48 protein-coding genes (1 of these 48 cut by a window edge) are annotated in these 57671 nt (G+C 61.3%); 33 read left to right on the top strand and 15 right to left on the bottom strand.

What is annotated here, in order from left to right; genetic code table 11:
* Window positions 1–146 carry the beginning of a cobalamin biosynthesis protein gene (locus G365_RS23490; RefSeq protein ID WP_081628490.1) on the bottom strand. The gene continues 271 nt to the left of window position 1, outside the view, so 146 of the gene's 417 nt are visible here — the first part of the coding sequence; it begins with the start codon at window positions 144–146; the stop codon falls past the left edge of the window.
* A gap of 455 nt (window positions 147–601) precedes the next feature.
* Between G365_RS23490 and G365_RS0108255 the strand changes: the two genes are divergently transcribed.
* On the top strand, window positions 602–790 hold the full coding sequence (locus G365_RS0108255; protein ID WP_019645042.1) for a (2Fe-2S)-binding protein: 189 nt from the start codon (window positions 602–604) through the stop codon (window positions 788–790).
* A 4-nt stretch (window positions 791–794) separates the two neighbouring features.
* Here G365_RS0108255 and G365_RS0108250 read toward each other — a convergent pair whose 3' ends face one another.
* A complete protein-coding gene (locus G365_RS0108250; RefSeq protein WP_019645041.1) occupies window positions 795–1418 on the bottom strand; it encodes a LysE family translocator in 624 nt (207 codons plus the stop codon).
* A 24-nt stretch (window positions 1419–1442) separates the two neighbouring features.
* A complete protein-coding gene (locus tag G365_RS0108245) occupies window positions 1443–2285 on the bottom strand; it encodes a PhzF family phenazine biosynthesis protein (RefSeq protein ID WP_019645040.1) in 843 nt (280 codons plus the stop codon).
* Window positions 2286–2402: 117 nt separating this feature from the next.
* Here G365_RS0108245 and G365_RS0108240 point away from each other — a divergent pair, with 117 nt between their 5' ends.
* Complete coding sequence (locus tag G365_RS0108240; RefSeq protein ID WP_019645039.1) at window positions 2403–3818, top strand: aminotransferase-like domain-containing protein; 1416 nt, start codon at window positions 2403–2405, stop codon at window positions 3816–3818.
* A 147-nt stretch (window positions 3819–3965) separates the two neighbouring features.
* Here G365_RS0108240 and G365_RS0108235 read toward each other — a convergent pair whose 3' ends face one another.
* From G365_RS0108235 to acnA, 3 genes are all read right to left on the bottom strand, one after another.
* On the bottom strand, window positions 3966–4358 hold the full coding sequence (locus G365_RS0108235) for a GtrA family protein (RefSeq protein WP_019645038.1): 393 nt from the start codon (window positions 4356–4358) through the stop codon (window positions 3966–3968).
* A 3-nt stretch (window positions 4359–4361) separates the two neighbouring features.
* The gene (locus tag G365_RS0108230; protein ID WP_019645037.1) at window positions 4362–5327 is read right to left on the bottom strand and encodes a glycosyltransferase family 2 protein; all 966 of its coding nucleotides are present in this window, start codon (window positions 5325–5327) and stop codon (window positions 4362–4364) included.
* A 221-nt stretch (window positions 5328–5548) separates the two neighbouring features.
* Window positions 5549–8227, bottom strand: a complete 2679-nt coding sequence (gene acnA, locus G365_RS0108225; RefSeq protein WP_019645036.1) for an aconitate hydratase AcnA — start codon at window positions 8225–8227, stop codon at window positions 5549–5551.
* A 1230-nt stretch (window positions 8228–9457) separates the two neighbouring features.
* Between acnA and G365_RS0108215 the strand changes: the two genes are divergently transcribed.
* The 7 genes from G365_RS0108215 to G365_RS0108185 all read left to right on the top strand — a co-directional run bounded on the left by G365_RS0108215 (window position 9458) and on the right by G365_RS0108185 (window position 18264).
* Window positions 9458–11431: an AMP-binding protein gene (locus G365_RS0108215; protein ID WP_019645034.1), complete on the top strand. Its 1974-nt coding sequence runs from the start codon at window positions 9458–9460 to the stop codon at window positions 11429–11431.
* A 56-nt stretch (window positions 11432–11487) separates the two neighbouring features.
* Entirely contained in the window at window positions 11488–12324 is an 837-nt protein-coding gene (locus tag G365_RS0108210; protein ID WP_019645033.1) for an ABC transporter ATP-binding protein, read from the top strand.
* A 141-nt stretch (window positions 12325–12465) separates the two neighbouring features.
* Window positions 12466–13401: a branched-chain amino acid ABC transporter permease gene (locus G365_RS0108205; RefSeq protein WP_019645032.1), complete on the top strand. Its 936-nt coding sequence runs from the start codon at window positions 12466–12468 to the stop codon at window positions 13399–13401.
* A 13-nt stretch (window positions 13402–13414) separates the two neighbouring features.
* A complete protein-coding gene (locus G365_RS0108200) occupies window positions 13415–14494 on the top strand; it encodes a branched-chain amino acid ABC transporter permease (protein WP_019645031.1) in 1080 nt (359 codons plus the stop codon).
* Window positions 14495–14655: 161 nt separating this feature from the next.
* Entirely contained in the window at window positions 14656–15975 is a 1320-nt protein-coding gene (locus G365_RS0108195; RefSeq protein ID WP_019645030.1) for an ABC transporter substrate-binding protein, read from the top strand.
* A gap of 172 nt (window positions 15976–16147) precedes the next feature.
* The gene (locus G365_RS0108190; RefSeq protein WP_019645029.1) at window positions 16148–16999 is read left to right on the top strand and encodes an ABC transporter ATP-binding protein; all 852 of its coding nucleotides are present in this window, start codon (window positions 16148–16150) and stop codon (window positions 16997–16999) included.
* 14 nt (window positions 17000–17013) lie between these two features.
* On the top strand, window positions 17014–18264 hold the full coding sequence (locus tag G365_RS0108185; RefSeq protein WP_019645028.1) for a phenylacetate--CoA ligase family protein: 1251 nt from the start codon (window positions 17014–17016) through the stop codon (window positions 18262–18264).
* Between the two features lie 81 nt (window positions 18265–18345).
* Here the strand turns inward: G365_RS0108185 and ccmI are convergent, their stop codons facing one another.
* The 7 genes from ccmI to G365_RS0108150 all read right to left on the bottom strand — a co-directional run bounded on the left by ccmI (window position 18346) and on the right by G365_RS0108150 (window position 24363).
* Window positions 18346–19788 carry a c-type cytochrome biogenesis protein CcmI gene (ccmI, locus tag G365_RS0108180; RefSeq protein WP_019645027.1) on the bottom strand — a complete coding sequence of 481 codons (1443 nt, stop codon included), beginning with the start codon at window positions 19786–19788 and terminating at the stop codon, window positions 18346–18348.
* A complete protein-coding gene (locus tag G365_RS0108175) occupies window positions 19785–20273 on the bottom strand; it encodes a cytochrome c-type biogenesis protein (protein ID WP_019645026.1) in 489 nt (162 codons plus the stop codon). Before G365_RS0108175 ends, ccmI begins: the two co-directional genes overlap by 4 nt.
* On the bottom strand, window positions 20270–20809 hold the full coding sequence (locus tag G365_RS0108170) for a DsbE family thiol:disulfide interchange protein (RefSeq protein WP_019645025.1): 540 nt from the start codon (window positions 20807–20809) through the stop codon (window positions 20270–20272). Before G365_RS0108170 ends, G365_RS0108175 begins: the two co-directional genes overlap by 4 nt.
* A gap of 32 nt (window positions 20810–20841) precedes the next feature.
* On the bottom strand, window positions 20842–22851 hold the full coding sequence (locus tag G365_RS0108165; RefSeq protein WP_019645024.1) for a heme lyase CcmF/NrfE family subunit: 2010 nt from the start codon (window positions 22849–22851) through the stop codon (window positions 20842–20844).
* Between the two features lie 42 nt (window positions 22852–22893).
* On the bottom strand, window positions 22894–23373 hold the full coding sequence (ccmE, locus tag G365_RS20795; RefSeq protein ID WP_019645023.1) for a cytochrome c maturation protein CcmE: 480 nt from the start codon (window positions 23371–23373) through the stop codon (window positions 22894–22896).
* Window positions 23370–23579 (bottom strand): heme exporter protein CcmD, encoded by a 210-nt coding sequence (gene ccmD, locus G365_RS0108155; RefSeq protein WP_019645022.1) that lies wholly within the window; start codon window positions 23577–23579, stop codon window positions 23370–23372. The genes ccmE and ccmD overlap by 4 nt, the downstream gene beginning before the upstream one ends.
* Window positions 23580–23643: 64 nt before the next feature.
* Window positions 23644–24363 carry a heme ABC transporter permease gene (locus G365_RS0108150; protein ID WP_026345198.1) on the bottom strand — a complete coding sequence of 240 codons (720 nt, stop codon included), beginning with the start codon at window positions 24361–24363 and terminating at the stop codon, window positions 23644–23646.
* Between the two features lie 329 nt (window positions 24364–24692).
* Between G365_RS0108150 and G365_RS0108145 the strand changes: the two genes are divergently transcribed.
* From G365_RS0108145 to G365_RS20790, 10 genes are all read left to right on the top strand, one after another.
* The gene (locus tag G365_RS0108145; protein ID WP_019645020.1) at window positions 24693–25946 is read left to right on the top strand and encodes a UbiH/UbiF/VisC/COQ6 family ubiquinone biosynthesis hydroxylase; all 1254 of its coding nucleotides are present in this window, start codon (window positions 24693–24695) and stop codon (window positions 25944–25946) included.
* Window positions 25947–26077: 131 nt separating this feature from the next.
* A complete protein-coding gene (locus tag G365_RS0108140; protein ID WP_019645019.1) occupies window positions 26078–27043 on the top strand; it encodes a bifunctional riboflavin kinase/FAD synthetase in 966 nt (321 codons plus the stop codon).
* Between the two features lie 69 nt (window positions 27044–27112).
* Window positions 27113–29929, top strand: coding sequence for an isoleucine--tRNA ligase (gene ileS, locus G365_RS0108135; protein WP_019645018.1), 2817 nt, complete (start codon window positions 27113–27115; stop codon window positions 29927–29929).
* The gene (gene lspA / locus G365_RS0108130; protein WP_019645017.1) at window positions 29926–30423 is read left to right on the top strand and encodes a signal peptidase II; all 498 of its coding nucleotides are present in this window, start codon (window positions 29926–29928) and stop codon (window positions 30421–30423) included. The genes ileS and lspA overlap by 4 nt, the downstream gene beginning before the upstream one ends.
* 61 nt (window positions 30424–30484) lie before the next feature.
* Window positions 30485–31051: a DUF3035 domain-containing protein gene (locus G365_RS0108125; protein ID WP_019645016.1), complete on the top strand. Its 567-nt coding sequence runs from the start codon at window positions 30485–30487 to the stop codon at window positions 31049–31051.
* Between the two features lie 137 nt (window positions 31052–31188).
* Window positions 31189–32709, top strand: coding sequence for a M16 family metallopeptidase (locus tag G365_RS0108120; RefSeq protein WP_019645015.1), 1521 nt, complete (start codon window positions 31189–31191; stop codon window positions 32707–32709).
* A 10-nt stretch (window positions 32710–32719) separates the two neighbouring features.
* A complete protein-coding gene (locus G365_RS0108115) occupies window positions 32720–34096 on the top strand; it encodes a M16 family metallopeptidase (protein ID WP_019645014.1) in 1377 nt (458 codons plus the stop codon).
* 208 nt (window positions 34097–34304) lie between these two features.
* Window positions 34305–35957, top strand: a complete 1653-nt coding sequence (pgi, locus tag G365_RS0108110; protein WP_019645013.1) for a glucose-6-phosphate isomerase — start codon at window positions 34305–34307, stop codon at window positions 35955–35957.
* 55 nt (window positions 35958–36012) lie between these two features.
* Window positions 36013–37881 carry a DNA mismatch repair endonuclease MutL gene (mutL, locus tag G365_RS0108105; protein ID WP_019645012.1) on the top strand — a complete coding sequence of 623 codons (1869 nt, stop codon included), beginning with the start codon at window positions 36013–36015 and terminating at the stop codon, window positions 37879–37881.
* Window positions 37881–38675 carry a hypothetical protein gene (locus G365_RS20790; protein WP_019645011.1) on the top strand — a complete coding sequence of 265 codons (795 nt, stop codon included), beginning with the start codon at window positions 37881–37883 and terminating at the stop codon, window positions 38673–38675. Before mutL ends, G365_RS20790 begins: the two co-directional genes overlap by 1 nt.
* A gap of 1 nt (window position 38676) precedes the next feature.
* On the opposite strand, the gene htpX is transcribed toward G365_RS20790, so the two are convergent.
* Window positions 38677–39630, bottom strand: a complete 954-nt coding sequence (gene htpX, locus G365_RS0108095; protein ID WP_019645010.1) for a zinc metalloprotease HtpX — start codon at window positions 39628–39630, stop codon at window positions 38677–38679.
* Between the two features lie 232 nt (window positions 39631–39862).
* Between htpX and G365_RS23485 the strand changes: the two genes are divergently transcribed.
* From G365_RS23485 to ftsY, 8 genes are all read left to right on the top strand, one after another.
* Window positions 39863–40087, top strand: coding sequence for a DUF1674 domain-containing protein (locus G365_RS23485; RefSeq protein ID WP_081628489.1), 225 nt, complete (start codon window positions 39863–39865; stop codon window positions 40085–40087).
* Window positions 40088–40287: 200 nt separating this feature from the next.
* Window positions 40288–40752: a thermonuclease family protein gene (locus G365_RS0108085; RefSeq protein WP_019645008.1), complete on the top strand. Its 465-nt coding sequence runs from the start codon at window positions 40288–40290 to the stop codon at window positions 40750–40752.
* A 285-nt stretch (window positions 40753–41037) separates the two neighbouring features.
* Entirely contained in the window at window positions 41038–42288 is a 1251-nt protein-coding gene (locus tag G365_RS0108080) for a hypothetical protein (RefSeq protein ID WP_019645007.1), read from the top strand.
* A gap of 333 nt (window positions 42289–42621) precedes the next feature.
* Complete coding sequence (gene fdxA / locus G365_RS0108075; RefSeq protein WP_019645006.1) at window positions 42622–42951, top strand: ferredoxin FdxA; 330 nt, start codon at window positions 42622–42624, stop codon at window positions 42949–42951.
* A 759-nt stretch (window positions 42952–43710) separates the two neighbouring features.
* Complete coding sequence (locus tag G365_RS0108070) at window positions 43711–44205, top strand: CarD family transcriptional regulator (protein ID WP_019645005.1); 495 nt, start codon at window positions 43711–43713, stop codon at window positions 44203–44205.
* Window positions 44206–44500: 295 nt separating this feature from the next.
* Window positions 44501–45334, top strand: coding sequence for a diaminopimelate epimerase (gene dapF, locus G365_RS0108065; protein WP_019645004.1), 834 nt, complete (start codon window positions 44501–44503; stop codon window positions 45332–45334).
* Window positions 45331–46686 (top strand): tRNA (N(6)-L-threonylcarbamoyladenosine(37)-C(2))-methylthiotransferase MtaB, encoded by a 1356-nt coding sequence (mtaB, locus tag G365_RS0108060; protein WP_019645003.1) that lies wholly within the window; start codon window positions 45331–45333, stop codon window positions 46684–46686. Before dapF ends, mtaB begins: the two co-directional genes overlap by 4 nt.
* Window positions 46686–47861, top strand: a complete 1176-nt coding sequence (ftsY, locus tag G365_RS0108055) for a signal recognition particle-docking protein FtsY (protein ID WP_019645002.1) — start codon at window positions 46686–46688, stop codon at window positions 47859–47861. Before mtaB ends, ftsY begins: the two co-directional genes overlap by 1 nt.
* A gap of 14 nt (window positions 47862–47875) precedes the next feature.
* Here ftsY and G365_RS0108050 read toward each other — a convergent pair whose 3' ends face one another.
* Window positions 47876–49201 (bottom strand): AmpG family muropeptide MFS transporter, encoded by a 1326-nt coding sequence (locus tag G365_RS0108050; RefSeq protein ID WP_019645001.1) that lies wholly within the window; start codon window positions 49199–49201, stop codon window positions 47876–47878.
* Between the two features lie 273 nt (window positions 49202–49474).
* Here G365_RS0108050 and G365_RS0108045 point away from each other — a divergent pair, with 273 nt between their 5' ends.
* The 6 genes from G365_RS0108045 (at window position 49475) to G365_RS0108020 (ending at window position 57277) form a co-directional block, all read left to right on the top strand.
* Complete coding sequence (locus tag G365_RS0108045) at window positions 49475–49837, top strand: response regulator transcription factor (protein WP_019645000.1); 363 nt, start codon at window positions 49475–49477, stop codon at window positions 49835–49837.
* Window positions 49834–50487, top strand: coding sequence for a chemotaxis protein CheC (locus tag G365_RS0108040; protein WP_019644999.1), 654 nt, complete (start codon window positions 49834–49836; stop codon window positions 50485–50487). The genes G365_RS0108045 and G365_RS0108040 overlap by 4 nt, the downstream gene beginning before the upstream one ends.
* A gap of 38 nt (window positions 50488–50525) precedes the next feature.
* Window positions 50526–52814 (top strand): diguanylate cyclase domain-containing protein, encoded by a 2289-nt coding sequence (locus G365_RS22830; protein ID WP_051089860.1) that lies wholly within the window; start codon window positions 50526–50528, stop codon window positions 52812–52814.
* 130 nt (window positions 52815–52944) lie between these two features.
* Window positions 52945–54516 carry a 2,3-bisphosphoglycerate-independent phosphoglycerate mutase gene (gpmI, locus tag G365_RS0108030; protein WP_019644997.1) on the top strand — a complete coding sequence of 524 codons (1572 nt, stop codon included), beginning with the start codon at window positions 52945–52947 and terminating at the stop codon, window positions 54514–54516.
* A 158-nt stretch (window positions 54517–54674) separates the two neighbouring features.
* Window positions 54675–55868, top strand: coding sequence for a murein hydrolase activator EnvC family protein (locus G365_RS22825; protein WP_155976190.1), 1194 nt, complete (start codon window positions 54675–54677; stop codon window positions 55866–55868).
* Between the two features lie 11 nt (window positions 55869–55879).
* Window positions 55880–57277 carry a S41 family peptidase gene (locus tag G365_RS0108020; RefSeq protein ID WP_019644995.1) on the top strand — a complete coding sequence of 466 codons (1398 nt, stop codon included), beginning with the start codon at window positions 55880–55882 and terminating at the stop codon, window positions 57275–57277.
* Window positions 57278–57671 lie beyond the last annotated feature (394 nt).

Raw genomic sequence — 57671 nt, 5'->3', positions numbered from 1 at the left:
TCAAGGCTGGCCAGAGAGGCCAGACTTCCCCCCGGCGGGAGTGTGGCGTTGAGAAGAGCCAACAGATCCTTAGTGCGGGCTGTTGAGGTACAGCCAGCCCCGGCAAAGAAAAGAACAGGATGAATCTGGGAGCGAGGATGTTGCATCCACGCAGTTTAGCACACCGCCGCCTCAGTCAGTGTGTGCGGACGGGGGCCGGGGTGGGCGCTGCAGTGCCAGAGGATGAGGCCGTTGGGCCGGTTGTCTGAGGAGTCTCCCGGTTTTTGGCTCCGGCGACCAGCAGGGCAGCCATCATTGCAGGGGATAGACCACGCCAGATTACCATGTTCGGATCCCTTTCCGGCCCGGCCAGAGGAGAGGCATACAGTGCAGGCGGGGTCGCCGGGTTAAAGCCCCCATCCATGAAGGGATGTTATCACGCAGAAAATGCAAATGCAAATGAGTTGCAAATCTTAGGGATTCCCCCTTAAAATCAACCTCCCGGTGCCCATGCTGCTTCAGCGAATCATCTCCGGGCTTGCTTGATGAGAATGAATTGCACTATTATCCGCATTAGCCACCACGTGCCTGCAAAAATGACAGGGTCGGTTGGGGAGGGATCATGTACGTCTGTCTGTGCAATGACCTGAAGTGTCGGGATGTCCGGGCTGCCCGTGACCGTGGGGCCCGCACCCCCGCGCAGGTTTTCCGGGCCCACGATACCCGCCCGCAGTGCGGAAAGTGCATCGGTTGCATGAAGGATATCCTGAAGGAGGAACGGTCTGCCGCATCCCTCGCGCAGGCGTCCTGAAGCTTTATCCTTTCAAAAAGATCAGGCTGAGACCCGCTGACAGAAAGGCCAGCGCCAGACCTGCCTGAATGGCTCGTCGTGCCCGCGCATATATCCGGCTGGCCGGTCTGGTTGAGAAGGCCAGCGCATATCCACAGAAGACGATAAACCCCAGACAGAAGCAGCCGCCGACGATCAAGGGTAAATCCCTCGCCTGACGCTCAGGGCTCAAGGCCAGCGATAGAATGGCACTCCACGACAGCACCGCTTTAGGGTTGGTCAGGTGCATGAAATATCCCTGCCGGAACTGTTGCCACGGGGTGAAGGGCTTTGCGGTGGTCCGGGCAGATAAATCGCCGGTCTGACAGGCTGAGGTGGCCGCCTTGTAAGCAAGGTAGAGCAGATAACAGCCTCCGGCGATGCGCACTGCATTCAGGAACTCGGGATGGGTTGCCAGCAGCGCAGCCAGTCCGGCTCCGGCCAGTCCGGCCCAAGTGATCGACCCCAGCAAAATCCCCGCTGCCAGCAGCAAGGCAGGGCGGCGTCCCTGACCCATTGCCGTGCCCATAATGGCCATGACGCTTGGGCCGGGACTGGCAGAGGCCAGAAGATACGTCGCGTAAACGGTGATCAGGGGTTCTGCGGCCATAAAAAATCTCCTGTCTTTTTCAGGTTAATGCCGCAGCCCTGACATCTGCGTTCTGGTCTGTCCGCCGACCCAGACAGTCCCCTCAGAGTCCTGATGCACTGCAATCCGGCCGCGTCTTCCTAAACAAGTCCCTTGTGATGCCAGATAAGACGATCCGGAGACCCGGCCGGTCTCAAACATCCACTGCGCGGCAGAGGCATTGAGGCTGCCGGTGACCGGGTCTTCAATCAGCACGCCATTGGCATCGGTGAACAGGGCGCGCAGCTCAAACGCAGTGTCGCTGCCCTGCGGGTAGGGCCCGATCAGGCCGATGTCTACGGTGCGGTCAGGCGCGCGTTGGGGAGTGACAGCCCTGACGGTTTCTGCGGAGTCGAGGAGCAGACCAACCCAGCCGGGGCCGTTGTCGATCCAGCGCGCTCCGACGACTTTTCTGGAGTCGATCTGCAGAATATCGATCAGGTCGTGCAGGGTTGCTGGGTCCACCGTGCCGCTGCGAAGCAGGGGCGGGGCGGCAAAAGACAGCATATTGTCCTGCTGCCGGATCGGGATTAGCCCGGCGCCACATTCCTGGCGGATCAGCCCCGGGGTCTTGGGGCGTCCCCCCATACTCAGCCAGACATGGCAGGTGCCAAGCGTCGGATGTCCGGCGAAGGGCAGCTCGCGGGCCAGTGTAAAAATCCTGACCCGGTAGTCAGCCGAAGGATCTGTCGGGGGCAGAAGGAAGGTGGTTTCAGACAGGTTCATCCAGCGGGTGATCTGCTGCATGCTCTGGGTATCCAGATCCTCGGCAGCGCTGACCACAGCAACAGGGTTGCCGTCAAACCCAGAGCTGCCAAACACATCGACCAGATGGAAAGAGCGGGACATGCGATAAATCCGTCATTGGGGGGCGCTGGGGGCAGCTTAAGAAGATCGGGGCAGTGCGGGCAGAGACAGTCTGATACAATTTTGAAAAACTGTACTGATGAAGAGAGGCGTACACTGATGGATCGTCCTGTTGCATCCGGTGGGGAAGGGTCGCGTACCGGGCAGGTGATGCAGATGATCCGGGACCGGATTGACCGCCGGAGTCTGGTGCCGGGATCCAGAGTCCCTTCAGTGCGGGCTATGGCCGGGTTGGCCGGGGTCTCAAAATCCACTGTGGTGGAAGCCTACGACCGTCTGGCAGCCGAAGGGGTCATTCGCGCTCGGCGTGGGTCTGGCTTTTATGTGGCGGCGCCGCTGGCACCGCTGACGCTTGACCGGATCGGGCCGGATGTGGAGCCGGAGATTGACCCGCTGTGGATGCTCCGGCAATCGTTGCGCACGTCTGCCGGGGCGGCGTCGCCGGGGTGTGGTTGGTTACCGGAAACGTGGTTTGAGGAGGATGGGGTGAGGAAGGCCCTGCGGCAGGTTGCGCGCAGTGGCGATGGTCCGCCGGCTTACAGTCCGGCACAGGGCCCGGTCCCCTTGCGGACGGTGTTTGCCCGTCGTCTGACGGATCAAGGGGTTGCTGTCGGGCCAGACCAGATACTGCTGACAGACAGCGGAACCCACGCCCTTGACCTGATCTGCCGGTTTTTGTTGGCACCGGGCGATGCGGTGCTGGTGGATGACCCCTGCTATTTTAACTTTCTCGCCTTGTTGCGGGCGCATCGGGTGACGGCAGTTTCTGTGCCGATGACCCCGCAGGGGCCGGATCTTCAGGCGTTCACTGTGGCGGTCGAACAGCATCGTCCCCGGATGTATCTGACCACATCCGCCGTTCATAATCCGACCGGGGTGACTGTCGCGGCAACAACCGTCCATCGGGTGTTGAAAGTCGCGGAGCAGAACGGCCTGATTGTGGTCGAAGATGATATTTTTGCTGATTTCGAGGGATCTCCCTCCCCTCGTTATGCCGCTTTTGATGGTCTGGATCGGGTGATTCGGATCGGCAGTTTATCAAAATCGCTCTCCACCGGGGTACGCTGCGGCTTTATTGCCGCAAATCCGGACTGGATTGCCGCCCTGACGGATCTGCGGATCGCCACGTCTATGGGGGGATCGTCTTTGTCAGCGGCCGTACTGCACACCGTCCTGACCGATAGCAGTTATCGGCGACATATGGATCGGGTAAGGGCCAGGCTGGATAAATGCCGGGAGCTGACACTGGACCGCATGCGGTCTTTGGGGTTAACGCCGTGGGCGGAGCCTTCAGCCGGATTGTTCCTGTGGATGCTGTTGCCTGAAGGGCAGGACGCCGTTGCGTTGGCCCGGCAGGCGCAGGCGGAAAGGGTGATTTTGGCACCGGGCCCGGTGTTCAGTGCGTCCAGGGGATGGCGGGATGCTTTACGCATCAACGTTGCCCACTGCGAGGATCGTCGGTTAGAACGTTTCCTTTCCCGGTGTCTTGGCCGTTGCGTGAGTCCGGAAGCGTGACGGACAGGAACAGAAGGCAGTCAAGGCCGGTTGCAGACACAACGATCAGAACGGCAAAGGCGGTTCTGGCGTCAGGGTATGAGGCGGGCCGAAAGAACAGAGTGATCGTTGGGGGCTGTTCCCACAAAAGTATCCAGAAACAGCGGATTAGGCTGTCGATTGCTTGCGGAAAAGAGCAGAACGGGCAATGGCAAAGTTCAGGCTCAGTCCGGCAAGACTGCCAACGGCGACACCCAGAACCGGATAAGCGGCAACGACAGGCAGGGTGGCGATACACAGGCTGTACGCTGCCAGATTAGCCCCGCCACCAATCAACATGATCATCAGATAACGCAGGGCTTCCTGCCACACGGGCAGACCCGACGGCCGCTGACCAAAGGCCAGACGCCGGTTGAGCAGCCATGTGGCAAGAACGGCTGCCAGAAAGGACAGAGCCCGCCCTGCATAGGGGCCTAGGAAAGGCAGGGCCAGATACAGCACGGCTGTATCGACCAGAAAGCCGACTCCCCCGGCGAAAGCGAACAGGACGAGGGATCGCATCACCTAATCCCGTTTGATTGTCGAGCAATGGGGGATGGCGAGATAGGCTAGCCGCTTGGCTTCATGACGACCGCGGGTGACGGTATCGAGGGTCAGCCCGCAGAGGAAGGACAGGAAGGCGGTCAGCATCAAGGCCGTGGATAAGACGGCAGTTGGAAGGCGGGGCACCAGACCGGAGTGCAGATATTCCAGCAGCAGCGGGACAGACAGCAGAACGGACAGAACCGCAAGGACCCCGCCGACAATGCTGTAAAACGCCAGTGGTCGCTCCAGAACGTACAGCCGCATGATGGTTTTCAGAATCCGCCAGCCGTCGCGATAGGTTGACAATTTGCTGACCGACCCTTCCGGGCGGGCCCCATACGGGGTGTCCACTTCCCCGACAGCCATCCGCAGTTCCAGTGCGTGGACCGTTAGCTCCGTTTCGATTTCGAAACCCTGCGACAGGGCGGGGAAGGATTTGGCATAGCGGCGGGAGAAAATCCGGTACCCGGACAGCATGTCCCGGAAGGACCCGCCAAAGATGTGGGCGACGCTGCCCGTCAGCATGCGGTTGCCCCACTGGTGGCCTTTGCGGTAGGCCTGACCGGCGATATCTGTCGGGGTCTGTCGGGCACCGACAACCATATCAAGGCGCTGGTCTAGAAGGGTATCAATCAGGCTGCGGACGCAGGGGGCGCTATAGGTGGCATCGCCGTCAACCATGACATAAACGTCCGCTTCGACATCGGCGAACATGCGGCGGACAACGTTTCCCTTACCCTTCTGCGCAACGTGTACCACCTGAGCCCCATGGTGGCGGGCGACGCTTGCCGTATCATCGGTTGATGCATTGTCAAAGACATACAGACCCAGCTCTGGCATCGCTGCGCGGAAATCATCAATAACCTGCCCGATAGCCACGGCTTCGTTGTAGCAGGGGACGATCAGGGCTACCCGAAGCCCGCGGTACAGAGCTGTCTCAGTCATATGTATACTTATTGATCGAGGTGACTGGGAGGCGGGGATGATGCTCAGGAGTTCTGTCGACCCGCGACGGATGCCAGTAAAAACATGCGCGGGAACGTACCATTATGTCGATGGGCTCGACAAGAGAGCGATTGAGGGGGGAACTCCTGCCGTGCTGCCCTTCCGGAAAGAAAAAACGGGGAGCCGGAAGGCCCCCCGCCTGTTGTTAGGGTCGGGTGGAGTCAGGTCACCAGAGACCGCAGCACATACTGGAGGATGCCGCCGTGGCGGTAATAGTCCACTTCGTCGGCAGTATCGATTCGGCAGAGGGCGGTGAGACTCTCAGTTGATCCGTCCGCACGGGTAATGGTCACGCTGACATCTTGACGGGGCCTGATACCGTCGCTGAGGCCGGTGATATCAAAGACCTCGCTGCCATCCAGCCGCAGGGTCCTGCGGTTAATCCCATCCGGGAACTGAAGGGGCAGAACGCCCATGCCGACCAGGTTGGAACGGTGGATCCGTTCGAAGGATTCAACCAGAACGGCCTTTACCCCCAGCAGGTTGGTTCCCTTGGCGGCCCAGTCGCGGGAGGAACCGGTGCCGTATTCTTTGCCCCCGATCACCACCAGCGGGGTGCTGTCAGCCTGATACGCCATGGCGGCATCATAGATGGCCATCACCTCGCCAGACGGGATGTGTCTGGTGATGCCGCCTTCGATGCCGGGAACCATTTCGTTTTTGATACGGATGTTGGCAAAGGTGCCGCGCATCATCACTTCGTGATTACCCCGGCGGGCGCCATAACTGTTGAAATCTTTCCGCTCCACGCCATGGGCCAGAAGGTAACGGCCGGCCGGGCTGTCGGCCTTGATCGAACCGGCGGGAGAGATGTGATCGGTGGTTACTGAATCCCCAAGGATCGCCAGAGGTCGCGCCCCACGGATGTCGCTGACTGTGCCGGTCTCTTCCGTGAGACCGGTGAAGTATGGCGGATTCTGCACGTAGGTAGAGGTGTCACTCCAGCGATAGGTTTCGCCTTCCCCCACCGTGATATCCTGCCACTGCCGGGGGCCGGTCCAGACGTTGGCGTACCGTTCCTGAAACATTTCGCGGGTGACGCAGGCGGCAATAGCAGCCTGAATTTCCGCACTGCTCGGCCAGAGATCCTTCAGGTAGACCGGCTGTCCATCCGTGCCGGTTCCCAACGGTTCGCTGGTGATATCCTTCTGCAGAGTGCCGAGAATGGCATAGGCCACCACCAGCGGTGGGGAGGCCAGCCAGTTGGCGCGGACGTGGGGGCTGATGCGGCCTTCGAAGTTGCGGTTGCCTGACAGCACCGCCGAGACCACCATTTTGTTGGAGTCGATGGTGTTTGCAATCGGCTCGGCCAGCGGACCGGCGTTGCCGATACAGGTGGTACAGCCAAAGCCGGCGATATTGAAGCCGAGTTGATCAAGATAGGGTTGCAGACCGGCCTTCTGCAGATAGTCCCGCACCACCTGCGACCCCGGTGCCAGAGACGACTTCACCCACGGGGCACGCTTAAGGCCCTTTTCGACAGCCTTTTTGGCGACCAGACCGGCGGCAATCAGTACGCCGGGGTTGGAGGTGTTGGTGCAGGACGTGATGGCGGCGATCACCACATCGCCCTGATGCAGGGCATAGTCGGCTCCGGCGACGGCGAAACCTTTGGCGTGATCTGTGACGCCTTCGGCTGTCAGCACATCCTTCAAGGCGGCGGCGGCACCGGACAGGGCCACCCGGTCCTGCGGGCGTTTCGGCCCGGCCAGAGAGGTTTCGACGGTGGACATGTCAAGGTCAAGGGTGTCGGTGAAGACCGGGTCCCACTCAGCGGTGCGCCACAGGCCCTGTTCTTTGGCATAGGCTTCGACCAATGCGATCTGCTCTTCCGGGCGGCCTGTCAGGCGCAGGTAAGCCAATGTTTCGGTATCAATCGGGAAGATGCCGCAGGTAGCCCCATATTCGGGGGCCATGTTGGCAATTGTCGCCCGGTCGGCAAGGGTCAGGCTGTCGAGGCCGGGGCCGTAGAATTCCACGAACTTACCGACCACCCCTTTTTTCCGCAGCATCTGGGTTACGGTCAGCACCAGATCGGTGGCGGTCATGCCTTCCCGCAGTTTGCCGGTCAGCTTAAAGCCGATCACTTCCGGAATCAGCATGGAGACGGGCTGCCCCAGCATGGCGGCTTCGGCTTCAATACCGCCGACCCCCCAGCCGAGGACGGCCATCCCGTTGACCATGGTGGTGTGGGAGTCCGTTCCGACGCAGGTGTCCGGATAGACCAGAGTGCGGCCGCCTTCTTCCCCGGTCCAGGCAACCCGGGCCAGGTGTTCGAGGTTGATCTGATGGCAGATGCCGACGCCGGGTGGAACAGCGCGGAAATTCCGGAATGCGGTCTGCCCCCAGCGCAGAAATTCGTAACGCTCTCCATTCCGCTCGAACTCAATATCCATGTTCTTTTGCAGGGCGTCGGCAGATCCGAAAGAATCGATCATCACGGAGTGATCGATGACCAGATCAACCGGGGACAGCGGGTTGATCTTCTGCGGGTCTCCCCCCAGCGCTTTCATCGCATCACGCATGGCGGCCAGATCGACCACGGCAGGGACGCCGGTAAAGTCCTGCATCAGCACGCGGGCCGGGCGATAGGCAATTTCCCGGTCGGACCGGCGGTGCCGGCCCCAGTCGGCACAGGCCTTCACATCGTCGACGGTTACGCTGCGCCCGTCTTCATAGCGCAGCAGGTTTTCCAGCAGCACTTTCATCGAATAAGGCAGGTGAGCGATATCGCCGAGGCCCGCCTGTGTGGCAGCCCGCAGGCTGAAATAGTCGAATTCTTTCCCGGCGATGTTCAGAGTCCGGCGGGTGTTGAGGGTATCCTGACCGCACAAAGGCATGGGGGTGCTCCTGTTTCTGGGGAGTAGGAAAACGGGAAAGCAGAGGTCTGGATAGGGCGGGGAGCCGTCACGGCACCCTTCCTGAAAAGGGTGGGGGGAAGAGGGTAGGGTCTTCCGGGGGGCCGTCTGTCTATTGATACTGCGATGCGGCACTGACGAAAGCATAGGTCTGCCACGAGGCTTCTGTCCAGAAAATGCCGCCTTGAAGCATTATTTCAAGAGAAGCCCTGAAGGGGGTGCCGGTGGGGTTCAGGGCGGAAAATCCACCCGAAAGGGTGGTTTTATATTCACGAATCGACACGTTCGGGATTGGTGTCATTTTCGTCTACAGGCTGTCCAATCATCGTATACAGCAACGTATACAATTCTGACGAACCAGAATGCCGGATAGCGGAAAACAGCCCGGAAAATGCCGTTTTCAGACCCTGATTTGCAAACTTGCCAAGGGTCAATTTAACGGGTTGACGCTACGGAAACCGTAACTTTTGTTGACCGATTGGCAAAAGTGCGGTTAGCTACACACATGACGCATGCCATGTATGCAAGAAGTGCATGACAAGGCGTTGTGATCGGGGTACACCAGTGGGAGTATCGCCAGATACGGGAAGAGACCTTTTTCAATAAAGGGATTTTCCGGGGTCCTGTCCGGTTTTCTGGAACCGTCGTTAAGGCGGACCGGAGGTACCGGAAAATAGGTCAGAACCACACCGGAGGCAGGGGATTGCCGTAGAGACCGGTGGGGGGAGGCCGAAACAGGGGTTGTTGTTTGCTGCACGGGTGGGTGGGCCACCCGGATCATCTGTGACCTGTTACCGCCGGAACCATCCGGTCGGGAAAAGGGTTCTGTTCCTGTCCTGTTGAAGGCTGTCACCCTGACGGTCTGCGCAGGCCGGGCGGTAAAAAAGCCAGCGGACCGTTCTTCTTGCCTGCAGGAATGCTGTGGGGTGGGGCGGGGCCGGGGGCCAAGATCCAGCAAGAACAAAAAATCATATAAAAATAACGATGTAAGAACGCGTGTTGCCTTCAGGACGAGAAGAGGCCGGACCCCGGAAAACCGTGGCGTCCAGACAATGAGTCTCCCGTCTGAATGAGCAGTGTCGCCGGGATGCCGTTGATAGCGGGCCTGTGCGACGTGGGAGTGAAACTGATGTCCAAGGAAACGTCCATGACGGAAACGTTCGTGAGCGGCTGCCGGGGTGCGTCTGCCGGTCTGTGGGGAGGGTCTGTCTGATGGCCTCCGCAATCACCACCACCCCGGCGATGGATACTCTGCCAAAGTTGCTCAAGCACCATGCAGAGGTCCGCCCCAACCATCCCGCCATGCGCGAAAAGGATTTCGGCATCTGGCAGACCTGGTCGTGGAAACAGGTCCATGACGAGATTATGGCTCTGGCTGCCGGGTTTTCGGCGCTGGGCGTGACCCGTGGTGCCACCATTGCCATCGTTGGGGATAACCGCCCGCAGCTGTACTGGTCGATGGTGGCGGTCCAGGTTCTCGGCGGTGTGCCGGTGCCGGTCTATCAGGATTCCGTCGCCCGCGAGATGCAGTTTGTGCTGGAGCATGCCGAAGCGGTTCTCGCCGTTGTCGAGGATCAGGAGCAGGTCGATAAGCTGCTGGAAATCCGGGAGCAATGTCCGAAGCTGCAGACCATCCTGTTCGAGGATGACCGCGGCATGCGGGATTATCATCAGACCTTTGTCCATTCCCTTGCGTCAGTGCAGGAGAAGGGGCGGGCTCTGATGGCCCAGAACCCCGGCCTTCTGGATGCTGAAATTGCCAAAGGCAAAGGCAGCGATATCGGGGTGATGCTGTATACCTCCGGTACCACCGGCCAGCCGAAAGGCGTGATGCTGACCTTCGACAACGTGCTGATCACGGCCCGTAACAATGTTGAAATGGAGGGTCTGACACCAGACGAAGATGTTCTGGCTTACCTGCCGATGGCATGGGTGGGGGACCATCTGTTTTCGATGGCGCAGGCCTATGTCTGCGGGTTTACGGTCAACTGCCCGGAAAGCGGGGAAACCTTGCTGATCGACCTGCGGGAACTGGGGCCGACCTATTTCTTCTCGCCTCCGCGTATCTACGAAAACATCCTGACCACAGTGATGATCCGTATGGAGGACGCCAGCCGCCTGAAGCGGAAGATGTTCGGATACTTTATGGACGTCGCCAAACGCGTCGGGGTGGATATCCTGGACGGTAAGCCGGTCTCAGTCACCGACCGCCTGCTGTATGGGCTGGGGAACCTGCTGGTTTATGGCCCGCTGAAAAACGTTCTCGGTTTTACCCGCATTAAGCTGGCCTATACCGCCGGTGAAGCGATCGGGCCGGAAATTTTCTCCTTCTATCGGTCGCTGGGGATCAACATCAAACAGATCTACGGGTCCACCGAGGCCAGCGTCTTTATCTGCGTGCAGCCTAATGGCGAGGTTTATGCCGATACGGTCGGTAAACCGGCGCCGGGGGTGGAGCTGAAGATTGCTGAGAACGGTGAGGTGCTGTTCCGCAGTCCCGGGGTTTTTCAGGCCTATTTCAAGCAGCCTGACAAAACGGCGGAAGATAAGACGGCGGATGGCTGGGTGCATACCGGTGACGCCGGGATCTTCAATGATCTGGGGCACCTGAAGATCATTGATCGCGCCAAGGATGTCGGCCGGATGGTGTCGGGGCAGATGTTCCCGCCCAAGTATCTGGAGAACAAACTGAAGTTCTTCCCCTTTATTAAAGAGGCGGTTGCCTTCGGTGATAAGCGCGACAGTGTCGGCTGCTTTATCAACATTGATCTGGAAGCGGTGGGGAACTGGGCGGAACGGCGGGGACTGGCCTATTCCGGGTTCCAGGATCTGGCGGCGCAGTCTGTGGTTTACGACCTGATTCAGGACTGCGTGGAAAAGGTCAATGCCGATCTGGCGGCCGACCCGATGCTGTCAGGGTGCCAGATCAGCCGGTTCCTGCTGCTGCATAAGGAACTGGATGCGGACGATGGTGAACTGACCCGCACCCGCAAGGTGCGCCGTAAGTTCATCAACGAACGCTACGCCGATCAGATCGAGGCGCTGTTTGATGGCCGTACCAGCGTGCGGGTGGAGACGGAAGTAACCTTTGAGGATGGTCGTAAGGGGATGGTCCGCGCCGATCTGGCGATCCGGTCCGCCGCTGTCCGTCCGGGTACTGCCGCGCCGTTGCGGAAGGCGGGCTAAGGCCCTGCCCCTGTTCCGTGATCGGTTCCGCCTGACTTTTGTGGGGAGCTCCCCTTATGTCCAGTTCAGCCGTTAACCCTGTTTCCGGTTCTGACGCTTTTACCGCAGATGGCCGCCACAAGATCGGTGGCGTCATCCTGTCCGTGCAGAACATCAGTCTGTCGTTTGGTGGGGTGCGTGCCCTGACCAACATCAGCTTTGATGTGCGTGAGCATGAAGTGCTTGCCATCATCGGCCCCAACGGGGCTGGCAAAAGTTCCATGCTCAATGTCATCAACGGGTTTTATCACCCGCAGGAAGGCAAGGTGTTTCACAAGGGGCAGGAGCGTAAGCGCATGCGCCCCTATATGGCCGCCCGTGCCGGGATTGCCCGGACCTTCCAGAATATTGCCCTGTTCAAGGGGATGAGCGCGCTCGATAACATCATGACCGGGCGTAATACCCTGATGAAGTCCGGTCTGCTGGCGCAGGCTTTCTATCTGGGCCGGGCCCGGAAGGAAGAGACCGCGCACCGCGAATTTTGCGAAAAGATCATCGACTTTCTTGAAATCGAGGCTGTGCGCAAGACGCCGGTCGGGCGTCTGCCCTATGGTCTGCAGAAGCGGGTGGAACTGGGGCGGGCTCTGGCTGCGCAGCCGGAAATCCTGCTGCTTGATGAGCCGATGGCCGGGATGAACCTTGAGGAGAAAGAGGACATGTGCCGCTTCATCCTCGATGTGAATAAGGAATTCGGGACCACCATTGTGCTGATTGAGCATGACATGGGGGTGGTGATGGATATCTCCGACCGGGTTGTGGTGCTCGATTATGGCCGCAAGCTGGCCGACGGCACCCCGGATGAGGTCCGGGCCAATCAGGACGTGATCGACGCCTATCTGGGCGGCGGGCACTAGAGCGTTTTCAGCAAAAGTGGACACCGGTTTGCGGTTGAGAAGGCTCCGACATTCTGAAGAAGAGCACTTTCAATCAACGGGTTTTCTCTTAACCGGACAATGCTCTCAAGGGCCCCGGTTCAAGATGGAAGGATGAGTCCGATGGACTTCCTCTACAATTTCTTTATCAGTCCTTTTGTTCAGATCGCCGATGCCCCGCTGTTTTTTGTCGAGGTGCTGACCGGCGGTCTGTTGTCCGGGGTGATGTATTCCCTGGTGGCGCTGGGCTTTGTTCTGATCTTCAAGGCCTCCGGCGTTTTTAACTTTGCCCAGGGGGCGATGGTTCTGTTCGCCGCCCTGTTCTTTGCCGGATTTATGGATAAGGGCGTGCCGTGGTGGGGATCGCTGATCCTGACCATCGGCGTGATGGTGCTGCTGGCGATGGCGATTGAGCGGATTGTGCTGCGGCCACTGGTGAACCAGCCGCACATCATCCTGTTCATGGCGACCATCGGCGTCACTTATTTTCTGGATGGTTTCGGTCAGACCATCTGGGGGTCCAGTGTCCGTGTGCTGGACATCGGTCTGCCGCAGACCCCGCTCGAGATCGGCGGTGTTCTGGTCAACAAGTTCGACATTATCGCCGCCGTGGTGGCGGGCTCTCTGGTCGCCGCGCTGGCGCTGTTTTTCCAGAAAACCCGTATCGGGCGCGCCCTGCGGGCCGTGGCAGATGACCACCAGGCGGCTCTGTCAGTCGGGATTCCGCTGAAGACCATCTGGGCGATTGTCTGGACCGTTGCCGGTCTGGTCGGTCTGGTGGCCGGGGTGATGTGGGGATCCAAGCTGGGGGTTCAGTTCTCGCTGGCGATGGTGGCCCTGAAGGCCCTGCCGGTGCTGATCCTTGGCGGGTTTACCTCGGTGCCCGGTGCGATCATCGGCGGCCTGATCATCGGGGCCGGGGAGAAGATCGCGGAAGTGTACTGGGCGGATGCCATTGGTGGCGGTATCGAAGATTGGTTTGCCTACATGCTGGCGCTGATGTTCCTGCTGTTCCGTCCGCAGGGTCTGTTCGGCGACAAGATTATTGAGCGCGTGTAAGGAGTAAGCACAGATGCTGTACCGTGAGGCAGGCCAGTTCAAAACCTCTTACGCCGCTGATCAGCAGATCTTTCCGATTTTGCAGGACCGTATTGGCATCGGCTTGATTGCCGTTCTTGCCCTGGGTGTTCTGCCGCTGTTCGCCACTGAATATATGACCACCACCATTCTGATTCCGTTTCTGGTGATGTCGATTGCCGCGATCGGGCTGAACATCCTGACCGGTTATGCCGGACAGCTGTCGCTCGGCACCGGCGGGTTCATGGCGACCGGTGCGTTTGCTGCCTATAAGCTGTCCACCATGTTTCCGGATCTGAACATTGTGTTCGTGTTCCTGGGGTCTGGCGTCATCACCGCCTTTGTCGGGGTGATGTTCGGTATTCCCTCGCTGCGGATTAAAGGGTTCTATCTGGCGGTGGCGACGCTGGCGGCGCAGTTCTTCCTGCTGTGGCTGTTTAATAAGGTGCCGTGGTTCACCAACTATTCGTCTTCCGGGGTGATTTCCGCTCCGCCGCGGGCGATCTTCGGGGATATCATGGTCACCGGGTCGAGCGCCCATTACACCGCCAAGTACCTGTTCCTGCTGGTGTTCGTCGGCCTTCTGGCGCTGGCTGCCAAAAACCTGACCCGCTGCCATCTTGGCCGGGCGTGGATGGCGATCCGCGATATGGATATTGCCGCTGAGATTATCGGGATCAAGCCGTTGCAGACCAAGCTGTCGGCCTTTGCCATCAGCTCGTTTTACTGCGGTATCGCCGGGGCGGCGTGGGGGTTCATTTACACCGGGTCGGTGGAGCCTCTGGCCTTCTCGATCGAGATTTCCTTCAAAGTGCTGTTCATGGTCATTATTGGCGGTCTGGGGTCGATCCTTGGGTCGTTCTTCGGGGCTGCCTTCATGGTGCTGCTGCCGGTGATCCTGACCAATGCCCCGCATCTGCTGGGGCTGAACATTCCCGTCGATATGATTTCGCATCTTGAATACATGATCTTCGGGGCGCTGATCATCTTCTTCCTGATCGTTGAGCCGCACGGGCTGGCCCGTCTGTGGCAGATCGGTAAGGAAAAGCTGCGTCTGTGGCCGTTCCCCTACTGATTTCGGTCAGGGCGGATCCCCGGTTACAGCCGGTACCAAGAACATGGGCAGGGGTGGCAACGCTGCCACCCCCTCAAGCCCGGACCCTGCAGCCGGAATACCGGCTGCCTGATGAAGAAAAACGTCAGACATCAAGACAGATTGTCCATGGGAGGACGCGCATGATTTTCAAGAAACTCGCTCTTGCTGCTGTCGGGGCTACGCTGGCTGCTTCGGCACTGTCGGCTGTTCCGGCGCAGGCGCAGGAAAACGGCCAGTTTGTGCCTGGTCTGGTTTACCGTACCGGCCCCTATGCGCCGGGCGGGATTCCGTGGGCCGACGGGTTTGCCGACTATGTGTCGCTGCTGAATGCTCGTGACGGCGGCATCAACGGTGTACCGCTGGTCTATGAAGAATGCGACACCGCCTATAACAACGATAAGGGCGTGGAATGCTATGAAAAGCTGAAGGGGAAAGGCCCGACCGGCGGCGCCTCCGTTCAGCCGCTGTCCACCGGCATCACCTATGCCCTGATGGACCGTGTCCGTGCTGATAAGATTCCGATGATCACCTCCGGCTATGGCCGTGCTGATGCGTCTGACGGATCGGTCTTTGAATGGATCTTCACGGCCCCGGTGACCTACTGGGCGGGGGCGGATGCCATCGTGCAGTACATTGAGGCGCAGGAAAAAGACCTGAAGGGCAAAAAGATCGCGCTGGTCTATCACGACTCCGCCTTCGGGAAGGAGCCGATCAAGACCCTGCAGGCTCTGGCAGAGAAGAACGGCTTCAAGCTCGATCTGTTCCCGGTGCCGCATCCGGGGCTGGAACAGAAGGCGACCTGGCTGAAGATCGGCCGTCAGCTGAAGCCTGACTGGGTGATCATGTGGGGCTGGGGTGTGATGAACTCCACCGCCATTAAGGAAGCGGCGGCCGTCGGCTTCCCGATGAATAAGTTTGTTGGCGTGTGGTGGTCCGGTTCGGAAGTGGACGTCCGCCCGGCCGGTATGGATGCCAAGGGCTATCTGGCTGCTCAGTTCCACGGTGCCGGTGCCAACTACAAGGTTCACGAAGACATCGTGAAGACCCTGTACGAAAAGGGTAAGGGCGCCAGCGATCGCGATAAGGTCGGTGATATTCTGTACAACCGTGGTCTGATCTCTGCCGTGATCATGGCCGAAGGCATCCGCACTGCCATGAACAAGTATGGCAACAAGCCGATGACCGGGGAACAGATCCGTTGGGGTCTGGAAAACCTGAAGCTTGACGATGCCGCCCTCGACAAGCTGGGCCTGAAGGGGCTGATGGCGCCGCTGCAGCTGTCCTGTAAGGACCATGAAGGCGGCGGGAAAGTGGTGATTCAGCAGTGGTCCGGCGCTGCCTGGACCCCGGTGTCTGACTGGATTACTCCGCGCCGTGACGGTTTCCTGACCGAAATGTACAAGGAATCCGCTGCTCAGTACGCCAAGGAAAAGAACATTACTCCGCGTACCTGCAACTGAGGAATATCCCCAGTTTCCGGGTAACGGAAACCCCGTGACCGGCGGCCCTGCCCCCCTCATTCCCTGTCTTGGAGGGGGGCGGGAACGCCCAAAAGGAAAAACCGCGTGACCGTCCGGGCCATAGGCCCAAGCGCAGCGTTTCCCAAACGTAGAGTTTTAGGGAGTACCCGTCGTGAGCCAAGCCACCCTGCATGCCGTGCAGCCTGCCAGCAGCCCCGCCGCTGCCGAGCCGATCCTGCGGGTCAACAACATCGAGGTGATCTACGATCACGTGATTCTGGTGCTGAAAGGGGTCTCCCTTGCGGTGCCGGAAGGGGGCATTGTTGCCCTGCTCGGGGCCAACGGCGCGGGCAAGACCACTACCCTCAAGGCGATTTCCAACCTGCTGCGGGCAGAACGTGGCGAAGTCACCAAGGGCACCATTGATTATAACGGTCGCAGCATTCAGGACCTGACCCCCAATGACCTCGTCAAGATGGGTGTGGTGCAGGTGATGGAAGGCCGCCACTGCTTCGGTCACCTGACCGTTGAGGAAAACCTGCTGACCGGCGCCTACACCCGTGGGGATGGGGCTGCTGCGGTAAAGCGGGATCTGGAAAAGGTCTATGAATACTTTCCGCGCCTGAAAGTGCGGCGGAGCAGTCAGGCCGGTTATACCTCCGGCGGGGAACAGCAGATGGTCGCCATCGGGCGGGCCCTGATGACCAAGCCGAAGGTGATTTTGCTTGATGAGCCGTCGATGGGGTTGGCCCCGCAGCTGGTGGAAGAAATCTTCGAAATCGTCAAACAGCTGAATCAGAAGGAGGGGGTCTCCTTCCTGCTGGCGGAGCAGAACACCACCATTGCGCTGAAATACGCCACCTTCGGCTACATTCTTGAAAATGGCCGCGTGGTGATGGAAGGCGAGGCCCAGCGCCTGATGGAAAATGATGACGTGAAGGAATTCTATCTCGGGCTGGCGGCGGAAGGCCGGAAGAGCTTTAAAGACGTTAAGCATTACCGCCGCCGGAAGCGTTGGCTGTAAGGGAGGGATCAGCGATGACCGAGCAGACCGACGCCTCTTCCTTTTTCGACGCTCTGGAAACCCGCGACCCCGAGGTGCGGGAGCGGGACCTGTTTGCGGGCCTGCCTGGGCTGATTGCCCATGCCAAAGCCCAGACCGACTTTTTTGCCACCCATCTGAAAGATGTCGATCCGGCACAGGTGACGGATCGCGCCGCACTGGCAAAACTGCCGGTTCTGCGCAAGTCCGCTCTGAAAGACGTGCAGGCCCTTACGCCCCCGTTCGGCGGATTGGTGGCACGTGATCGTCCGGTCGGACGGATTTTCCAGTCTCCCGGCCCGATTAACGAGCCACAGGGGATAGGGGCCAACTACTGGCGGGCGGCCCGTGCCCTGTATGCTGCCGGGTTCCGCTCCGGTGATCTGGTGCATAACAGCTTTTCCTACCACTTCACGCCGGGTGGGTGGATTCTGGATGATGGCGCGCGGGCGTTGGGCTGTCTGGTGTTCCCTGCCGGTATTGGCCAGACGGAGCAACAGGCACAGGCAATCGCTGCCATGCGTCCCAGCGGATATTGCGGGACCCCCAGCTTCCTGCGGATCATGCTGGAGAAAGCGCAGGAGCTGGGGCTTGATACGTCGTCGCTAAAGAAGGGGCTGGTCTCGGGCGAGGCATTGCCGCCCAGCCTGCGGGCCCTGATCCGTGATCTGGGGGTTGATGTCTATCAGGCCTACGCCACCGCCGATCTTGGGGTGATTGCCTATGAAACCCCGGCTCTTGAGGGCATGGTGATCGAGGAAGGGGTGATCGTTGAGATCGTCCGTCCCGGGACCGGTGATCCGGTGGAGCCGGGCGAGGTCGGTGAGATTGTGGTCACCACCTTCACCCCGGAATATCCGCTGATCCGTTTTGCGACCGGAGATATGACTGCGCTGTTGCCGGGGATCAGCCCCTGTGGCCGGACCAACATGCGGATCAAGGGCTGGATGGGGCGTGCCGATCAGACGACCAAGATCAAAGGGATGTTTGTTCATCCCGAACAGGTGGCCGAAGTGGTGAAGCGGCACCCGGAAATCCGCCGTGCCCGGCTGGTTGCCGACTCGGTTGATAACGTTGATCAGATGCTGATCCGGGTGGAGGTTGAGCAGGCTGCGGATGGTCTGGGTCTGGCGGTTCAGAAAACGCTGCAGGAGGTCACCAAGCTGAAGGGGACGGTTGAGCTGGTGGCCCCGGGGTCTTTGCCCAACGACGGTAAGGTGATTGACGATATCCGTTCCTACGCCTGACCCGGCTGGGGGACCTGATCTCGCTGGGATCTGTCGCAGACCAAAAAGGCCACAGGAGAAATCCTGTGGCCTTTTTGGTATTCAGTTGGCTCCAAGTGCTTTCAGCCGGTCCTGTGCCATACTGTAAGCCGGACTGTCCGGGGGCATGACGGAAGAAAGTTTCTTCCACAGGTTGATCGCCTCATCCGCCTGCTTCCGGCTTTCGGCGGCCAGAGCCCGCAGATAGAGTCCGCCGGGCTCATCCGGGGCATTTGTCGCCATCCAGCGGGCTTGTTCATAGAAGGCGTCGGGAAGAGACGGTGCTTTCGTCGTTTCAGCCCGGGCCAGCAGGGCCATCCCGTAATCCAGACGGGTTCCGGCATTGCCGCCGTCCTGTTCCACGGCTTTGGCGTAGGCATTGACGGATCCGTCATAGTCTTTCAGCACGCCGAGAGACTTCCCAAGACGGGCCCAGCCTTCGGGATCCTGAGGGGCCGTGGCAAGGCGGTCCTTCAGGCGCTGGATCATCCCGTCAATCATTGCCTTCTGATCTGGGCTGAAGCCTTCGTCTGCCTGTTCAGCCTGCTGTTGCATCGGTGCGGCTGCACCCGGCCCGGAAGGCAGAGTAGCGACCTCTACCGGGCGGGAATCCAACGGGTGGCGCGGGCTGATGCCCATCGGCGGGATACCGGCTTCCTGTGCGGCCTGTGCAATCCGGGACCGCAGCATCCGCATCCACGGGGCATCCGGCGGGGACCCTTGCGACAGGTCGCGCCAGATGGCGATCCCGCGCTGGGCATCGCCCCCTTGTACGGCTGCCAGCCCGAGATAATAGCGGCTGCGCGGGTCGTCACGGTCCTGTGCCAGTGCTTTGAGGAAGGAGTCTTTGGCGCCGGGCATCACCTGCCCGTTGCTGGCCATCACATTCGCTTCCCCCAGCGATGCCCAGCTGGCGGCATCCAGTGGCCCCAGCCCGGCGGCCTGCTCATAGGCATTCAGGGCTTTGGTGTATTCCCCCAGCTGCTGCCATGTCTGGCCTAATGCGATCCAGTCAGACTGCTTGCCGCCGTCTTGCAGGGCTTTGGTCATGGTCTCGGCGGTGATGCGCAGGTTTTTGGCCTGATCGGGTGTCAGCCCCAGCATCTCCGCCATCCGTTCGGCATGGGGGCGATCAGGATACCCGGGGGAGCCAAGACGCCCATACAGGCCAAAAGCAGCGATCGGCAGGGCGACGGCCAGCGCAATGGTGGTGAAAATCCGCTGTCGCCGACCGGGGGATCCGGTTTGCAATGCCCCTGCGGCGCGGGCTTCGGCATCTGCGTTCAGCAGGCGGCGATGGATTTCCAGCCGGGCCGCGTCGGCCTGTTCGGCTGTCACTACACCGCGCTCCAGATCCTTTTCCAGCTCCCGCAGCTGGTCGCGGTAGACCTGCATGTCAAAAGCGGCGCGGATAACTGACCCATTCTGACGGCGCAGCAGCGGCAGGGCCAGCATGACGAGAACGGCAAACGTCAGCCCGACAAAGGCGATCAGTGTCAGGGTCATGACCCGCTCTCCTCAGTCCGTAGCAGTTTTTCCAGCCGTTTCCGTTCTTCCGCACTCAGGGGCGGGGCGGCCGGAGATTCGTCAACGTGGGCAGCTGACGGGCGGCGGTACAGCCGCCAGCCCAGCCCCAGCGCCAGCAGGGCAAACAGGGGAGGGCCAGCCCACAGCGCCAGTGTTGTCATTTTGAACGGGGGACGCAGCAGGACATAGTCGCCGTAGCGATCCACGACGTATTGCATCACCTGATCGTTGTTATCGCCTTTGGTCAGGCGGTCGCGGACCAGAAGCCGCAGGTCACGGGCCAGATCGGCATTGGATTCATCAATGCTTTCATTCTGGCAGACCACACAGCGCAGGTGTTTGGAGATATCCCGGGCCCGCTGTTCCAGCTGCGGGTCCTTCAGCATCTCGTCCGGCTGGACGGCAAAAGCCAGAGGGGCAGACAGGATCAGGGCGGCGAGAGAGAGGGCGGCAAACCGTTTCACTTGCGCAACTCCTCCACCAGCGGCTTCAGGGTCTGTTCCCAGACCTCTTCCGTCACCGGGCCGATGTGTTTGTAACGGATGACGCCGTTCTTATCGACGACAAAGGTTTCCGGGGCGCCGGTGACGCCGAAATCGATGGCGACCTTGCTGTCGGGGTCGAGGCCGACGCGGGTGTAGGGGTCACCGTTTTTCTGCAGCCAGCGCAGGCCGTCGGCCGGGTTTTTTTCCCGCCAGTCAATGCCGTGGATCGGGATGACGTTCTGCTGTTTCAGCTTCATCAGGAACGGGTGTTCGATGGCACAGGCCACGCACCACGATCCGAAGATATTGACCAGTGAGACCTCGCCTTTGAGGTCGCCAGACCGCAGGGGCATCCCGCGTCCCGGCAGTTCTTCCAGCGCAAAGTCGGGGACCGGGCGGTTGATCAGCACCGAAGGGATGGTCTTGGGGTCGCGCCCGCTGAGGAGCTGGGAGGCAAACAGCCCCACCAGCACCACAAACATGATCGTCGGCGCGATAAAGATCAGTTTACGCATGATCGCTCAATCTTTCCTCAGGCCATCTGTCTTCAGGCTTTGACGGCGGCGGTGGTCGCCGCGCCTGTCCGCTTGCGGACCGGGGCACCGACGCGGTGGCGGCGGTCGGTCAGCGACACCAGCCCACCTGCTGCCATCAGCAGCGCGCCGTACCACAGCAGCGGCACCAGCGGTTCGTGATACAGCCGGGTGACATAGGCCCCCGGCAGGGCCGGATCAGGGTCACCGATGACCGTATAAAGGTCTGACAGGCCGGTGGTATGGATGGCGGCTTCTGTCGTCGGCATCGGCGGTGAACGGTACAGACGCTTTTCCGGCGTCAGGGTCGCGATCAGCTCTCCCTCTTTACGGACCTCGAAGATTCCGCGCTGGGCTTCATAGTTCGGCCCCTGCACGGTGGCGGCTGACGTCAGGGTCACGTCGTAACCGGCAATGCGCACGGCTTCGCCGATTTTCTGTGACTGGACCAGCTCCCCCTTATAAGCGGAAGAGGCGGTGACGCCGGCGACCACCAGAGCCATCCCGGTATGGGCAAGGGTCATGCCCCACGCCGCGCGGGGTAGGTTGGCTGCCCGGCGCAGGCTTTCCCCCGCCGGGGCGCGGAACAGCTTTACTCGCTCCGCCCATTCCACCAGGGTCGCGACCAGCAGCCAGGCGGCCAGACCGAAGCCAAAGGCCGCCAGCAGGTCATCGATGGTGCCGCCGACGTACAGCCACGATCCGGCCATGGTCAGGCCGGTGGCCGCCAGAGCCACCCACAGGCGGGAGAGCGCCCCACGCAGGTCACCGCGCTTCCATGCCAGCATCGGTCCGATGCCCATCACCACAACCAGCGGCACCATCAGGGGCACGAACACCGCGTTGAAGAACGGTGCGCCGACCGAGACTTTGCCGAGCGCAAAGGCATCGGCGATCAGCGGGTACAGGGTGCCCAGCAGCACGGTGGCCATGGCGGTGGTCATCAGCAGGTTGTTCAGCAGCAGCCCGCCTTCCCGCGAGATGGGGGTGAACAGGCCGCCCCCCTGCAGGGTCGGGGCACGGAACGCATACAGAATCAGGGCCCCACCGACAGAGACCGCCAGCAGAATCAGCACGAACATCCCGCGGGTCGGGTCACTGGCAAAGGCATGAACGCTGGTCAGCACCCCGGACCGGACGAGGAAGGTCCCAAGCAGACTCATCGCGAATGTCAGGATCGACAGCAGGATGGTCCAGCTTTTCAGGGAGTCCCGCTTTTCCACCACGATTGCGGAATGCAGCAGGGCCGTGCCAGCCAGCCACGGCATGAAGCTGGCATTTTCCACCGGGTCCCAGTACCACCAGCCGCCCCAGCCGAGTTCGTAATAGGCCCACCAGGACCCAAGGGCGATGCCAAGGGTCAGGAAGGTCCATGCCGTCAGGGTCCACGGGCGGACCCAGCGGGCCCATGCCGCATCGACCCGGCCTTCAATCAGGGCGGCGACAGCGAACGAGAAAGCCATCGAGAACCCGACATAGCCGAGGTACAGCATCGGCGGATGGAAGGCGAGGCCGGGATCCTGCAGCAGCGGGTTGAGGCCTTTGCCATCCATCGGCGGCGGATTCAGACGGATGAAGGGGTTGGAGGTCAGCAGGATGAACAGCAGGAAGCCTGCGGTGATCATCGCCTGCACCGACAGCGCCCGCGCCCGCAGCTGCGGCGGCAGGTTACGCCCGGTCAGGGCCACGGCCAGACCGAAGAAGGTCAGGGCGGTGATCCACAGCAGCAGGGATCCTTCATGGTTCCCCCAGACCCCGGCGACCTTGTAAAGCATCGGTTTGTCGGAGTGGGAATTCTGCGCCACCACCGAAACCGAGAAGTCGGAAACCACGAAGGAATAGGTCAGGCAGGCGAAGGCTACGGCAACCAGCCCGAACAGGGCAACCGCCCCGGGCCGGGCCATGGCCATCATGGCGCCGTCACCGCGATGGGCCCCCCATAAGGGGACAATGGACTGTACCAGCGCCACGCACAGCGCCAGTGCCAGTGAAAACTGGCCGAGTTCGGCAATACTCAGGGTCATGCAGCGCTCCTGCGGGCGGGCGTGGCGATAGGGGGGACAGGCTTAGTTCTGGGGGGCCTTATGCGAGGCCGCATCCGTCTGCGCCCCGGTCCACTGCCCGGATTTTTTCAGGGCCTCCGCCACTTCCGGCGGCATATAATTTTCGTCGTGCTTGGCAAGGACTTCCTTGGCGATAAACACCCCGGACCGGTCAAGCTTGCCTTCGGCCACCACGCCCTGCCCTTCGCGGAACAGGTCGGGCAGAATGCCGGAATAGCTGACCGGCAGATCGGCGTTCATGTCGGTGACGGTAAAGCGGACCTCAGAACCGGTTTTGACCACCGATCCGTCCTTGACCAGTCCGCCCAGCCGGAAGCGACGGTCTTCCCCGACCTTCTTCGCCTGCACGTCGGTGGGGCTGTAGAAGAAGACCAGATTGTCCTGAAAGGCCGTCAGAACCAGTGCGGTGGCGGTGCCGAGCAGCAGTAGCCCGGCAACCACCATATACAGGCGGCGTTTCTTGCGGGTGGCGGCGCGGCTCATGCGGTTTCTCCTGCCCCGGGGGTTTGGTTGCCGTCCCGGCGGCGGCGGGCCGAGCGCACGCTGCTTTGCAGCAGGTCAAGCATCTTCTGCTTCCGGCGCAGGCTGCTGACCGTCGCCACACACAGCGCACCAAGCACCACCAGTGTCAGGGCATAGGCAGGCCAGACATAGCCTGCATATCCCCCCATTGACAGAAAACCGCTCATCTCTCTCGTTCCGACTCAGTAAATCTTATTCATTGGGTCCGGTGATCCCTGCGGTTGACCGGGGTCAGCCGTGGATCTCCGTCAGGCGCAGGCTGCGGATTTTGGCATCGGCGACCTCAGCCTTGATGCGCAGCAGCAGCAGTGTGACGTAATAGGCCTTGAAGCCGACGGTCATCACCAGCAGCGGTACCAGCATGGCCGGGTCGATGGCCGGGCCGCCCATTTTCACCACGCTGGCGGGCTGATGCAGGGTGTTCCACCAGTCAACGCTGAACTTGATGATCGGGACATTGACAAAACCGACAAGGGCCAGGACAGCCGCAGCCTTCTGCCCGCGCTGGGGGTCATCGAAGGCTCCCTGCAGGGCCATGTAGCCAAGGTACAGGAACAGCAGGATCAGCATGCTGGTCAGGCGGGCATCCCACACCCACCATGTCCCCCACATCGGCTTACCCCACAGGGACCCCGTGACAAGACAGAGGAAGGTGAAGCACGCCCCGACCGGGGCGCTGGCCTTGGCAGCCAGATCGGCCAGCGGATGTTTCCAGATCAGGGCCACAGCACTGGCCACCGCCATGGCGGTGTAGGCGAACAGTCCCATCCATGCTGCCGGAACATGCAGATACATGATCCGGACCGTGTCGCCCTGCTGGTAGTCAGCGGGGGAGAACGCAAGGGCCCACACCAGACCGGAGCCAAGGGCGAGGACTGTGGCGGCGATGCTCCACGGCAGAATGGCGTCGGCCAGCCGCAGGAAGCGGGTAGGGTTGGCGAACCGGTGCATCAAGACTCCCGTGGTCAGGGCCCGATCGGACCGGGCGCCCGCAAAGTGGCGTCCGGTGCCGGGTATTGCAAGATCCCGGCAGAGCGGGACGGTGTGCGGATCGGGGCTATTCATACCGTTGTCCCGGAATTAAAGCCAGTCTGGGCGGTTGCGCCTTGAGGCACGTCAAACCTTGATTAAGTTTAATCTGGGGTATCTGAACACTGCCTGAAGGCGGGCAAGCACAAACCTGTGGCTGAAGGCTGGACATCAGGCCGGCTTCGCGCCACAGTTCGGCCCGGTCAGGAGGGGTCACAAAACGCCCCGGCTTTCTGTCAGGAGTACCATTGATGTCACAGACCGTTTCTTCTTCCGTCGTGCCGCCCGCTGCGGCGCTGACCTGTGATGTGGTGGTGGTCGGTGGTGGTCTGGTGGGCGGAACACTGGCCTGCGGGTTGGCCCAGCACGGGGTCAGCACCATTTGCATCGATAAGGATGATGCCGGAGTCCTGCTGGACACCGGTTACGACGGCCGCTCTTCGGCGATCGCGCTGGCCTGTCAGCGGGTGCTGGAAGGCACCGGGGTCTGGGCGCACATGGTCAGCGATGTCCAGCCGATTCTTGATATCCGGGTCACGGACAGCAACAGCCCGCTGCATCTGCACTACGACCACCGCGAGGTCGGGGCACCGATGGGCTATATGGCGGAAAACCGGACCATCCGCCGGGGGATTCTCGCCCGGTTTGCCGAACTGGAGAAGGCCCCCCTGCTGGCCCCTGCGACGGTGGCGACGGTGGACCGCCGGGTGGATGGGGCAACCGTCACCCTGACCGATGGCCGGGTTATTCATACCCGCCTTGTGGTGGCGGCAGATGGCCGTCGCAGCCAGATCCGGGATATGGCGGGGATCCGGCTGCAGCATGGTTTGCCGTACAATCAGGTCGGGATCGTCATGACCGTCTGGCATGAGAAGGATCACCGGGGGATCGCCCATGAACGGTTCCTGCCGTCAGGCCCGTTTGCGATTCTGCCGCTGCCGGGGGGGCACCATTCCTCGCTGGTGTGGACGGAGAAAGACCCGCTGGCGTGGACGATCCTGAAGCTGCCGGACGCTGAGTTTCAGGCAGAGCTGATGAGCCGGTTCGGTGATTTTCTTGGCGAGGTCAAGGTGGTCAGCAAGCGGTTCGGCTATCCGCTTACCCTGCAGCACGCCAGCCGATATATCGATCTGCGTCTGGCGCTGGTCGGCGACGCGGCCCACGGTATGCATCCGGTGGCCGGGCAGGGGATGAATTTTGGCCTGCGCGACGTGGCGGCCCTGATTGAAAAAGTGGTCGAGGCCCGGCGGCTTGGTGTCGATGTCGGGGCGGCGACGGTGCTGGAAGGGTATCAGAAGTGGCGTCGTTTCGATAACGTTCTGATGCTGGGGATGACCGATGGTCTGGTCCGGCTGTTCTCGAACGATATTGCGCCGCTGCGGCTGGCCCGGACTGCCGGGATGGCGGTGGTCAACAGGCTGCCGGGACTGAAGCGGTTTTTCATGCGTCATGCCATGGGCGATGTCGGCGCGTTGCCCAAGCTGATGCAGGGGGAGCCTCTCTGATCCGGGGGCCCTTTTTATAATCCTTCCGTTGCCTTTAAGGCGCGGATCGTCTACCCCTGTGGGGTTTCATCCACAGCCCGGTGCCTGATGCCGGACCGGGCGCTGTCAGGGTCCAGACCATCTCATCCGCCATGCGCCTGTTTCGCCATTACGACGAGTTCTCTCCCGAGTTCCGGGGCAGCGTGATTGCCCTCGGTAACTTCGATGGCGTCCACCGTGGTCATCAGGCGGTGATCGGCGAGGCTTTGCGCCGGGCCCGCCTGAGCGGGGTCCCGGCGGCGGTGATGACTTTTGACCCTCATCCGCGTCGTCTGTTCCGGCCTGATCTGCCGCCGTTTGCTCTGACCAGTCTGCGCCTGAAGGCTCGCCTGATCGAGGCCCTGGGCGTGGATTTTCTGTATGTTCAGCACTTTGACGCCGCTTTTGCCGCCAAATCTGCCGAGACCTTCATTGAAGAGGTTCTGGTGAAGGGGCTGGGGGTGTCTCATGTGGTGGTCGGGGCCGATTACGCCTTTGGTAAGGGGCGGGGTGGCTCGGTCGAGGTGATGCGGTCCCATGCGGCCCGGTTTGGCTTTGACGTGACGGCTGTTGATCTGGTCACCGGCACCGATGCCGGGAGCAGCGTGTTTTCCTCTACCGTGGTCCGGAAAGCTCTGGCCGATGGGGATACGGCAAGGGCAACGGCCATTCTGGGGCACCCGTGGGAGATTGAAGGCCGCGTTGAGCATGGTGATGCCCGTGGCCGCACCATCGGCTTCCCGACCGCTAACCTGCGGCTGGGCGATTACGCCCGCCCGGCGACCGGGGTGTATGTGGTGCAGGCTGGCATTGACCGGGGCTGGCAGACGGAATGGGTCGGCGGGGTTGCCAATTACGGCCGCCGCCCCACCTTTGATAAAACTGATGACCTGCTGGAAGTGCATCTGTTTGATTTTTCCGGTGACCTGTACGGCCAGCACCTGCGGGTGCGGTTTCTGCACCATCTGCGCCCGGAGCAGAAATTCTCCGGTCTTGATGCCCTGAAGGCACAGATTCTGGCCGATGCGGCGCAGGCGCGAATTATGTTGGCCCGTGGTGCCGAAAACCACACGGCCTGATCCCTCTTCCGTGACCGGACAGGTCTGCTGCCCAGGACAGACACTGTATTCAGAGTTGAGAACCGTTCCATGACCGTGGATTACAAAGCCTCCGTTTTTCTGCCGAAGACTGACTTTCCGATGCGTGCCGGGCTGCCGAAGCAGGAGCCGGGTCATCTGGAGCGCTGGGAAAAGATGGGCCTCTATGCCCGTCAGCGCCGGGAATCGAAGGGGCGGGACAAGTTCGTCCTGCATGATGGCCCCCCCTACGCCAACGGCCATCTGCACATCGGTCATGCCCTGAATAAAATTCTGAAGGATGTGATCTCCCGGTCTCAGCAGATGCAGGGCAAAGACTCGGTCTATGTGCCGGGCTGGGATTGCCATGGCCTGCCGATCGAATGGAAGATCGAAGAGGAATACCGCAAGAAGGGCAAGGACAAGGATGCTGTTCCGGTGGCCGAGTTCCGCCGTCAGTGCCGGGATTTTGCCGACAAGTGGATCGACGTCCAGCGCAGTGAGTTCAAGCGCCTCGGCGTTCTGGGCGACTGGGGCAACCCGTATGTCACCATGGATTACTTCGCCGAGGCGCAGACCGTGCGCGAACTGGGCAAGTTCCTGATGAACGGCAGCCTGTACCGGGGCGCTAAGCCGGTGATGTGGTCGGTGGTGGAAAAGACCGCTCTCGCTGAAGCCGAGATCGAGTACCACGATCATACCTCCACCACCATCTGGGTGCGGTTCCCGGTGCTGTCGTCGCCGGTGGCGGCGCTGACCGGTGCTGATGTGGTGATCTGGACCACCACCCCGTGGACGATGCCGGGCAACCGGGCACTGGCCTATGGGGCGGCGCTGGACTACGCCGTGTACCGGGTGACCGAGGTGGCTGACGGTGCGCTGGTGAAGACCGGCGACCGCCTGCTGCTGGCCCCGGCGCTGGCCGAAGAGGTGATGAAGGTCGGTAAGTTCACCGCTGAAGTGGACGTTGCGGTCTCCGGGGCTGATCTGGCCGGCACCGTCTGCGCCCACCCGCTGCGCGGTCAGGGGTATGATTTCGACGTGCCGATGCTGGCCGGTGAGTTTGTTACCGCCGATCAGGGGACCGGGATTGTCCATCAGGCTCCGGGGCATGGGGAAGACGACTTCTATCTGTGCCGCGAGCATGGCATTGCCGTGCCGGAAACCGTGCAGGATGACGGCACCTATGCCGCCCACATTCCGCTGTTTGCCGGTCAGCATGTCTACAAGGTCGCTCCGGCGGTGATTGAGGCCCTGACCGGGGCCGGGCGTCTGCTGGCCCACGGCAAGCTGGTGCATTCCTATCCGCACTCGTGGCGGTCAAAGGCTCCGCTGATTTACCGGACCACCTCGCAGTGGTTCATCTCGATGGAAGCGAACGACCTGCGGGTCAAGGCGCTTCAGGCCATTGATGATACCCGCTTCGTTCCGGCCGTCGGCAAGAACCGTCTGCGTTCGATGATCGAACAGCGCCCGGACTGGTGCGTATCGCGTCAGCGGACCTGGGGCACCCCGATCACCGTGTTCGTCAACAAGGTCACTGGCGAGCCGCTGCGGGATCAGGCGGTTCTGGACCGGATCACCGCTGCCGTTGAGGCCCGTGGGGCCGATGCGTGGTTTGAGGATAATCCGCAGAGCTTCCTTGGCGACTCCTATCAGGCCGAAGACTATGAACAGGTCTTCGATGTTCTGGACGTGTGGTTCGACTCCGGCTCGACCCATTCCTTCGTGCTGGAACACCGCGAAGACCTGCACTGGCCGGCCGACCTGTATCTGGAAGGCTCTGACCAGCACCGTGGCTGGTTCCATTCGTCCCTGCTGGAAGCCTGCGGCACCCGGGGCCGGGCCCCGTACAATGCGGTGCTGACCCACGGCTTCACGCTTGATGAGCAGGGCCGCAAGATGTCCAAGTCGCTGGGCAACACGATTGCCCCGCAGGACGTGGTCAATGAATACGGTGCCGATATCCTGCGTCTGTGGGTGATTTCCACCGATTACGCCAATGATCAGCGCATCGGGCCGGAAATCCTGAAGCAGACCGCTGAAACCTACCGCCGCCTGCGCAACACCCTGCGCTACATGCTGGGTGCGCTGGACGGTTTTACCGCTGATGAGGCGGTCACCGACGTCGCGGCGATGCCGGAGCTGGAACGCTGGGTCCTGCACCGTCTGGCGGAACTGGATGCGGTGGTGAAGCAGTGCTGCCACGACTTCACCTTCCACACCCTGTTTGCCGAGCTGAATGCCTTCTGCACCTCTGACCTGTCGGCCTTCTACTTCGATATCCGCAAGGATGCGCTGTACTGCGATGCGCCGAACGATCCGGTCCGCCGGGCCTGCCGCACGGTGATGAACACCCTGTTCAACGCGCTGGTGAAGTGGATGGCGCCGTTCCTGGTCTTCACGGCGGAAGAAGCGTGGCTGTGCCGCAATCCGGGCGAAGAGTCCTCGGTGCATCTGACCACCTTTGACGTCATTCCGGCAGATTGGCGCAATGATGCCTTGGCTGTGCGCTGGGATGCGGTCCGCAAGGTCCGCCGCGTGGTACTGGGGGCGCTGGAAGGGGCCCGGAATGCCAAGGTGATCGGGGCGTCCCTGCAGGCGCATCCGCAGGTTTATGCCCCGGCGGATCTGCTGGCGCAGATCGACGGTGTCGATATGGCTGATGTCTGCATCACCTCCGGCATCACCCTGAATGCCGCGGATGTCCCGGAAGGGGCTTATGCCCTGCCGGACGTCGCCGGAGTCGGTGCGGTGGTCGAAACCGCCTCGGGCGAAAAGTGTCAGCGCTGCTGGAAGGTGCTGCCCGATGTCGGTACGCATCACCACGAAGGTGTCTGTGGCCGCTGCGATGATGCGGTGACCGTGATTGCCGGGGGCGCTGCATGATCCGCCGCCTGACAGACGGGATGGTGTTTAACCGGTCGTTCTGGCTGTGTCTGCTGCTGGCGCTGGTGGCGCTGGCAGCGGATCAGATCGTCAAGCTGTGGGTTGTCGGTCTGTCCGGCGGGGATCCGATGCGGATTGAGGTTCTGCCGTTCCTCAATCTGGTGATGGCGTGGAACCGGGGCGTCAGCTTCGGGTTCCTGCATGACAGTTCGTTCGGGCCGTGGCCCCTGCTGGCGCTAGCTGTCGGTTTTTCCGGCGTGCTGCTGGTCTGGATGGCCCGGGCGGAAACCCTGATCCTGCGGCTGGCGCTGGCGCTGATGATCGGCGGGGCGCTTGGGAACGGGATCGACAGGGTCCGGTGGGAAGCGGTTGCGGACTATATCGACTTCTTCATCGGCGGCTGGCACTTCTGGGCTTTCAACCTTGCTGATGCCTTCATTTCTGTTGGGGCGGCGCTGCTGATCGCAGACAGCTTGTTCCGGCGGGAAAGCTGAAATACAACTGTGCTGTGTTTGTGTCGGATCCGGCGTCTGCCGGGCTGACCGGATTTGGAGGATGTTCATGTCTCGTCGGCTGATCGGACCCCTGAGCCTGCTGGTTGCGGCCGGGCTGACCCTTACCGGATGCGGTGGCGGGGCAAAGAAGATGCTTGGTCTGGAAAAGCAGGCCCCGGATGAATTCACTGTGGTGTCCCGGGCACCGCTGACGGTTCCGCCGGACTTCAAGCTGCGTCCGCCGGAGCCGGGGGCAACCCGCCCGCAGGAAGGAACGACCTCTGATCAGGCCCGTGCGGCGCTGACCGGCACCCGCGGGCAGGCCTATGCCCGCGCCGGGCTGAGTCAGGGTGAGCAGCTGCTGCTGAAGCAGGCCGGAGCGGAAAATGCCAATCCCGACATTCGTACAGTTGTGAACAAAGAAAGCTCGGTTCTGGCGGAGGAAGAAAAGTCCTTCACCGACACTCTCGTCTTCTGGCGTGATCCGGAGCCTTCCGGCACCGTGGTTAATGCGGCGGAAGAAGCAAAGCGTCTGCGTCAGAATCAGGCGCTCGGCAAGTCGGTGTCGACCGGCGATACCCCGCAGATTGAGCGCCGCCAGCGTGGAATTCTGGAAGGTATCTTCTAAGGTACGGCGTTTCCCTGCCTTTGTGGTGCCACAGTCTTTTACCAATGTCGGTAGGCCGGGGAGTGTCTCTCTCCGGCCTCTTGTTTTGTGCCTCTGTTCCCTGCCTCCATTCCCTCTGTCAGACCGGACTTTCCCCGATGACCGTTCGTTTGCCTGATACATCGCGTGACACACTGCGTCTGCGTGACCGTCTGCCCCGGCGTCTGTCCGGGGCTTCGGCGATTGTGCTGGGTCTGCTGGCCCTGTCATCCCCGGCGCTGGCGTTGCCGGGGACGGCGGTTCCGGCGGCGCCCATGGCCTCTCCGGTGGCGGTGGCTGACAGTCACCCATTGTTTGATGCAAAAACGTTCACGCTGGAGAACGGGCTGACGGTTGTGGTGGTTGAGAACCACCGGGTGCCGGTGGTGAATCAGATGGTGTGGTATAAGGTAGGGGCTGCCGATGAGCCGCCGGGCAAGTCCGGTCTGGCCCATTTGCTGGAACATCTGATGTTCAAGGGGACGGCAGAGATCCCTCCGGGTGAGTTTTCCCGCATCATTGCCCGCAACGGCGGACAGGATAATGCCTTCACCTCTTCGGACTATACCGCCTATTACCAGACGATCGCCGTCGATCAGTTGCCGTTGCTGATGAAGATGGAAGCGGACCGGATGCGGAATTTGCGTCTGGACGATGCAACCGTACTGACTGAACGTGATGTGGTGGTCGAGGAGCGGTTGAGCCGGGTGGAAAACGAACCGTCCGCCCTGCTGGGGGAACGGGTTGATGCGGCACTGTGGGGGGTGCATCCCTACCGCAATCCGGTGATCGGCTGGGCTAATGAACTGAAAGCTCTGACCCGTGACGATGCGCTGGAGTTTTACCGCCGCTGGTATGCCCCCAACAATGCGACGCTGGTGGTGACCGGTGATGTGACGGTTGAACAGGTCAGGTCGCTGGCGGAACAGTATTTCGGCCCTGTGCCGCGTGGGCCGGACATCGCCCGGACCCGCCCGCAGGACACCGGCCCGCAGGTGCAGACTGCCTTGCAGATGCATCATCCCCGGGTGGCGCAGCCGGAATGGAATTGGACGCACCGGGCCCCCGGCGTCAATACCGCGGTGGACCGCCAGCAGGTTCTGGCCCTGCAGGTCCTGTCGGAAATTCTGGGGGGTGGGCCGGTCAGTCGTCTGTACCGGTCTCTGGTGGTGAAGGATAAGTTGGCCGTTACTGCGGGCAGCCGTTACAGCGCGCTGGCTGTGGATGACGGGACATTCTCGATTTACGCCACACCCCGTCCGGGGATTTCGGCTGAAGCTGTCCGGGATGCCGTAAAAGCCGAGGTTGCCCGGCTGCTGATGAATGGGGTGACGGAGCAGGAGGTTCTTGAGGCCCGTCAGCGCATGCGTGCCGGTGTTCTGTACGCCCGCGATACATTGCAGGGGGCGTCACAGGCAATCGGGGCGGCCCTGACCGTCGGATCGACGCTGGAGGATATTGAGTACTGGCCGCAGCAGATCAACACCGTCACCCGTGAGCAGGTGATGGAGGCTGCCCGTCTGGTCCTGCGGGAGGAGGGGGGCGTCAGCGCTTTGCTGTTGCCGGAAACACCGCCTGCCCCGCCTGCGGCACCGGCCAAGCCAGCCAAGGGTAAGCCCAAGACCACCGCCAAGCCGTAACGGAGTGAGAATGATGACGATCAGTTTGCCCCGGACGGTGGGGACGGTGTCTGTACGGGTGGCCGCCCTTGTGTCGGCTCTGGTGGTTGCGGCGGTGCTGTCGGCCCCTGCGCGGGCGGTTGAGGCGCAACGGGTGATCAGTCCCGGCGGTATTGAGGCCTGGCTGGTGGAAGACCATTCCGTCCCGGTGCTGTCGGTCAGCATCGGTTTTAAGGCCGGTGGATCGGCCTATGACCCGGCGGGAAAAGAGGGGCTGGCAACGTTGGTCAGCGGGATGCTGGATGAAGGGGCGGGGGACTTTGACAGTTTCGCCTTCCGGACCCGGCTGGAAAACACGGCGATTCATCTGTCGTTTTCAGCATCTGCCAACAGCCTGACGGGTACTCTGAAGACGGTGTCCGATCACCGGATGCAGGCGTTTGAGCTGCTGCGGCTGGCCCTGACCAAGCCGCGGTTTGATGCTGAGCCGCTGGACCGGGTCCGGCATCAGATTCTGGCGTCGCTGGCCGAGGAGGCTGAGGACCCGCAGGCCTTGGCCGGAGAGGCTCTTGACCGGCTGATGTTCCCCGGCCATCCCTATGCCCGTCCGGCGCAGGGGACGCCAAAATCGGTCACGGCCCTGACTGCTGCGGATCTGCGGGGGTTTGTCCGTACCCGTCTGGCGCTGGATGGCCTGAAGGTCGGGGTTTCCGGTGATATCACCCCGGCAGAACTGGGGCAGATGCTGGATAAAACCTTCGGGGAGCTGCCGAAGACAGCCAATGTTCCGCCGCTGCCTGCCGTTGCGATCCCGCAACAGGGGGGGATCGCTGTGATTGACCGCGACCTTCCGCAGGCGGTGGCCACCTTTGCTCAGCCGGGGCTCGAGCGGGCGGACCCTGATTTTTATCCGGCCTATGTGGTGAATTATATCCTTGGGGGAGGTGGCTTTTCGTCACGCCTGATGACCGAGGTGCGGGAAAAGCGCGGACTGGCCTATGGGGTCTATGCCTATTTTCAGGATCTGGAGGGGGCGCCGCTGATCATCGGCGGGGTCTCGACCAACGCGGCCCGGGTCGGGGAAAGTCTGTCGGTGATCGCCGCAGAATGGCAGAAAATGGCAGAAAGCGGCCCGACGGCGGAGGAGCTGGAGGCTGCGAAATCGTATCTGATCGGGTCGTGGCCGCTGCGCTTCACCTCGACCGGGGCGGTGGCGTCGATGCTGATGTCGATGCAGCTTGATGGTTATCCGCTCGATCATCTGCAAACCCGGAATGCCAAGGTGGCGGCGGTGACGCTGGAGGATGCCCGCCGGGCGGCCCGCCGTCTGTTGCAGGCAGACCAGCTGAAGACCGTGGTGGTCGGTCGTCCGAAAGGGGTGACGGCGACCCTGACTGTTCCGAACTGAGGGATAGGTTTCCCCCGTGGAAAGAGCGCCCGTCCGGTTTTAAGCCGGGCGGGCGCTGTCGCATGACCGATTTTCCTGCGTGAAGATTGTGGGTAACCGGGCCCCCGGTGCGTACGCCCCGTTGACCTTACCGCAGGAACGGTTACGCTTATGGATGATACCTCAGGGGGATAGCTCTGCAGTCTCCCGCTGCCTTGTTAGGTGCCGCATGTCGCTGCTTACCACTTCCCCGGCCGATGCCCGTCTGCGGGCCCATGCTGCGGAAACCGCTTCCCTGCATCTGCGTGACCTGTTTGAAACGGATCCGGATCGGTTCCGGCGGTTCTCCCGCCAGCCGGGCGGCGATCTGGACGGGCTGGTGGTGGATTTTTCCAAGACCCGCCTGACCGACGAGACTCTTGCCCTGCTGACGGATCTGGTGCGTGACCGGCAGGTTGAGGCCGCCCGCGACCGGATGTTTGCCGCAGACCGCATCAACTGTAGCGAACGGCGGGCCGTCCTGCATGTTGCCCTGCGCAACCGCAGCAACCGCCCGGTCCTTCTGGACGGTCATGATGTGATGCCGGACGTTAACCGTGTTCTCGGCAAGATGAAGCGGTTTGTCGAGGCTGTGCGGGAAGGCATCTGGCGTGGGGCTTCCGGCCAGCCGATCGAGACTGTGGTCAATATCGGTATCGGTGGGTCAGATCTCGGGCCGCGGATGGTGACGGAGGCCTTGACCCCATACCACCGTGACGACCTGACCGTGCGCTTTGTTTCCAACGTTGATGCCACTGACATGGTGGAAACGCTGAAGCAGTGCCGCCCGGATACCACCCTGTTTATTGTGGCGTCGAAGACCTTCACCACGCAGGAAACCCTGACCAACGCCCATACCGCCCGGCGCTGGCTGGTCGATCATCTGGGTGAGGCGGCGGTGGCCAATCACTTCGTTGCGCTGTCAACCAACGAAAAAGAGGTCTCTGCTTTCGGGATTAATCCAGCCCATATGTTTGAATTCTGGGACTGGGTCGGGGGGCGCTATTCTCTGTGGTCAGCCATCGGGCTGCCGATTGCGCTGGCGGTCGGTTTTGAGCGTTTTGAAGAATTGCTGTCCGGGGCCCATGCCATGGACGAGCATTTCCGGACGGCGCCGCTGAACGAGAACCTGCCGATGCTGCTGGGGATGGTCGGGGTGTGGCATACCACTTACCTTGGGGCTCCGGCGCAGGCCATTCTGCCGTATGATCAGTATCTTGACCGTTTTGCAGCCCACCTGCAGCAGGTGGACATGGAATCGAACGGTAAAGGGGTGACGGTTGACGGCCAGCGGGTTGATTATACCACCGGTCCGATTCTGTTCGGGCAGGCTGGCACCAACGGGCAGCACAGCTTTTATCAGCTGATCCATCAGGGCAGCTGGCTGATCCCCTGCGACTTTATTGCCGCTGCCACCAGCCACAACCCGGTCGGTGACCATCATACCAAACTGTTGTCCAACTTCTTCGCCCAGTCGGAAGCCCTGATGCGCGGCAAGACGGCGGAGGAGGCACGGGCGGAGCTGGTTGCGGAGGGCCGTTCTGAAGCCGAAATTGAAAAGCTCCTGCCCCATAAACAGTTCCCGGGGGATCGTCCCAGCACATCAATCCTGCTACCGAAGCTGACCCCTTTCATGCTGGGGGCCCTGATCGCTTTGTATGAGCACCGGGTGTTCGTGCAGGGGGTGATCTGGGGGATCAACAGCTTTGACCAGTGGGGGGTGGAGCTGGGTAAGCAGCTTGCCAAGCAGATCCTGCCGGAACTGGAGTGCGAGACGGTTATTGCGTCGCATGACTCTTCCACCAACGGGCTGATCAGCGCTTACAAACGCCTGCGGCAATAAGGTAGAGTGACGGGCGGGCCAGTCCCGCCCGCCCCTGATCGTTGAGAGCGTTGTGATGACCATCCGCCTGTTGCCCCCCACCCTGATCAACCGCATCGCTGCGGGTGAGGTGGTCGAGCGCCCGGCCTCTGCCGTAAAAGAACTGGTGGAGAATGCCGTCGATGCCGGGGCGCGGCGGATTGATGTCACGATGGTTGATGGGGGCAAGGCGGCAATCATTGTTGCCGATGACGGGCGGGGTATGACACCGGCAGAGATGGAACTGGCGGTGGAACGCCATGCCACATCCAAGCTGCCGGACGATGACCTGTTCAATATCGGCTTTCTCGGTTTCCGGGGGGAGGCACTGCCGTCGATTGGCTCGGTGGCGCGCCTGACCCTGACCAGTCGGTCGGCCGGGCAGGACAGTGCATGGTCGCTGCTGGTCGAAGGCGGGGCCAAAGGGGTGCCGGAACCGGCGGCGCATCCGTTCGGGACCCGGATCGAGGTGCGGGATCTGTTTTACGCGACCCCCGCCCGTCTGAAGTTCCTGAAAGCATCGCGTACCGAATATCAGCATGCCGAGGATGTGATCCAGCGGCTGGCCATGGCCCACCCGGATATCAGCTTTACCCTGACCGGCGATTCCCGCACGACCCTGCGGTTGAACGCGGCACAGGGGGATCTGTTCGATGCCCGGCTGAAGCGTCTGGCCGATGTGCTGGGCCGGGAGTTTTCCGACAACGCCGTTTTGCTGGAGGCTGAGCGCGAAGGGCTCCGCCTGTCCGGCCATATCGGTTTGCCGACGTTTAACCGGGGCAATGCCCAGCACCAGTATCTGTTCGTCAACGGTCGCCCGGTGAAAGACCGGCTGTTGACCGGCGCGGTGCGCGGGGCTTATCAGGACTTTCTGGCCCATGACCGGCACGCGGTGGTGGCCCTTTACCTTGATCTGCCGCCGTCAGACGTGGATGTTAACGTGCATCCGGCAAAGGCCGAGGTGCGGTTCCGCGATCCCGGGCTGGTCCGGGGTCTGATCGTCGGGGCGATCCGTCATGCGCTGACTGAGGCCGGGCACCGGGCTTCGACCACGGTGGCGACGCAGGCTCTTGGGGCCCTGCTGCCGCAGGGGGAGGCCTCTGTCACCCGCCCCGCACTACCGTTTACCGGATCCCTCTGGAACCGCCCGCCGCCGCCGCCCTCTGCGGCTGCCCGGGATGCGGCATTTCAGGCGCAGGCTCCCGCCTGGGGAGGAACCCCGGCGTTTGACGGGCTCAGTGACCGGGCCGGGCCGGGGGCTTATGTACCGGCCCCCTTTGCCCGGGCTGTAGAGGCCCCGGTAGACCCTGCCGATGACGCGGCCCGCTATCCGTTAGGGGTTGCCCGGGGGCAGGTCCACAACACCTATATCGTTTCGCAGACAACAGACGGCCTGGTGATTGTCGATCAGCATGCCGCCCATGAACGGCTGGTCTATGAACGGATGAAGGAGGCGTTGGCCTCGGGGGGAATCCGCCGTCAGATGCTGTTGATTCCTGAGGTGGTGGAGCTGGAGGCCGCTGCGGCAGACCGTCTGGTGGCGAAGGCCCCGGATCTGGCGGCGCTGGGGCTGGTGGTGGAAGGCTTTGGAGATGGGGCGGTGGTGGTGCGGGAAATTCCCGCCCTGTTGGGAGATACGGATGTGCAGGGGCTGATCCGTGATCTTGCCGATGATCTGGCGGAGACCGATCAGGCCCTTGCCTTGCAGGATCGTCTGGCCGACGTCTGCGGTACCATGGCCTGTCATGGCAGTGTGCGGGCCGGGCGGGTTCTGTCCGCATCAGAAATGAATGCTCTGCTGCGGCAGATGGAGGCGACGCCCCATTCCGGGCAATGTAACCATGGCCGCCCCACGTATGTGGAGCTGAAGCTGAAAGACATTGAAAAGCTGTTCGGGCGGCGCTGATGCTGGTCGAATGGGTGAAGCATACCCTGATCCGGTGTCCTCCGGCGTTAAAGCAGGCGGGTGTTCTCTATGATCTGATTGCGCTGGAAAGCCGGGCCCGGCGCCTGCGCCGGGTCTGGCAGCCACATCATGAGACCTGCCGACGCCTGATCGAGGGGTGGGCCGCGCAGACACCGGGGCGCGACTGTGCCGTGGTGCTGGGGTCCGGCCTGTTGCTGGAAATTCCGCTGGATGCTTTGGCTCAGCGTTTCCGGCGGGTTGTGTTGGTCGATCTGTTTCACATGCCATCCGTGCAGCGTGCGGTACGCCGTTTTCCGGGGGTCGAGCTGTGCGCCTGTGATCTGACAGGTGTGCTGGATGGGCTGGCGGACGCGGCAGAGAGCGGGCATCTGCCGGAGCCGCAGGCAGTTTTTCCGGAAGCGGCAACCGCTGATCTGGTGATCTCGGCCAATTGCCTGAGCCAGTTATCCCTGCGCCCGGCCGTGGTGGCGTGGCATGGCGGGGCGTTGTTGCCCGATCAGATCCGGCACTGGGAGAGGGCGCTGGTGGGGGCCCATCTGGCAGCCCTGCAGGCGTTGCCCGGTGTGGTCGGGCTGATCTGCGATACGGCCCGGATCGGGACAGATGACCGCTCCGGTGCTGTGCAGGAGCGGTATGACCTGCTGCATGGTGTCAGCTTGCCGCCGTGGGCGGCAGAGCCGGAGCAGTGGGCCTGGCGGGTGGCCCCGGCCCCAGAGGACCACCGCCAGATTTCCTATCATCATACCATGACCGGCGGGTTGGTCCGTCGGTAACTTATCCCCAGGGGCCGCGACGGGGTGGGGACGGGGGCTGTTGTCCCCATGGGCTGCGGGGCTGGGCAAAACCGGCGCTGCGGCCAGTGGCAACTCCCATTTCGGCCGCCAGAGCTTCCAGCGCGGCAATGCGGTTGCGGGTGTTGGGGTGGGTGGAAAACAGGTTGTCCCGGGTGCCGCCGTGCAGCGGGTTAATGATGAACATGTGGGCCGTGGCCGGATTCCGCTCTGCCGCGCTGTTGTACGTGGCATGCGCCCCCTGTTCCAGCTTCGCCAGAGCTGAGGCCAGAGCCAGCGGATTACCGCAGATCTGTGCCCCGAGGCGGTCCGCCTCATATTCCCGTCCGCGGGAGATACCCATCTGCACCAGCATGGCGGCCATGGGGGCAACAATCATCATGATCAGGCTGCCGACCATTCCCAGCGGGTTGCTGTTGCCGTTTTCGTCATTGCTGCGGGTGGCGGAAAACAGGAATGCGAAGTTGCCGAGCATGGAAATCGCCCCCGCCAGTGTGGCGGTGATGGTCATGATCAGGGTATCGCGGTTTTGTACATGGGCCAGTTCATGGGCCATAACCCCGGCGACTTCTTCCCCGTTCAGACGGTTGAGAAGCCCGGTGGTGGCGGCAACAGCCGCATGGTGCGGGTCCCGGCCTGTGGCGAAAGCATTGGGCTGGTCTGACTCGATGATATAGACCTTCGGCATCGGCATATTAGCCCGGCGGGCCAGTTCGGCGACGATACCGTAGAAGTTGGGGGCATCCTGCGGGCCAATTTCCCGCGCCCCATACATCGACAGGACCATCCGGTCTGAGTTCCAGTAGGCGAACAGGTTCATCGCCACCGCTGCGCCAAAGGCAATCAGGGTCCCGCCGGTTCCGCCGATCAGGTAGCCAACCGTCAGAAACAGGGCGGTCATCGCCGCCAGCAGCAGGGCCGTCCGCGCGAACCGCATCGGGAAATCCTCCGTTGTTCAGAGATCAGGCCCGGTTGGGGGAAACCGGCTGTTGCCGGGTCTGTGGCAGCCGGGCCGGGACAAAAAACTGTTGCGTGATGTCCCTCTGAGTATAGGTAAACAGTGGCCCGGTGTCGTCAAGGGGAGATCTGGCCATTCGCGAATAATGCGCCGGGGACATCGCCCGGTCAGCGGCTGGTTTCTGGTATGTGAATAGGCTGTGGAGAACTTTATGAATAAGAATGGAACGACTCCGGAAAAAAGCGGGGATAACTCTGCTGAAAAGTCCGGTGAAAAAGCTTTGGAAAACCCTGTTGATATCCTGATTAAAAAAGATGGATATCAGGATGGTGATCTTAGAAAAGAAGAGGAAATTCAAGAAATTGGCGGTCCTAAGGGGGCAGAGCCAACCCGTTTCGGAGATTGGGAGCGGAATGGGCGGTGCAGTGATTTTTAAGAAGCGCCCGTTTTCGGCTGTGGAAGAAAGGGGCGGCGACTCGGGAGGGCTGGTGGAGAAAAGGTCCCGCGTGTTGGGTTCGATCCCGAACCCGTTATGCGGCAATTCCCGGATATAATCGTTCTTGTCTTGTTCCAGGTGGTCAGATAGATTCTCTCATAGGGTTTATTTTTTATTTTTGCACCCAATGAGTGTTTCTCATGATCTCCGTCCGCCGCCTGTCCCCGACTCTTGTCCGCAGTCTGTTTCTGGGCGCCCTGCTGTCCGGGATGGTCCGTTCCGTTCAGGCTGCGGAAGAGATACCCGGTCCGGTTGATGCCGTGATTCTGAAAGTTGTTGACGGGGACACGGTCAGGGTTTCGGCCCGGATCTGGCTGAATCAGACTGTCGAGACGCTTGTTCGCCTGAAGGGGATCGACACGCCGGAGCTGAAAGGCACTTGCCCGCAGGAGAAAGATCTGGCCATTCAGGCTAAGGCACTGGCGATTACCTCCCTGCCGGAGGGGGCGACAGTCCAGCTGACAGAGATCGAGCCGGATAAATATGGCGGTCGGGTGGTGGCGCGCCTGTTGACCCCGCAGGGGCAGGATCTGTCTCAGGTTCTTATTATGGCTGGGCTGGCCCATCCCTATGACGGGGGTCGTAAGAGCCCGTGGTGTCCATAAGCCTGTTTGCGCATGGACGGGGGCTGGAAAAACTTCCCACACCTGTAAATTTCGTTACACTTGCCGCAGCAGCATGACCGCGGCGGGGGGCTGAGGTGCGCCGGGAGGGACGGTATCCCGGCACCGATGGAACGGGCGTGAGGCGCAGGCGAAGCTTTTGGCGTTGGGGCGATGGCATTCTGGGATTTTTTGACCCGTCTTTTGCAACCTTCCTCTCGGGGGGAGGAAGAGGCAGGCGGGGCGGCGGACGTTGCGGCAGCGACAGCAGCGGTTGAATTTGCTGTCATGGTGACTGATTTTGACAATGACAGTGGTGCGGTTGCCGATAGTGTTGCCGAAGCGTTGAAATCGGTCCGTGGTCTGTCCGTCCGTCGCGTTGGGGGCGGATGTGGTGTCGTTGATGACGCCGAGGTCTTGCCGACGACGCTGGCTGAGGCAACCCGCCTCGCCCGGCGGGGCGGACTCAGCCGGTCCGCTCATGCCGTCATTTTCGGGCAGGTGCAGGGCACAACGGTCCGCTTAAGGTTTGTTCCGACGGTGCTCGAGGCTGATTCCGGTTTTTCGACTCTGTTCCCCGGTGACTTTCTGGATCTCCCGTGGCCTTTTGGCGAGCGGGCCGACCTGATCGCCGCATGCGCCGTCGCTGCTTTGTCCTGTACGGTCGAAGGGGCGCGGAAGCACCGGCTTGACCGTCTGCGGGGGCTGATGTCTGCCGCTGACCGGCAGTGTCAGGCGCTGGCAGGGGGCGGTCCGGCCCATGCGGCTGCTTCGGCGAGTCTCTGTTACGCGGCAATGGTTGCCGAGATTGGTTTCCGTCAGGATGAGCCCGAACTGTTGCGGCAGGCGCTGGAAATCATCCGCGCTGCTTTGGCGAAAGGAAAGGATCATCTGACATCGGCACAGGTGGCTGCCGCCCGGATCCGGTTTGGCGACATTCAGCTTAAGTTTGGTGCTGACGACCGCAGTAATGATCTTCTGGAAGAGGCAGCGCACCATTTTCGTCTGGCCGCCGATGTTTTCACTCTCGAAACATTCCCTGAAGAGTATGCGCTGCTGCGGGCTCAGGCGGCGCGGGCGTTGCACCGTCTGGGCGCTTCATCCGGCAAGACGACGGTGATGAAAGAGGCGGTTCAGTCCTATTTTGATGCGTCCAAAGTCTGGACTAAGGCGCTGTATCCTGACCGATGGGCGGAAATGCAGCAGGGGATGGGGGCAGTGATGAGCCATCTCGGCGAATTTTCCGGGAATCCGGAAATCCTCGGTCGTGCCTGTAAGATTTTTGAAGGGGCCGCTGAGATCTGGTCGAAAGAGAAAGCCCCGCGTCGCTGGGCCGGATTGATGAACAATATCGGTGCCTGCCGTTTTGCGCAGGGCAAGCGCTCCGGCGATTTGCCGGTCCTGCGGGAGGCTTCGGATAGTTTCGCGCGGGCGCTGGAGGTCTATACCGCTCTGGGGATGAACCGGAATGTTTTTGTCACCCAGAAAAATTTGGCCCGTGTTGACCGGCTGATCTCGGTTCAGGAGGGCCGGGAATAGAGCGTGGTGTCCGGGGCTGGAAGTGGCTTGAACCCTATGGATCTGGGGTCTTTCTGTTCTGGTCATTTGCGGACGGCAGGGGTAGAGTGCCCCGGTTTCCGATGTACTTTGCGCAGTGATTTACTCTTGAGTAATTGTAAATTGCGATTGATGCTCAGGGGTATAACCCGCCCGGTCCCCCGCCTGTTCCGGAAAACAGGGGCAGCCCTCCGGTCCTCCCGGACGGGGGCTTGACGCGGACGACCGGCGCGACTACCAGTCGGAACACCTGATCACCGGCGCGGAGGGAGTTCCGCCGCCCTCTTGGACCGCACAGCGGAGAGTTGACCGCAGATGGCTTACGTCGTTACCGAAAACTGCATTAAGTGCAAGTACACCGACTGCGTCGAAGTGTGCCCTGTCGATTGCTTCTATGAAGGGGAAAACTTCCTCGTCATCAATCCGGATGAATGTATCGACTGTGGTGTGTGCGAACCGGAATGCCCGGCGGAAGCGATCTTCCCCGACTCCGAAGCGCTGGCGGCGAAGTGGGCTGAATTTAACCGCACTTATTCGACCCAGTGGCCGAACATCACCCGCAAGAAAGCCCCGATGCCGGGTGCTGATGACTGGCAGAACAAGCCGGGCAAGGGTGATCTGGTCAGCACCAAGCCGGGTGGCTGACCCATCCCGGGTATCGGGATGAGTTAATGTGAAAACACCGACAGCCGCTCCGGGACCGGGGCGGCTGTCGGTGTTTGGGGATCGCTGGGTGTTGTGGTTTGCAGGTTGCCCCGCCCTGTCAGGATGACGTGCACCATGACAGGGCGGGAGCCCCCGAGGCCGAATCAGCGCGGTGTCGCTGCCGGAAACGGCCTGCCCCGCAGTCGATATACGTCAAATCTGATCTGTTTAACGGTGATGCCCGTCACAGCCACGGCAAAAAATATGGGTTTTGACTGCTGTGATCTAAACCGGGGTTTCTGTGCGGGGTCAGGCTGGTGCGGCCGCAGGGGTGATGCGGTTTATCGCGGTCTTATTCTAAGGTTTTGTTTTAGCGGATCGTTTTTTAAGCGGCATCTGGGTGTAGCTTTTTGCTGCCGGTGTTTCCCGAGCCTGATCACTGGAACGTTTATGACCTATGCTGTTTTAGCATGGGCTCATTACGGTTTTTTTACCTGACGGTATCCTATTTTTATGATACACACTGTCTCGTCGCTCGGCCTTCTTGGTCGAGCGTTTTTCTTCACAGAACGCCTCAGAGACGCCTGCTCCTGACCCGTGAATAACGGTCGATGGTTGAGCGGAGGGTCTCTATGACACAGCACACCTTTCTGTTCTGCGGGCAGGGGGGAGAGAGAGTTTTTCCGGCACCGGTTCACCCCCTTACCGGTTCCGGTCTTGTTGCCGTAGTGCGACTTACCGACGAGAAAGCGAAAAGAAATGTCCACTCTGTCTTTTGGTCCCGGCGAATATGTTGTCTATCCGGCCCACGGGGTCGGTCAGATCGTCGATATTGAAAAGCAGGTGATCGGTGGCCACGAGCTGGAACTGATCGTGATTACCTTTGACCGGGAACGGATGACCCTGCGCGTTCCGGTGGCCAAGGCCAAGACATCCGGTCTGCGCCGTCTGTCGACCAAAAAGATCATGGAATCGGCTCTGGTTACCCTGAAGGGCCGCGCTAAGGTGCGCCGCGCCATGTGGAGCCGCCGCGCCCAGGAATACGAACAAAAGATCAATTCCGGTGACCCGGTGGCGATTGCCGAAGTGGTGCGTGATCTGTACCGCAGCAGCACCCAGCCGGAGCAGTCTTATTCTGAACGGCAGATCTATGAACAGGCGCTGGAGCGTCTGTCCTGTGAGTTGGCGGCTGTCGAGCAGATTGAAACCGACGCCGCCACTGCCAAGCTGGAAAAACTGCTGCGCGCCGCCTGATCTGGCTGCGTGGTTTCCGGTCTTCCGTAAAGTCCAGAACGCCCGTAAGCCTGATGGCTGCGGGCGTTTTGTGTTGTATTCCGCCATGATCCGTCCGTTCGGCCCTGTGGGGGGCTCTTGCCTTTCCCGGGGACATCCACGACAGTGCGGCGACAGGCTGGAGCGTGTTCCGCAAAAGTGGGCACCTGTTTTGCTGAAAATGTTCTGACACTTTACAATAAAGAGCCCTTCTCTCGATTAAGCGGGTCTCACTTGATCGAAAAATACTCTTTAGGGCTGATCCGCTGGAGTTGCCATGACGGTCTCATTCCGCAAAATGCACGGGTTAGGCAATGACTTTGTGGTGGTTGATGTGCGCCAGAACGGCGTCGTCTTCACGGAGGAGCAGGTGCGTCGGATCGGCGACCGTCGCCGGGGGATCGGCTTCGATCAGTTCATCACGATCGAGCCGCCGCACCAGCCCGGTGCGACGGCCTTCATGGGGATCCGCAATCCCGATGGATCGGTTGCCGGGGCCTGCGGCAATGCGACCCGCTGTATCGCCTCCCTGCTTATGACAGAGGCCGGGACTGATACGGCCGTGGTCGAAACGGTTTCCGGTCTTCTGCCCGCCTGCCGCGCGGCGGATGGGACCGTCACGGTCGACATGGGGCCGGCCCGTCTGGACTGGCAGGATCTGCCGTTGTCTGAGGCCCGGGATACCCTGCATCTGGGGATTGGAGCGGGGGATCTGCAGGACCCGGTCGGCGTCTCGATGGGGAATCCGCATGCGGTATTCTTCGTGCCGGATGTGGCGGCGGTTCCGTTGACGGAAGTGGGCCCGGTTCTGGAGACCCACACCCTGTTTCCCAAGCGTTGCAATATTGAAATTGTTCAGGTCGAGGCGCGTGACCGTCTGCGGATGCGGGTGTGGGAGCGTGGCGCGGGGATTACTCAGGCCTGTGGGTCCGGGGCCTGTGCCACCTTGGTTGCCGCCGTACGCCGGGGACTGTCAGACCGCCGGGCTGAAGTGGTTCTGGATGGTGGCGTCCTCACGATTGAATGGCGCGACAGCGACGGGCATGTGCTGATGAGTGGTCCGACCGCCACCAGTTTCACCGGTATCTTCGATGGATCCCTGCTGGCATGACGCAATCCCGGCCAACTCCTTCTTCTTCTCTCACCCCCGACGTTCCGGAAATCAGGACGGAAGCCGAAGGCGAGCAGCCGGTCCTTGATCCGGTGCTCGAGACCCGCGCGGGGGAGGCCCGGCTCCTGACATTCGGGTGCCGGATGAATACCTATGAGTCTGAGGTGATGCGCGATCATGCCCGCGCTGCCGGGCTCGATAATGCCATCATCATCAATACCTGCGCTGTTACCAAAGAGGCAGAGCGGCAGGCCCGGCAGGCGATCCGGAAAGCCCGGCGGGATAACCCGCAGGCAAAAATTATTGTCACCGGCTGTGCCGTGCAGCTGGATCCTGACCGTTTCGCAGCCATGACGGAAGTTGACCGGGTGATCGGCAATGCTGAAAAGCTGCAGGCTGACAGCTGGCGGGTCGGCAGCAATCAGCCGGTGCTGGTGCAGGATATCATGACCGTGCGGGAAACCGCCGAACACCTGCTGAGTGGTTTTGAGGGGCGGGACCGGGCCTTCATTCAGGTGCAGCAGGGCTGCGACCACCGCTGTACTTTCTGTATTATTCCGTTTGCCCGTGGTCCAAGCCGTTCGGTGGCGCTGGGGCCGGTGGTGGAACAGGTCCGGACTCTGGTGGAGAATGGCTATCAGGAAGTAGTCCTGACCGGGGTCGATATCACCTCTTATGGGCACGATCTGCCGGGGCAGCCGCCGCTAGGGCAGATGGTGCGCCGTCTGCTGCAATTGGTCCCGGATCTGCCGCGTCTGCGGCTGACCTCGCTGGATCCGGTTGAAATTGATGCCGACCTTCTCGACCTGTTTGGCCGTGAGCCCCGTCTGATGCCGCATGTACATCTGTCGGTACAGGCGGGGGATGATATGATTCTCAAGCGGATGAAGCGGCGCCATCTGCGCCACCATGTCGTGGATCTCTGTCAGGATCTGCGGCAGCGTCGTCCGGATGTGGTCTTCGGCGCCGATCTGATCGCCGGTTTCCCGACGGAAACGGATGAAATGCACGCCAATACGTTGCGGTTGGTTGAAGAGGCCGGGCTGACATACCTCCACGTCTTCCCCTATTCCCCGCGTCCGGGGACGCCGGCGGCGAAGATTCCGCCGGTTCCGGCAGAGATTGCCAAGGCGCGGGCGGCGGAGCTGCGGGCCGCCGGTGCCCGTCAACTCCAGGCGCACCTGCGGTCACAGGTCGGGCAGACCGTTACGGTTCTGTTTGAAACTACAACGGCAGGGCATGCCCCTGATTACGCCACCGTACGGGTTGACGTGCCGGTGCAGGAAGGTACGCTGCGCAGCGTGCGCCTGACGGGTGCAACAGAGACTGAGCTTTTGGGGACTGTGTGCTGATGAGTGATCCCGTTTCTTCCCCCGGTTCCGGTGACGGGGCTCCGGCCCCGGAGCAGAAAAAAGGCTGGTTGCGCCGTCTGTTCGGGGGTGGGGCCGCTCCGGCGGAAGCTCCTGTGGCAGCGCCTGAGGATCCGGTCAGAGATGCTGAGCCTGTGGACACGGTTGAGCCGGTCGTGGCCCCCGTCCCTGATGAGCCGTTGTCCGGTGAGGAGATCCCGGAAGAGGCGGTGTCCTCTGCCCCTGAAAAGCCGACAGAAAAGAAAAGCTGGTTCCAGCGACTGCGGGACGGTCTGTCGCGGTCGTCATCCCGCCTGACCACCGGTATTTCTGACCTTTTCACCAAGCGGAAGCTGGATGATGAGGCGCTGGAGCAGTTGGAAGAGCTGTTGATCACAGCTGATCTCGGGGTGAGCACGGCCTCTAAGCTGACGCAGGGGCTTGCGAAGTCGCGGTTTGGCAAAGATGTGACAGCCGAGGAAGTCCGGACTGCCCTTGCCGAGGAAGCCGCCCGTCTGCTGGCACCTGTGGCGCAGCCGCTGGTCCTGGACGCGACGCGCAAGCCGCATGTGATTCTGGTCGTTGGTGTCAACGGGGCAGGCAAAACCACCACCATTGGCAAAATGGCCCGCCAGTTCCGCGAGCAGGGCCTGTCGGTGACTCTGGCCGCGGGGGACACGTTCCGGGCCGCTGCAGTGGAGCAGCTGAAGGTCTGGGGTGAACGGACCGGTTGCCCGGTCATTGCCCGGGATACCGGCGCTGATGCTGCCGGTCTGGCGTACGATGCCCTTCAGGAATCGATCGCCCGGCAGGATGATGTGCTGATGATTGATACCGCCGGCCGTCTGCACAACAAGGGAGTGCTGATGGAAGAGCTGCGGAAAATCCGCCGGGTCATCCAGAAGCTGGATCCCACCGCCCCCCACACCACGCTGTTGGTGCTGGATGCGACTGTGGGACAAAACGCCCATCAGCAGGTGGATGTGTTTAAGGAAATGGTCGATGTCACCGGTCTGGTGATGACCAAGCTGGACGGAACCGCCAAGGGTGGTGTTGTCGTTGCGCTGGCGGAGCGGTTTGGTCTGCCGGTGCATTTCATCGGGGTTGGCGAAACGGCTGAAGATCTTCAGCCGTTTGCTGCCGATGACTTTGCCCGTAGTCTGATGGGGCTGTCCTGACCGTCAGAGTGTTTTCAGTCTCCGTCCTCAGCGAGGGCGGAGACGCGCACGTCTTCTGTCTGGCGGGGGAATGTTTTCATCATCCACAGCAGCAGCAGGAGTCCGGGCACGGCGGCAGAGGTGGAAATCAGGAAATAGCTGATCCAGTCCACCTGATCGGCCAGCCAGCCGCCGATTGAGGCAAAGTAGGTGCGCGCAAACGACATAAAGCTGCTGACCAGCGCGTACTGTGTCGCCGTATAGGCAATGTTACACAGGCTGGACAGGTAGGCCACAAAGGCGGCAGTCCCCATGCCGCCGGTCAGGTTTTCAACACTGATGGTCACCATCAGCATGGGCAGACTGGGGCCCACCATTGCCTGTATGGCGAACACCAGATTGGATGCGGCCTGCAACACACCGCACAGCAGCAGCGAGCGCATGATCCCAAGCCGGGCCACCACCACCCCGCCCAGAAGCCCGCCGACAATGGTCATCACCACCCCATAGGACTTCGAGACCAATCCGATATCGGTTTTAGTGAACCCGATCGACAGGTAGAACGGATTGGCCATCACGCCCAACAGGGCATCACCATATTTATAGAGGGCGATGAACAGCAGGATCATCACCCAGTGCTGCCGTTGGGTGAAATCCTGCATCGGCAGAATCACGGCGGACCGGAACCAATGGCCCAGCCGTGTTGCCCCATCACGTGCCGGGGTGTGGATTTCCGGCATCGCAGGCCGTTCCGGCTCTGGCATCAGCAAGGTGATGATCATTGTCAGGGCAATCAGGGCCGCCATCACGGCATAAGCCGTAAACCATCCGAACTGATCGGCCAGAATCAGGGCTCCGCCCCCGGCGGCGATCATGCCGATCCGGTAGCCAAGCACGACGGCTCCGGCCCCGGCTCCCAGTTGCCAGTGTTCAAGACTCTCCACCCGGTAGGCATCAATAACGATATCCTGTGTGGCTGAGGCGAAGGCGAGAGCCACGGCCCACAGGGCGGTCTGCCACAGGGCTGTTTCCGGGTTGCTGGCCCCCAGACCGATCATGGTCAGGGCCGTGACTGCCTGACTGGCCAGCAGCCAGCCGCGCCGCTGGCCAAGCCAGCGGGTCAGCCCCGGCAGAGGCAGGCGGTCGGTCAGGGGGGACCACATCCATTTGATGGCATAGGCCGTGGTTGCCCATGAAAACAGGCCGATGGTGGTGAGGCTGGCGTTGCTTTCCGCCAGCCGGGTCGACAAGGTGCCGTAGACCAGCAGCAGCGGCAGGCCGGAGGCAAAGCCCAGCATCAGGATGATCAGGACCCGGCGGTCGCGGTAAACGGTCAGGGCATCGCGCCAGGAGTGGGACACGGTCAGCCTCGTTATCATACAGAAAAGAGCGGGGCGGGACACAGCCCGGCCTGATCGCCGCAGGATGCCGCTCCTGACCGGGGAAAGAAAGCGTTAAGCGGGGCGGGAGGGGACAGTGCGGTCAGAGGGCGGATGTTGAAATTATAAAATTTGTGGATATTGGGTCTTTTGAACGATTGCATCCCCGCAGGATCCCCATGCTAATACAGACAGAGAGCTGCACCGGGGACAGGGCTGTAAGCCCCTGTCTTTCTGCCGAGGGGAGTTGCTGGAATGGGTCTTTGCGTTCTGATTGTCGATGACAGCCGGGTTGCCCGCATGTCGCTGCGCCGTCAGTTGCTGGAGATTGAACCGGATGCCTCGATTGTCGAGGCCGGATCCTACGATGAGGCTCTGACCCAGATTGAGACGCATACGCCTGCATTGGCCCTGATTGACTTCAATATGCCCGGTCATGATGGGTTAGAGCTGGCGCGGGTTCTGAAAGATAGCCTTCCCGCCTTACGGATGGCACTGGTGACGGCCAATATTCAGGATGCGGTGTCTCGCCGGGCCACGGATCTCGGGATGGCTTTTATTGCCAAGCCGGCCTCGGTGGCTCAGTTGCAGCAGTTTGTGACGGGGGCGGGACAATGACGGTCACCTTGACGCCAGATCAGCAGGATGTGGTCACTGAGCTGATGAATCTGGGTGTCGGGCGGGCTGCGGATGCTTTCTCCCGTCTGGTCGGGGATGAGGTGCTGCTGTCTGTTCCCGACGTTCTGTTCTGTTCACAGGAACAGGCGCAGACCCATCTTCAGGCGACCGACAGTGGCCAGATGGCCGGGGTGATGCAGACTTTCAGCGGTTTCGCCACCGGTACGGCCGCCCTGATTTTCCCCGGTCCGCGCAGTATGGAGCTGGTGCGGCTGGTGGTCGGCGATGATCTGCCTGCGGAAGATATCTCCGAGCTGGAGCAGGAGACGCTGGCGGAGCTGGGAAATATCATTCTCAACCATTGTCTGGCCACGATTGGGAACACTCTGCAGGCTGAGGTCAGGGCGTCCTTACCGGAGACCTACCGCGGGCTCTGGCCGGAGATGTTTGAGGCCTTTCACCGGATTACCCCGGTCCCGCCGGTTCCGGCTGGGGCAGATCAGGAAGACACGCTGGTGATGCTGGTGCAGATCGACTTCACGCTGCGGTCGAGAAATCTGCGTGGCTATCTGGCGTTTCTGATTGATATGAATGCGGCACAGATTTTCCTGTCGTTGATTGACCGCTATCTGGAGAACCTGTCCGGGTGAGACATGCGGCGGGGCAGGAAAAGGCGAGCGAAGAAGCCATGCAGTCTTTAAGTGAACAGACCGGACTCCGCAGCCGTGGGGAAGATCTGTCCGTTCCGGGGGCGCACAGTATCGGGTACCCCGTACTCGATGCGATGGGATCGGGCGTGATCCTGCTCGACCGGGAGCGGCGGGTTCTGTACTGGAATCCGTGGATGACCCGGATGGCCGGTATTGATGTGGCACATGCCACGGGGCGCCGTCTGGAACAGGTTTTCGGTGAGGATGTGTTGGCCCCCGGCCTGCTTGACGGCATCAATGATGCTCTGTCGCTGGGGGTGTCCCGTCTGTTGTCCAATAAGCTGCACCACCACCCAATCCCGCTGCATCGCCCGCTGGATGAGCCCGGTGTGCTGTTGGATATCAGTGTGCAGATCCGCCCGGTGGCTGTCGGGGATATCGGCTGCGTGATCCAGATCTCCGACGTCAGTGCCGTTGTCCGGCGTGAACGGAAAATGTGGGAGCGGGAAGGCGAGCTCCGGCTGCGGAACGGGGCATTGGTGGCATCCGGTCAGGGCATCCTGATTGTCAATGCGAGCAGCCCTGATTTTGAAATCCAGTATGCCAATCCGGCCTTCGCCTCTGTCACGGGGCTGACGGATGATATGGTTCTGGGGAGCGGGATCGACCGCCTCCTGTCACACTGTGAAGACGGGCCGGAGCTGGACCGGATCCGTCAGGCCCTGTCAGCCAAGCGGGATGCTGCCTGTGATCTTCTGGCCCGCCGTGCTGGCGGTGAGGAATACTGGCTTGAGCTGTCGGTCTCGCCGGTTTTCGACACCACAGGCCGCGTTTCCCATTTTGCGTTATTCCTTCGGGATGTGACGGCCCGCCGGATGGCCGAAACGATGCTGGAGCGTGCTTTAAGTGACGTGCAGGCGACGAACGCCCGTCTGAACCGTGAGCAGTCTTTCGTTTCGACAGTTTTGCGGACTGTCGCCGCGCTGGTGGTGGTGGTTGACCGTAGAATGCGGGTTGTCACCTTTAACCGCGCCTGTGAGCAGATAACCGGTTATGCCGAAGCCGACATGACGGGTGCCGCACTGGCGGACTTTGGGGCCAGCGTTGATGTGGAGACCGCAGTTCATGCGGTTTTAACGGAAGGATCGGGGCGGACACTCGAATCAACCCTGACCGCTGCCAACGGTGAGCAGCGGCTGATCCGCTGGGCCATGTCGCCCTTGCTTCAGACCGGGGGCGGAACCGTCAGTCATGTGGTCTGCGCCGGGACTGACATTACGGAGCGCCGCCGGGCGGAAGCGCTGCTGCGTGGCGAGCGCGAACTGATGGAGCTGATCAGTCGGGATGAGGATCTTCCGGTGGTGGCGGCCCGCGCCTGCCGCCTTCTGGACTCCCAGATTCCCGGGGCCCGCAGCAGCCTGATGGTGCTGTCAGAACAGAAACAGTTGAGCACCGTTGCGGCACCGGGGTTGGCGCCGGACTATTCCTCGGTGCTGGGGGCGATCGATATTGGCCCGTCCGTCGGCTCCTGTGGCCGGGCGGCGTATACCGGGGAGGCCGTTATCAGTACCGATCTGATCCGCGATCCCTGCTGGGCGGATTACCGTCCGCTGGCGGAACGGTTTGGATTCCGTGCCTGCTGGTCCCAGCCGATTCTGGCCTCCAGCGGTGGTGTTCTGGGGACGATCGGGATTTATTTCACGATCGAGCGGGCACCGACCGACAGCGAACTGGATCTGCAACGCCGGATCTGTGACATCGTTGCAATCAGCATTGAGCGGCGGCGGACGGTTGACCGGATCCGGTATCTGGCCCTGTATGATCAGCTGACCGGGCTGGCAAACCGCTCTCTGCTATCAGACCGGCTGATGACTGCAATCCGTCAGGCCCGCCGGACCTCCGGCCAGCTTGCGCTTCTGTTCCTCGATTTTGACGGTTTCAAAGCGGTCAACGACCGTTTCGGTCATGATGCAGGGGATGAAGTGCTGGCTGTCAGCGGTCAGCGGCTGCGGCAGACGTTGCGGGAATCGGATACCCCGGCCCGGATCGGCGGGGATGAGTTTGTGGTGTTGCTCCCCGATGTGCAGGCTGTCGCTACGGCAGCGCATGTTGCCGAAAAACTGCTGACCGTGATGCAGGAACCCATTCCCTGGATGGATCATTTCCTGCAGGTCGGCGTCAGTATCGGTGTTGCTCTGTACCCGGAACACGGCGACACCGCCGATGAACTTCTGTCCCATGCTGATGATGCCATGTATACCGCCAAGATGGCCGGAAAGGGCCGCTGGACTTTGTTTGATCCGGACAAGGCGATTGGGCGGAAGTGACAGTGCTGCGGGAATGCCGGGGTGGCAGCATAATTTCTGGTGTTTGCCGCCTTCGCTTTTTGGCGGGGAATCCTTATAGTCACGGGATCATACTTTTTCTCTGTGCCGTTCCGGAGCCTTGTCCGCTGTCATGACCGCTGTGTCCAACCGCCCGAAGCCCGCCGTTCTGTGCATTCTTGATGGCTGGGGGTATCGCCCCGAGACCGAAGATAATGCGATTGCCCAGGCAAATACCCCGACGTGGGACCGGCTGCTGCGGCAGTATCCCAACAGCCTGATTGAGACCTCCGGTCTGGATGTCGGCCTGCCGGGCGGCCAGATGGGGAATTCCGAGGTCGGCCACATGAATATCGGGGCTGGCCGGGTGGTTATGCAGGATCTGCCCCGCATTGATGCCTGTCTGGCGGAAGGGGGGCTTGAACAGATCCCGACCTTCCAGTCTTTCGTGGCAGCGATGAAGGCTAGTGGTGGGGCGGTGCATCTGATGGGGCTGCTTAGTCCCGGCGGGGTGCACAGCCATCAGGACCAGATGGCGGCACTGGCTGCGGCATTGAATGTCCATGGCATTCCGGTCTGCGTGCATGCGTTCATGGATGGCCGCGATACCGCCCCGAAGTCGGGCAAAGGCTATCTGGAAGAGTTTCTGAAAGCGACCCGGGATCTGCCGAAGCTGAAACTGGCAACGGTTTCCGGGCGTTATTACGCGATGGACCGCGACAAGCGGTGGGACCGTGTCCAGCTTGCCTATGACGCCATGGTGTCGGGCAAGGGGCAGGAGGCCCCGAACGCCATTGCTGCCATGGACGCGTCTTATGCTGCCGAAAAGACCGATGAGTTTGTGCTGCCGACCGTGATCGGTGGTTTTGAGGGGATGAAGACCGGCGACGGTCTGCTGATGGCGAACTTCCGGGCCGACCGGGCCCGGGAAATCACTCAGGCGCTGCTGGATGCCGACTTTGACGGCTTTGCCCGTTCGAAGGTGGTCCCCTTTGCCAAAGCGCTGGGCATGGTCGAATATTCCAAGGCCCATACCCGCTGGCTGGATACCCTGTTCGCGCCGGAGACCCTGAGCGGGATTCTGGGCGAAGTGGTTTCCAAAGCGGGTTTGACCCAGCTGCGGATTGCCGAAACGGAAAAGTATGCGCATGTCACCTTCTTCCTCAATGGCGGGGAAGAGACGGTCTATCCGGGGGAGGAACGGATTCTGGTCCCCAGCCCCAAGGTTGCGACCTATGACCTCCAGCCGGAGATGTCGGCCAAGGAGGTGACCGATCATCTGGAGAAGGCGATCCGGGATCAGGCCTTTGATCTGATTGTTGTCAATTATGCCAACGGCGATATGGTCGGCCACACCGGTATCATGGCTGCGGCGATCACGGCGGCGGAAACCATTGATGCCTGCCTCACCCGTCTGGAGGTGGCGCTGAAGGACGTTGGCGGCGTCATGCTGGTGACGGCTGACCACGGCAACGCCGAGCTGATGAAAGATCCGGAAACCGGCGAGCCCTACACCCAGCACACGGTTGGTAAGGTCCATGCGGTGCTGGTGAATGGTCCGCAGACAGTGACGACGCTGGGCGATGGCCGCCTTGCCGATCTGGCTCCGACCATGCTGGCTCTGATGGGGGTTCCGCAGCCGTCGGAAATGACCGGTGCATCTTTGCTGGGCGGTGTCTCAGTCCTGCAGCAGGCAGCGGAGTAAGACCGGCAGTGCAACGACTCCGGCGCGGGGGGATACTGCAGGCGGGGCAGGTCGGGCATGAAACCCGGAACGGAGTGGTCCGCACTCTTGTCCGGTATGCTCTTCTGTGCCCGGGCCCTGCGACAGCGCCGCACCTGATTGCCGGGTTGATTGCCGGAATGATTGTGTCCGCACCGGTGACCGCGTTGGCTCAGGCCCCGAAAGCCCCGGATGCAGAACTGAAAAAGGTCGAAAAGCAGCTGGAGGAAAGCCGCGAGAAAGAGCGGCAACTTCAGGAAAAATCAGAAGCCCTGCAGAAGGAACTGGACAGCCTGCGCGATGATATCGTCAAGGCTGCCCGGTCTTCGCAGGACTATGAAGAGCAGCTTTCCGAACTCGAAACAAAAGTTGCCGATCTCCGTCGCCGCGAAAAAAATCTGAAGGATCAGTTGAGCGCGCAGGATCAGAGCATGCTGCAGGTGCTGACCGGGCTGGAGCGTCTGGCGATCCGTCCGCCAGAAACGGTTCTGGTGCAGCCGGGGGATCCTGATGATGCGCTTCGCAGCGCCATTCTGCTGCGATCGGCGATCCCGGCCCTGCAGGACCGTGCTGCCACCTTGCGGCAGGAACTGCAGAAGCTGGCGCAGGTCCGGCAGGAGATCACCAGCCGCCGGAAAGAAATCGGCGAGACATCAACCCGCCTTGACCGGCAGAATGATAAACTGAGTAAGCTGTTTGAACGCAAGGCCGCGTTGGTTAAATCGACGGATAAGGAGCGACAGGCGGCAGCGGAGCGGGCACAGGCTCTGGCCAAAGACGCCAGTTCCCTGCGTGACCTGATGGTCCGTCTGGAAGTGGAGCGCAAACAGCGCGAGGAAGAGGAACGGAACCGTCTGGAGGCGGAGCGTCAGGCGAAAGAAGCGGAAGCGAAACGTCTGGCGGCACTGGGGAAACCCAAGGCCCCAGACAAGCCGGTTCCGGCGGAACGGGCCGAAGAGGTGTCAGGGGCTGGCCTGCCTGCCCGTGGGGCCGTGACGACCCGATATGGTGATGCGGTTGAAGGCGGAACGTCCAAGGGTGTGGTGATCCGGACCCGTTCTTCAGCGCAGGTTGTTGCCCCGGTTTCGGGGACTGTTGCGTTTTCTGGCCCTTTCCGGGGTTATGGCCTTCTCTTGATCATCGAACATCGTGGGGGATATCATACGCTTCTGTCGGGAATGGGGCGCATCGACGTCTCGGTGGGTCAGCGTTTAAAGGCTGGCGAACCGGTCGGGCTTATGGGATCGTCTGAGGATCCGGCCCTTTATGTCGAAGTGCGTCAGGACGGACAGGCGGTGAATCCCCTGCCTTGGCTAACGGCTCGCAAAGGTTGAATACTGCGAACATGATGCGGAAGTCTCTGATTGCGGCGTGTGCCGTGGCGGCTCTCTCCTTCGGGGCGGGGGTTGCATTTCAAACCACGGTGTCTGCACCGGCGCTGGCCGAAACCAAGGGAACCGAGAACGGATCGAACGAGGACATCTACCGTCTGCTTGATCTGTTCGGGAACGTTTTCGAACGGGTCCGTCGCGACTACGTGGAGCCGGTGACCGACCAGCAGCTGATTGAAGCTGCCATTAATGGCATGCTCAGCAGCCTTGATCCGCATTCGTCCTACCTGAATGCGGATAATTACAAGGACATGCAGGTTCAGACCAAAGGCGAGTTCGGCGGTCTGGGCATTGAAGTATCGATGGAAAACGGTCTGGTGAAGGTGGTGTCGCCGATTGACGACACGCCTGCCTTCCGGGCCGGGCTGCAGCCGGGCGATCTGATCTCTCATTTGGATGGCAAGCCGGTTCTGGGCCTGAGTCTGCAGGATGCGGTTGAGCAGATGCGCGGTAAGGTCGGCACGGCGATCAAGCTGACGATCCGCCGGGAAGGGAAGCAGCCGTTTGACGTGTCGCTGACCCGCGACGTCATCCAGATCAAGTCGGCCCGGTGGCACCGCGAAGGGGATATCGGCTATATCCGCCTGACGGCCTTCAACGAAAAGACGTATGACGGCCTGAAGGAAGGCGTCGAGAAGATGCGGAAGGAAATCGGTAACGACAAGTTGCGCGGTTTCGTTCTCGATCTGCGGAACAATCCGGGTGGGCTGCTCGATCAGGCGATCTCGGTGTCTGATGCTTTCCTCGATGCCGGGGAAATCGTTTCGACCCGGTCCCGGAATGCTGAGGATACCCAGCGCTATAATGCCCGTAAGGGTGACCTGATTGACGGCCTGCCGCTGGTGGTGCTGATCAACGACGGGTCGGCGTCGGCGTCTGAAATTGTCGCGGGGGCCCTGCAGGATCACCGCCGGGCGATCATTGTCGGCACCAAGAGCTTCGGGAAAGGCTCGGTGCAGACGATCATTCCGCTGGCCGGTCATGGGGCGATGCGCCTGACCACGGCGCGTTACTACACGCCGTCGGGTCGGTCGATTCAGGCTGTCGGGATTGAGCCGGATATAGAGGTCCGTCAGCTGAAGCTTGCGGACGGCAGCCCCGAGCCGCATCGCCGTGCTGAGGCCGATCTGCCGAAGGCCCTGAAGAACCCGAATGCCCCGGCCTCTGATAAGAAGGATGCGGATCCGAAGGCGAAAGACGCAAAGCCTGCTCCTGAGGCCGAGGATGATGGAGTCGATGTTGCTCCGGCTCCGGGCCCTGACGGAAAGGTCGAGGATTATCAGCTGTCCCGTGCGCTTGATATTCTGCGGGGGGTTGCGATCTTCCGGGAACGTCAGACGACGGTGCAGTAAATACAGATCAGAGGGGGAAGCCCGCTTGTGCGGGCTTCTCTTTTTGTTTTATAGGGTTATGCCGGGTGCCGGACAGGGCGGTGTGGCGGTCCCCCTAACGCTTCTTTAACGGGCCGTTCTGCATAGTTCGGGCGATATGGGGCTGAGCGGTGTGCCCGGAAAGGGCGCCCGGTCAGACGTTCAGCGATAATGCGGCCCAGACAGAGACAGGGGAGCAGGGTGGCTTTTTCTCTTAAATCCCTTTTCAAGCGGAAAGAGAAAGATTCGGCGGCTTATGATGCCGACGATGACGACTCGTTCGCGCCGAAGGCAGAGAAGAGCCGGAAATCTCCTGGGAAAAAGCCTTCCGGAAAAAAGAAGCCCGCGTCTTCTGGCGCTGCGGCTTCTGGCGGTG

The organism is Novispirillum itersonii subsp. itersonii ATCC 12639 (assembly GCF_000381985.1).
GTDB classification, from domain to species: domain Bacteria; phylum Pseudomonadota; class Alphaproteobacteria; order Rhodospirillales; family Rhodospirillaceae; genus Novispirillum; species Novispirillum itersonii.
The sequence above is the reverse complement of the archived record's forward strand: the minus strand, read 5'-3'. Positions and strand labels throughout refer to the sequence as shown.

Excerpts from the sequence above, each read along its gene's own strand:
- dapF (WP_019645004.1), top strand. The coding sequence starts at position 44,501 with ATGACGGTCTCATTCCGCAAAATGCACGGGTTAGGCAATGACTTTGTG.
- G365_RS22830 (WP_051089860.1), top strand. The coding sequence starts at position 50,526 with ATGCAGTCTTTAAGTGAACAGACCGGACTCCGCAGCCGTGGGGAAGAT.
- G365_RS0108125 (WP_019645016.1), top strand. The coding sequence starts at position 30,485 with ATGTTCATGTCTCGTCGGCTGATCGGACCCCTGAGCCTGCTGGTTGCG.
- G365_RS23485 (WP_081628489.1), top strand. The coding sequence starts at position 39,863 with ATGAATAAGAATGGAACGACTCCGGAAAAAAGCGGGGATAACTCTGCT.
- mtaB (WP_019645003.1), top strand. The coding sequence starts at position 45,331 with ATGACGCAATCCCGGCCAACTCCTTCTTCTTCTCTCACCCCCGACGTT.
- G365_RS0108165 (WP_019645024.1), bottom strand. The coding sequence starts at position 22,851 with ATGACCCTGAGTATTGCCGAACTCGGCCAGTTTTCACTGGCACTGGCG.
- gpmI (WP_019644997.1), top strand. The coding sequence starts at position 52,945 with ATGACCGCTGTGTCCAACCGCCCGAAGCCCGCCGTTCTGTGCATTCTT.
- G365_RS0108245 (WP_019645040.1), bottom strand. The coding sequence starts at position 2,285 with ATGTCCCGCTCTTTCCATCTGGTCGATGTGTTTGGCAGCTCTGGGTTT.
- G365_RS20790 (WP_019645011.1), top strand. The coding sequence starts at position 37,881 with ATGCTGGTCGAATGGGTGAAGCATACCCTGATCCGGTGTCCTCCGGCG.
- G365_RS0108210 (WP_019645033.1), top strand. The coding sequence starts at position 11,488 with ATGTCCAGTTCAGCCGTTAACCCTGTTTCCGGTTCTGACGCTTTTACC.
- acnA (WP_019645036.1), bottom strand. The coding sequence starts at position 8,227 with ATGCCTTTGTGCGGTCAGGATACCCTCAACACCCGCCGGACTCTGAAC.
- pgi (WP_019645013.1), top strand. The coding sequence starts at position 34,305 with ATGTCGCTGCTTACCACTTCCCCGGCCGATGCCCGTCTGCGGGCCCAT.
- ccmI (WP_019645027.1), bottom strand. The coding sequence starts at position 19,788 with ATGACCCTGACACTGATCGCCTTTGTCGGGCTGACGTTTGCCGTTCTC.
- G365_RS0108145 (WP_019645020.1), top strand. The coding sequence starts at position 24,693 with ATGTCACAGACCGTTTCTTCTTCCGTCGTGCCGCCCGCTGCGGCGCTG.
- mutL (WP_019645012.1), top strand. The coding sequence starts at position 36,013 with ATGACCATCCGCCTGTTGCCCCCCACCCTGATCAACCGCATCGCTGCG.
- ftsY (WP_019645002.1), top strand. The coding sequence starts at position 46,686 with ATGAGTGATCCCGTTTCTTCCCCCGGTTCCGGTGACGGGGCTCCGGCC.
- G365_RS0108115 (WP_019645014.1), top strand. The coding sequence starts at position 32,720 with ATGATGACGATCAGTTTGCCCCGGACGGTGGGGACGGTGTCTGTACGG.
- G365_RS0108070 (WP_019645005.1), top strand. The coding sequence starts at position 43,711 with ATGTCCACTCTGTCTTTTGGTCCCGGCGAATATGTTGTCTATCCGGCC.
- htpX (WP_019645010.1), bottom strand. The coding sequence starts at position 39,630 with ATGCGGTTCGCGCGGACGGCCCTGCTGCTGGCGGCGATGACCGCCCTG.
- G365_RS0108195 (WP_019645030.1), top strand. The coding sequence starts at position 14,656 with ATGATTTTCAAGAAACTCGCTCTTGCTGCTGTCGGGGCTACGCTGGCT.
- G365_RS0108200 (WP_019645031.1), top strand. The coding sequence starts at position 13,415 with ATGCTGTACCGTGAGGCAGGCCAGTTCAAAACCTCTTACGCCGCTGAT.
- lspA (WP_019645017.1), top strand. The coding sequence starts at position 29,926 with ATGATCCGCCGCCTGACAGACGGGATGGTGTTTAACCGGTCGTTCTGG.
- G365_RS0108140 (WP_019645019.1), top strand. The coding sequence starts at position 26,078 with ATGCGCCTGTTTCGCCATTACGACGAGTTCTCTCCCGAGTTCCGGGGC.
- G365_RS0108235 (WP_019645038.1), bottom strand. The coding sequence starts at position 4,358 with ATGCGATCCCTCGTCCTGTTCGCTTTCGCCGGGGGAGTCGGCTTTCTG.
- G365_RS0108215 (WP_019645034.1), top strand. The coding sequence starts at position 9,458 with ATGGCCTCCGCAATCACCACCACCCCGGCGATGGATACTCTGCCAAAG.
- ileS (WP_019645018.1), top strand. The coding sequence starts at position 27,113 with ATGACCGTGGATTACAAAGCCTCCGTTTTTCTGCCGAAGACTGACTTT.
- fdxA (WP_019645006.1), top strand. The coding sequence starts at position 42,622 with ATGGCTTACGTCGTTACCGAAAACTGCATTAAGTGCAAGTACACCGAC.
- ccmE (WP_019645023.1), bottom strand. The coding sequence starts at position 23,373 with ATGAGCCGCGCCGCCACCCGCAAGAAACGCCGCCTGTATATGGTGGTT.
- G365_RS22825 (WP_155976190.1), top strand. The coding sequence starts at position 54,675 with ATGATTGTGTCCGCACCGGTGACCGCGTTGGCTCAGGCCCCGAAAGCC.
- G365_RS0108120 (WP_019645015.1), top strand. The coding sequence starts at position 31,189 with ATGACCGTTCGTTTGCCTGATACATCGCGTGACACACTGCGTCTGCGT.
- G365_RS0108205 (WP_019645032.1), top strand. The coding sequence starts at position 12,466 with ATGGACTTCCTCTACAATTTCTTTATCAGTCCTTTTGTTCAGATCGCC.
- G365_RS0108185 (WP_019645028.1), top strand. The coding sequence starts at position 17,014 with ATGACCGAGCAGACCGACGCCTCTTCCTTTTTCGACGCTCTGGAAACC.
- G365_RS0108045 (WP_019645000.1), top strand. The coding sequence starts at position 49,475 with ATGGGTCTTTGCGTTCTGATTGTCGATGACAGCCGGGTTGCCCGCATG.
- G365_RS0108080 (WP_019645007.1), top strand. The coding sequence starts at position 41,038 with ATGGTGACTGATTTTGACAATGACAGTGGTGCGGTTGCCGATAGTGTT.
- G365_RS0108020 (WP_019644995.1), top strand. The coding sequence starts at position 55,880 with ATGATGCGGAAGTCTCTGATTGCGGCGTGTGCCGTGGCGGCTCTCTCC.
- G365_RS0108040 (WP_019644999.1), top strand. The coding sequence starts at position 49,834 with ATGACGGTCACCTTGACGCCAGATCAGCAGGATGTGGTCACTGAGCTG.
- G365_RS0108250 (WP_019645041.1), bottom strand. The coding sequence starts at position 1,418 with ATGGCCGCAGAACCCCTGATCACCGTTTACGCGACGTATCTTCTGGCC.
- G365_RS0108240 (WP_019645039.1), top strand. The coding sequence starts at position 2,403 with ATGGATCGTCCTGTTGCATCCGGTGGGGAAGGGTCGCGTACCGGGCAG.
- G365_RS0108150 (WP_026345198.1), bottom strand. The coding sequence starts at position 24,363 with ATGCACCGGTTCGCCAACCCTACCCGCTTCCTGCGGCTGGCCGACGCC.
- G365_RS0108170 (WP_019645025.1), bottom strand. The coding sequence starts at position 20,809 with ATGCGTAAACTGATCTTTATCGCGCCGACGATCATGTTTGTGGTGCTG.
- G365_RS0108255 (WP_019645042.1), top strand. The coding sequence starts at position 602 with ATGTACGTCTGTCTGTGCAATGACCTGAAGTGTCGGGATGTCCGGGCT.
- G365_RS0108230 (WP_019645037.1), bottom strand. The coding sequence starts at position 5,327 with ATGACTGAGACAGCTCTGTACCGCGGGCTTCGGGTAGCCCTGATCGTC.
- ccmD (WP_019645022.1), bottom strand. The coding sequence starts at position 23,579 with ATGAGCGGTTTTCTGTCAATGGGGGGATATGCAGGCTATGTCTGGCCT.
- G365_RS0108085 (WP_019645008.1), top strand. The coding sequence starts at position 40,288 with ATGATCTCCGTCCGCCGCCTGTCCCCGACTCTTGTCCGCAGTCTGTTT.